Origin of the sequence: Pseudokineococcus marinus, assembly GCF_013004605.1 — a bacterium.
GTDB lineage: Bacteria > Actinomycetota > Actinomycetes > Actinomycetales > Quadrisphaeraceae > Pseudokineococcus > Pseudokineococcus marinus.
Genome location: NZ_JABEMA010000001.1, coordinates 1 through 46958 on the forward strand (window position 1 = coordinate 1; position 46958 = coordinate 46958).

General features: G+C 74.7%; 44 protein-coding genes. 12 read left to right on the plus strand and 32 right to left on the minus strand.

From position 1 onward, the window contains the following. Window positions 1–236: 236 nt before the first annotated feature. Entirely contained in the window at window positions 237–1058 is an 822-nt protein-coding gene (locus HLB09_RS00005) for an HAD family hydrolase (protein WP_171201361.1), read from the plus strand. Window positions 1059–1100: 42 nt separating this feature from the next. Here HLB09_RS00005 and HLB09_RS00010 read toward each other — a convergent pair whose 3' ends face one another. Then, on the minus strand, window positions 1101–1850 hold the full coding sequence (locus HLB09_RS00010; RefSeq protein WP_171201362.1) for a TetR/AcrR family transcriptional regulator C-terminal domain-containing protein: 750 nt from the start codon (window positions 1848–1850) through the stop codon (window positions 1101–1103). A gap of 341 nt (window positions 1851–2191) precedes the next feature. Here HLB09_RS00010 and HLB09_RS00015 point away from each other — a divergent pair, with 341 nt between their 5' ends. The 3 genes from HLB09_RS00015 (at window position 2192) to HLB09_RS00025 (ending at window position 7251) form a co-directional block, all read left to right on the plus strand. Further along, window positions 2192–2725, plus strand: a complete 534-nt coding sequence (locus HLB09_RS00015; protein ID WP_171201363.1) for a hypothetical protein — start codon at window positions 2192–2194, stop codon at window positions 2723–2725. Window positions 2726–2858: 133 nt separating this feature from the next. Then, window positions 2859–3953, plus strand: a complete 1095-nt coding sequence (locus HLB09_RS00020) for a fatty acid desaturase family protein (protein WP_171201364.1) — start codon at window positions 2859–2861, stop codon at window positions 3951–3953. Window positions 3954–4092: 139 nt separating this feature from the next. Continuing rightward, a complete protein-coding gene (locus HLB09_RS00025; protein WP_171201365.1) occupies window positions 4093–7251 on the plus strand; it encodes a fibronectin type III domain-containing protein in 3159 nt (1052 codons plus the stop codon). A 265-nt stretch (window positions 7252–7516) separates the two neighbouring features. On the opposite strand, the gene HLB09_RS00030 is transcribed toward HLB09_RS00025, so the two are convergent. Then, on the minus strand, window positions 7517–8416 hold the full coding sequence (locus HLB09_RS00030) for an SDR family oxidoreductase (RefSeq protein WP_171201366.1): 900 nt from the start codon (window positions 8414–8416) through the stop codon (window positions 7517–7519). Between the two features lie 84 nt (window positions 8417–8500). Between HLB09_RS00030 and HLB09_RS00035 the strand changes: the two genes are divergently transcribed. Together HLB09_RS00035 and HLB09_RS00040 are read left to right on the plus strand one after the other, a co-directional pair. Continuing rightward, a complete protein-coding gene (locus HLB09_RS00035) occupies window positions 8501–9331 on the plus strand; it encodes an HAD family hydrolase (protein ID WP_171201399.1) in 831 nt (276 codons plus the stop codon). Window positions 9332–9552: 221 nt separating this feature from the next. Further along, window positions 9553–9765 (plus strand): hypothetical protein, encoded by a 213-nt coding sequence (locus HLB09_RS00040; protein WP_171201367.1) that lies wholly within the window; start codon window positions 9553–9555, stop codon window positions 9763–9765. 146 nt (window positions 9766–9911) lie between these two features. Here the strand turns inward: HLB09_RS00040 and HLB09_RS00045 are convergent, their stop codons facing one another. The 8 genes from HLB09_RS00045 to HLB09_RS00080 all read right to left on the minus strand — a co-directional run bounded on the left by HLB09_RS00045 (window position 9912) and on the right by HLB09_RS00080 (window position 15953). After that, window positions 9912–10460: a hypothetical protein gene (locus tag HLB09_RS00045; protein WP_171201368.1), complete on the minus strand. Its 549-nt coding sequence runs from the start codon at window positions 10458–10460 to the stop codon at window positions 9912–9914. 42 nt (window positions 10461–10502) lie between these two features. Then, window positions 10503–11099, minus strand: a complete 597-nt coding sequence (locus HLB09_RS00050) for a bacterial proteasome activator family protein (protein WP_281359137.1) — start codon at window positions 11097–11099, stop codon at window positions 10503–10505. A gap of 13 nt (window positions 11100–11112) precedes the next feature. Continuing rightward, window positions 11113–12144 (minus strand): NAD(P)H-quinone oxidoreductase, encoded by a 1032-nt coding sequence (locus HLB09_RS00055; RefSeq protein WP_171201369.1) that lies wholly within the window; start codon window positions 12142–12144, stop codon window positions 11113–11115. A 54-nt stretch (window positions 12145–12198) separates the two neighbouring features. Next, a complete protein-coding gene (locus tag HLB09_RS00060; protein ID WP_171201370.1) occupies window positions 12199–12840 on the minus strand; it encodes a hypothetical protein in 642 nt (213 codons plus the stop codon). Between the two features lie 14 nt (window positions 12841–12854). Next, the gene (locus HLB09_RS19605; protein WP_171201371.1) at window positions 12855–13583 is read right to left on the minus strand and encodes an OmpA family protein; all 729 of its coding nucleotides are present in this window, start codon (window positions 13581–13583) and stop codon (window positions 12855–12857) included. Further along, the gene (locus HLB09_RS00070) at window positions 13580–14161 is read right to left on the minus strand and encodes a hypothetical protein (RefSeq protein WP_171201372.1); all 582 of its coding nucleotides are present in this window, start codon (window positions 14159–14161) and stop codon (window positions 13580–13582) included. The genes HLB09_RS19605 and HLB09_RS00070 overlap by 4 nt, the downstream gene beginning before the upstream one ends. A gap of 179 nt (window positions 14162–14340) precedes the next feature. After that, window positions 14341–14937, minus strand: a complete 597-nt coding sequence (gene mobA, locus HLB09_RS00075; RefSeq protein ID WP_171201373.1) for a molybdenum cofactor guanylyltransferase — start codon at window positions 14935–14937, stop codon at window positions 14341–14343. Window positions 14938–15107: 170 nt separating this feature from the next. Beyond that, window positions 15108–15953 carry an aldo/keto reductase gene (locus HLB09_RS00080; protein WP_322789959.1) on the minus strand — a complete coding sequence of 282 codons (846 nt, stop codon included), beginning with the start codon at window positions 15951–15953 and terminating at the stop codon, window positions 15108–15110. 341 nt (window positions 15954–16294) lie between these two features. Between HLB09_RS00080 and cysK the strand changes: the two genes are divergently transcribed. Together cysK and cysE are read left to right on the plus strand one after the other, a co-directional pair. Further along, window positions 16295–17224 carry a cysteine synthase A gene (gene cysK / locus HLB09_RS00085; protein WP_171201375.1) on the plus strand — a complete coding sequence of 310 codons (930 nt, stop codon included), beginning with the start codon at window positions 16295–16297 and terminating at the stop codon, window positions 17222–17224. 125 nt (window positions 17225–17349) lie between these two features. Beyond that, complete coding sequence (gene cysE, locus HLB09_RS00090; RefSeq protein WP_212755616.1) at window positions 17350–17901, plus strand: serine O-acetyltransferase; 552 nt, start codon at window positions 17350–17352, stop codon at window positions 17899–17901. 350 nt (window positions 17902–18251) lie between these two features. Here cysE and HLB09_RS00095 read toward each other — a convergent pair whose 3' ends face one another. From HLB09_RS00095 to HLB09_RS00135, 9 genes are all read right to left on the minus strand, one after another. Beyond that, window positions 18252–19070 (minus strand): hypothetical protein, encoded by an 819-nt coding sequence (locus tag HLB09_RS00095; protein WP_171201377.1) that lies wholly within the window; start codon window positions 19068–19070, stop codon window positions 18252–18254. After that, entirely contained in the window at window positions 19067–19483 is a 417-nt protein-coding gene (locus tag HLB09_RS00100) for a hypothetical protein (RefSeq protein WP_171201378.1), read from the minus strand. The genes HLB09_RS00095 and HLB09_RS00100 overlap by 4 nt, the downstream gene beginning before the upstream one ends. A gap of 219 nt (window positions 19484–19702) precedes the next feature. Continuing rightward, window positions 19703–20170: a hypothetical protein gene (locus HLB09_RS00105; RefSeq protein ID WP_171201379.1), complete on the minus strand. Its 468-nt coding sequence runs from the start codon at window positions 20168–20170 to the stop codon at window positions 19703–19705. After that, window positions 20167–20742 (minus strand): recombinase family protein, encoded by a 576-nt coding sequence (locus HLB09_RS19610; RefSeq protein WP_171201380.1) that lies wholly within the window; start codon window positions 20740–20742, stop codon window positions 20167–20169. Before HLB09_RS19610 ends, HLB09_RS00105 begins: the two co-directional genes overlap by 4 nt. A gap of 675 nt (window positions 20743–21417) precedes the next feature. Then, on the minus strand, window positions 21418–22497 hold the full coding sequence (locus tag HLB09_RS00115; protein WP_171201401.1) for a calcium:cation antiporter: 1080 nt from the start codon (window positions 22495–22497) through the stop codon (window positions 21418–21420). A gap of 135 nt (window positions 22498–22632) precedes the next feature. Continuing rightward, window positions 22633–24945 (minus strand): protein translocase subunit SecD, encoded by a 2313-nt coding sequence (gene secD / locus HLB09_RS00120; RefSeq protein ID WP_171201381.1) that lies wholly within the window; start codon window positions 24943–24945, stop codon window positions 22633–22635. 62 nt (window positions 24946–25007) lie between these two features. Continuing rightward, entirely contained in the window at window positions 25008–25427 is a 420-nt protein-coding gene (locus tag HLB09_RS00125) for a hypothetical protein (RefSeq protein ID WP_171201382.1), read from the minus strand. 305 nt (window positions 25428–25732) lie between these two features. Then, window positions 25733–26062: a hypothetical protein gene (locus tag HLB09_RS00130; protein ID WP_171201383.1), complete on the minus strand. Its 330-nt coding sequence runs from the start codon at window positions 26060–26062 to the stop codon at window positions 25733–25735. A gap of 106 nt (window positions 26063–26168) precedes the next feature. Further along, complete coding sequence (locus HLB09_RS00135) at window positions 26169–26942, minus strand: DUF4262 domain-containing protein (RefSeq protein ID WP_322789960.1); 774 nt, start codon at window positions 26940–26942, stop codon at window positions 26169–26171. A gap of 405 nt (window positions 26943–27347) precedes the next feature. Here HLB09_RS00135 and HLB09_RS00140 point away from each other — a divergent pair, with 405 nt between their 5' ends. Beyond that, the gene (locus HLB09_RS00140; RefSeq protein WP_171201385.1) at window positions 27348–27773 is read left to right on the plus strand and encodes a hypothetical protein; all 426 of its coding nucleotides are present in this window, start codon (window positions 27348–27350) and stop codon (window positions 27771–27773) included. Window positions 27774–28000: 227 nt separating this feature from the next. On the opposite strand, the gene HLB09_RS00145 is transcribed toward HLB09_RS00140, so the two are convergent. Both HLB09_RS00145 and HLB09_RS00150 read right to left on the minus strand, forming a co-directional pair. After that, window positions 28001–28531, minus strand: coding sequence for a hypothetical protein (locus HLB09_RS00145; protein ID WP_171201386.1), 531 nt, complete (start codon window positions 28529–28531; stop codon window positions 28001–28003). Between the two features lie 432 nt (window positions 28532–28963). Next, window positions 28964–29413, minus strand: coding sequence for a MarR family winged helix-turn-helix transcriptional regulator (locus HLB09_RS00150; RefSeq protein ID WP_212755608.1), 450 nt, complete (start codon window positions 29411–29413; stop codon window positions 28964–28966). Window positions 29414–29554: 141 nt separating this feature from the next. On the opposite strand from HLB09_RS00150, the gene HLB09_RS00155 reads away from it, so the two are divergent. Beyond that, window positions 29555–30391, plus strand: coding sequence for an alpha/beta fold hydrolase (locus HLB09_RS00155; RefSeq protein WP_171201387.1), 837 nt, complete (start codon window positions 29555–29557; stop codon window positions 30389–30391). Between the two features lie 89 nt (window positions 30392–30480). On the opposite strand, the gene HLB09_RS00160 is transcribed toward HLB09_RS00155, so the two are convergent. The 9 genes from HLB09_RS00160 to HLB09_RS00200 form a co-directional block, all read right to left on the minus strand. Next, window positions 30481–31638, minus strand: a complete 1158-nt coding sequence (locus HLB09_RS00160; RefSeq protein WP_322789961.1) for a Gfo/Idh/MocA family protein — start codon at window positions 31636–31638, stop codon at window positions 30481–30483. Next, on the minus strand, window positions 31635–32513 hold the full coding sequence (locus HLB09_RS00165; RefSeq protein WP_171201388.1) for a ThuA domain-containing protein: 879 nt from the start codon (window positions 32511–32513) through the stop codon (window positions 31635–31637). Before HLB09_RS00165 ends, HLB09_RS00160 begins: the two co-directional genes overlap by 4 nt. 40 nt (window positions 32514–32553) lie before the next feature. Beyond that, window positions 32554–33459, minus strand: a complete 906-nt coding sequence (locus HLB09_RS00170) for a carbohydrate ABC transporter permease (protein ID WP_171201389.1) — start codon at window positions 33457–33459, stop codon at window positions 32554–32556. 58 nt (window positions 33460–33517) lie between these two features. Next, the gene (locus HLB09_RS00175) at window positions 33518–34513 is read right to left on the minus strand and encodes a carbohydrate ABC transporter permease (RefSeq protein ID WP_322789962.1); all 996 of its coding nucleotides are present in this window, start codon (window positions 34511–34513) and stop codon (window positions 33518–33520) included. A gap of 8 nt (window positions 34514–34521) precedes the next feature. Continuing rightward, window positions 34522–35805, minus strand: a complete 1284-nt coding sequence (locus tag HLB09_RS00180; RefSeq protein ID WP_212755610.1) for a sugar ABC transporter substrate-binding protein — start codon at window positions 35803–35805, stop codon at window positions 34522–34524. Window positions 35806–36002: 197 nt separating this feature from the next. Further along, window positions 36003–38042 carry a beta-galactosidase gene (locus HLB09_RS00185; protein WP_171201391.1) on the minus strand — a complete coding sequence of 680 codons (2040 nt, stop codon included), beginning with the start codon at window positions 38040–38042 and terminating at the stop codon, window positions 36003–36005. A gap of 102 nt (window positions 38043–38144) precedes the next feature. After that, window positions 38145–39041: a carbohydrate ABC transporter permease gene (locus tag HLB09_RS00190; protein WP_171201392.1), complete on the minus strand. Its 897-nt coding sequence runs from the start codon at window positions 39039–39041 to the stop codon at window positions 38145–38147. After that, window positions 39038–40033 (minus strand): carbohydrate ABC transporter permease, encoded by a 996-nt coding sequence (locus HLB09_RS00195; RefSeq protein WP_171201393.1) that lies wholly within the window; start codon window positions 40031–40033, stop codon window positions 39038–39040. Before HLB09_RS00195 ends, HLB09_RS00190 begins: the two co-directional genes overlap by 4 nt. A gap of 122 nt (window positions 40034–40155) precedes the next feature. Beyond that, complete coding sequence (locus tag HLB09_RS00200; RefSeq protein WP_171201394.1) at window positions 40156–41454, minus strand: ABC transporter substrate-binding protein; 1299 nt, start codon at window positions 41452–41454, stop codon at window positions 40156–40158. A gap of 247 nt (window positions 41455–41701) precedes the next feature. Between HLB09_RS00200 and yicI the strand changes: the two genes are divergently transcribed. Further along, window positions 41702–43975 (plus strand): alpha-xylosidase, encoded by a 2274-nt coding sequence (gene yicI, locus HLB09_RS00205; protein WP_171201395.1) that lies wholly within the window; start codon window positions 41702–41704, stop codon window positions 43973–43975. Between the two features lie 7 nt (window positions 43976–43982). On the opposite strand, the gene HLB09_RS00210 is transcribed toward yicI, so the two are convergent. Beyond that, window positions 43983–45041, minus strand: coding sequence for a LacI family DNA-binding transcriptional regulator (locus HLB09_RS00210; protein WP_171201396.1), 1059 nt, complete (start codon window positions 45039–45041; stop codon window positions 43983–43985). Between the two features lie 224 nt (window positions 45042–45265). Then, the gene (gene xylA, locus HLB09_RS00215; protein WP_171201397.1) at window positions 45266–46465 is read right to left on the minus strand and encodes a xylose isomerase; all 1200 of its coding nucleotides are present in this window, start codon (window positions 46463–46465) and stop codon (window positions 45266–45268) included. A gap of 299 nt (window positions 46466–46764) precedes the next feature. On the opposite strand from xylA, the gene HLB09_RS00220 reads away from it, so the two are divergent. Beyond that, on the plus strand, window positions 46765–46958 hold a 194-nt coding region (locus HLB09_RS00220), incomplete at its 3' end, for a MarR family transcriptional regulator (protein WP_171201398.1).

The following is a 46958-nucleotide window of genomic DNA, read 5'->3' on the forward strand; positions in this document are numbered from 1 at the left end:
GCCGCCGGGACCCCGAGGAGGAGCGGGCCGGCGGCCGCGCCGCAGGCGAGGACGGCGAGGGTGCGGCGGCGGGAGGGGGAGCGGGTCGGCATGCGCGCGACCCCACCGCCCGCAGGTGGCCGACCGGCGACGGGCGCGTGGCGGCGGGGTGGCCCGGCGGCGACGGCTCGGCGGTGCGCGGCGCCCCACCCGGACGGCCCCCGCGGACGCGACGGGCGCCGACGTACTGTCGCAGCATGCGCTGGCTCGTGGCCCTGGACGTCGACGGCACCCTCATCGACCACGACGAGGTGCTGTCGCCGGCCGTCCGCGACGCCGTCCAGGACGTCGTCGCCGCGGGCCACCACGTCGTCGTGGCGACGGGGCGCTCGCTCGACAGCGCCTTCCCGGTGCTCGGCTGGCTCGGCCTGACCGGCTCCGGCGACGCCGCCGCGAAGCCCTACGTGTCGCCGATGGTGTGCAGCAACGGGGCCGTCACGGTGAAGGTGGACCCCGAGCTGCCGGGTGGCCACGAGCTCACCGACGTCGTGACCTTCGACCCCGCCCCCGTGCTGCGGCTGCTCGTCGAGGACCTGCCCGGAGCGGCCTTCGCCGTCGAGGACGTCGGCGTCGGCTTCAAGGTGGCCGGTCGCTTCCCGGAGCACGAGCTCACGGGCCGCATCACGCAGGTGCCCTTCGAGGAGCTGCTCCACGCGCCCGCCTCGCGCGTCGTCGTCCGCAGCCCCGAGCACACGCCCGAGGACTTCCTCGAGATCACCTCGCGCCTCGGCATGAAGGGCGTCAACTACTCCGTCGGCTGGACGGCGTGGCTGGACCTCGCGCCCGAGGGCGTGAGCAAGGCCAGCGCCCTGGAGGTCGTGCGCGAGCGGCTCGGCGTCGACCGCGCGCACACCCTCGCCATGGGCGACGGGCGCAACGACCTCGAGATGCTCCGCTGGGCCGCCCGCGGCGTCGCCATGGGCCAGGCGCCCGCCGAGGTGAGGGAGGCGGCCGACGAGGTCACCGGCTCGGTGCTCGAGGACGGCGCCGCCGCCGTGCTCGCGACGCTGCCGCGCTGACCCGCCCCGCGCCGCGGGCCGGCCGGCGTCGCCCGGCCGGTGTCAGCCGAGCAGGTGGGCGCGCAGCCCGGACAGCAGCACGTCCAGGCCCTGGTCCAGCTCCGCGGCACCGTCGTAGCGGGCCAGGGCGCCGGCCAGCGCGCGGGTGCGGGGGAACTGGCCGAGCGGGAGGCGGTGCAGGCCCAGGCGCAGGAAGTCCTCGGCCTCCTCGGGGTCGGCGACGAGCTCCTGCAGCTCGGTGAGGACGTGGCCGGCGACGAAGGACGTGAAGGCGCGGTAGACGTGCAGGGCGTCGGCCGGGGCGAAGCCGGCTCCCTCGAGCAGCGCCAGGGTGCGCTCCAGCGGCCGCAGGGTGCCCAGCGGGCGCAGCCCGATCGGCGTGGAGAGCGGTCGGGTGATGAGCAGCGGCGCGACGTGGCGGTGGGCCAGGGCGAGGGAGCGGAAGGCGTGCGCGGACGCCCGCAGCTCCACCTGCCAGTCCTCACCCCCCTCCTCCCCGAGCGGCGGCAGCTGCTCGACCACGAGCTCGGCGACGCCGTCGAGCAGCGCGTCCCGCGTGGGCGTGTACCGGTAGATCGTCATCGGGTCGCACCGCAGCTCGGCGCCCAGCCGTCGCATGGTCAGCGCGTCGAGCCCCTCGGCGTCGACCACGGCCAGGGCGGCGCGCAGGACCTGGTCGCGGTCGATGCGCCCCCGGCCTCGCGGTGCGGCGGCCCGCCGGCGCCCGGTGCCGGGCGTGCTCGCACCGTCCCTGCCGCTGTCGTCCGTCGAGCCCTCGTCGGCCGTGCGCACAGCGGCTCCTCGTCGTCGTCGTCGGGGACGGTCGCGAGGGCACCGCGAGCGCTCCCTGTTGCGCGCCGTCGGGCGCCGTCCTAGCGTCGTCGTAGCAGCCTACGATGTAGACGACGCCGTAGATGCGCTGCAGAGCCGCCCCGGGCCGTCGACCGTCGAGGTCGCCCCGAGCGTCCGCTCGATCTCCCACCACCTGCTGCGGGCCCCGGGCCCGCGCGCCGGTGGCGCGCGCCGCGCGCCCCCCACCCGCTCCGTCGTCGCGCGACCGGCTCCACGCCCCGCGACGCCGCAGCCCACCGGCGATGCGGTCACCGCCTCGCCCGACCGACAAGGACTTGCTCATGTCTGGCACCGCTCCCCGCCCCCGCGCCGCCTCCGGCACCGCGCCCCGCAGCGCCCACCCCGCGCCCAGCTCCCCCCGCAAGGCCTCGGCCGCCGGCCTGGGCGTCGCCGCCGTCGGCGTCGTCGTCCTCAACATCGCCCCCTTCATGAACTGGGTGGGGCTGGGCGCCGACGAGGAGCCCCGTCGCACGGGCTACGAGACCGACTCCCTCGTCCCCTTCATGGCCTACCTCGGCCTCGGGCTGCTCCTCGCGATGGTCTACGCCCGCGGGCGCTCCGACCACGGCCAGCACCGGGGTCTGACCCTCGTCTCCATGGCCGTCGCCCTCGCGGTGACCGTGCAGGCGATCGCCTTCTCCTTCAACCCCATGGGCGGCCTCGAGCGCGGTGACGACCTGTCCGCGCAGATCGGCGTCTACGTGGCCATCGTCGGGGCGGCGCTGTGGGCCCTCGGCTCCGGGCTGCTCGCCAAGGAGATCGAGGGCGACGACCACGACCAGACCGACTACGAGCACGGCGCCGACGTCCGCTGACGTCCCGGCCGGTGCCGACGTCCGCTGACGTCAGCACCGGCGCCGTCGAGCCCGGTGCGCCGGGCGTGACCGACCGGTGGCGCGGGACCTCCGCGCGCCGGGTGCTCCCCGGACCGAGAGCCGAGCTGCTGCCATGGACGACGTCGTGATCCCCACCGGTGCCGCGCTGACCCCGCCGCGGGCGCTGCGGCACCGCGACCGGCAGGTGAGCACCTACACCGAGCTGGCGCGCCGGGTCCGCGAGGCGGGGCTGATGTCCCGCCGCCGCGGGTACTACTGGCCCCGCATGGCCGCCGCCGCGCTCGCGCTCGGCGCCGTGGCCACCGGCGTGGTGCTGGTCGGCCACAGCTGGTGGGTCCTGCTCCTGGCCGCCGCCCTGGCCCTCGTCGTCACGCAGTGCGCCTTCCTGGGGCACGACGGGGCGCACCGCCAGATCTTCGCGTCCCCTCGCGCCAACGAGTGGGCGGGGCGGGTCTTCGCCAGCCTCGTCGCGGGGCTGAGCTACGGCTGGTGGACGGGCAAGCACACGCGTCACCACCAGGCCCCCAACCAGCTCGGCGTCGACGGCGACGTCGAGCCGGGGGCGCTGTCCTTCACCGTGGAGGCGGCGGAGTCCCGCCGCGGCGCCCTGAGGTGGCTCACGCGCCACCAGGGGTGGCTCTTCTTCCCCCTGCTGCTGCTCGAGGGGGTCAACCTGCACGTCGCCAGCGCCACGAGGCTCCTCCGCGGCCGGTCCGTCCGGGGGCGCTGGGTCGACGTCGCCATGATCGCCGGGCACTGGGGGGCCTACCTGTCCGTGCTGCTGCTCCTCCTCTCGCCGGGCAAGGCGGCGGCCTTCCTGGCGGTCCACCTCGCCGTCTTCGGCGTCAGCATGGGCGGCGCCTTCGCGCCCAACCACGTCGGGATGCCGGTCGTCGCGAGGGGCGCGAAGGTCGACTTCCTGCGGCGCCAGGTGCTCATGTCGCGGAACGTGCGCGGCGGGGCGCTCGTCCGCACCGTGATGGGCGGGCTCGAGCTCCAGGTCGAGCACCACCTCTTCCCGAGCATGCCGAGGCCGAACCTCCGCCGGGCCCAGCCCCTGGTGCGGGCCTACTGCGCCGAGCAGGGCGTCCTCTACACGGAGACGACGCTGTGGGGCGCCTACCGAGCGGTGGTGACCCACCTCGACCGCGTGGGTCTGGCCGCCCGCGGCGCCACCACCTGCCCGCTGGCCGCGCAGCTGCGCTGATCCGCGCACCGACCCGCTGCCGACGGACCCGCCGCCGACGGACCCGCCCCCGACGGATCGGGGCGCCGTCCGGGTGGTCGACGGCGGGCGCGGCCACGGCGGGGCTCGTGCCGGCGGGCGCGGTGCCCGATGCACCGGCGTGCCTCTCCACCGCGCCCTCACCAGCGTCAGCACCCCGGACGGCGCGGACGCGACCGCCCGGCGGCTCGCCGTCCGCTCCCTGCTGGCGGCGGTCGCCGTCGCGCTCGCCACCGCCGCGGCGGTGCTCGTGCCGGCGCTGGCCCCCTCGCTGGTCGGGGGCGAGCAGAGCCCGGGCGCGGCGCCGGTGGTCCGCCTCGACGACGCCGAGCCGGTCCTCGGAGAGGTCCTCTTCCCCCCGGGGATGCCGCGCGGGGTGGCGCTCACGCCGACCGACCGCGCCCTCGTCGTCCGGTGGGACGCCGTCACCACCGGCAGCGCCTTGCGGGAGTACCGCGTCTTCCTCGACGGGACCCTCGCCGCCACGGTGCCGGCGGGCACGACCACGACACGGCTCAGCGGCCTCGTCAACGGCCGGCAGTACTCGGTCGCCGTGAGCGCGCGCGGCACGAACGGCCTCGAGTCCATGCGCTCCGCGGCCGTGACGGGCGTGCCGGTCGACGACGCGCCGCCGCCGGTGCCGACCGGGCTCGTCGCCGTCCGCGGCGACGCCCAGGTGTCCCTGGCCTGGCACGCGGCGTCCGACACGGACCGGACGGCCGTGGAGGTGCTGCGCGACGGCGTCCGCGTCACCGTCCTGCCCGCCGCGGTGACCAGCTGGACCGACACCGGGCTCGTCAACGACCGGACCTACCGCTACTCCCTCGTCGCCGTCGACGCGGCCGGCAACCGCTCCGCGGCGTCGTCGCCCGTGGTCAGCGCGACCCCGACCGACCTCACCGCGCCGGCGGTGCCCACCGGGCTGCGCGGGGTCGCGGGCGACGAGAGCGCCGCCCTGACGTGGGACCCGGGGACCGACGTCGACCTCGCGGCCGTGCGCGTGCTGCAGGACGGCGTCGTCGTCGCGGTGCTGCCGGCCGGCACGACGTCGTGGACGGCGACGGGGCTCGAGGTCGGTCGCCCGTACCGCTACGCGCTCGTCGCGGTCGACGGGCACGGCAACGCCTCGGGCGCCTCCTCGCCCGAGGTCGAGGTCGTGCCGCTCGACCTCACCCCGCCCGGCGCCGTCGACGGCGTGGTCGCGCGTCCCGGCGACCGCTCCGCGCAGCTGTCGTGGGAGCCCGTGACCGACCGCGCGCTCGCCGGCTACGAGGTGCTCGACGCGGACGGCGTCGTCGTCGCCCGCGTCGACGCGCCCGCGACCGCGGTGCGGCTGACCGACCTCGCCAACGACGTCGAGGTGACCTACCGCGTGGTCGCGGTCGACCGCGCGGGCAACCGCTCGACGCCCAGCGCGCCCGTCGCCGTCACCCCGCACGACGACGTCCCGCCCGCGGCCGTCGAGGGCGTCGCCGTCATCGAGCTCGACCGGGCCCTCGAGGTCACCTGGTCGCCCGTGGGCGACGCGGTGGCCTACCGCGTCGTGCTCGACGGCGTCCTCGCCGCGGAGGTGCCCGCCGGGTCGCCGCTGCGCGCCCGCCTCGACGGTCTCCAGCCCGGCGTCGAGCGCTCGGTCGTCGTCCTGGCCGTCGACGCCGCCGGCAACGTCTCCGCCGCGCACGCCGCCGTCCGCGCGACGCCCAGGGACCTCCCGCCGTCCGCGCCGTCGGGGGTCGTGGCCGTCCCCGGCGACCGGCCCGGGGAGGTCGCCGTCTCGTGGGCCGCGCCCGTCGAGGACGACGTCGTGGAGCACCGGGTCCTCGTCGACGGCGAGCTCGTGGCCCTCGTGCCGGGGGCGACCGAGGTCCTCCTCACCGGGCTCGCGGAGGGCGCGGAGGTCGAGGTCGTGGTCGTGGCCGTCGACGGGGCGGGCAGCCCGTCGGCGGTGAGCGCCGTCGTGCGGGTCGGCGTGCCGTCGTCCGTGCCGCCGTACCTGCCCCTCGTCCCGCCGGCCGAGGGCTCGGGGACGGCCACGGGCGCCGGGCTGGCGGCCACGCGCGACGGTCGCTGGGTCGTCGTCAGCACCGCCGCGCGGCTCGAGGCGGGCGACACGAACGCCGCCCCCGAGCTGCACCTGCTCGACCGCGCCCGCGGCACGAGCCGGCGCGTGGCGCCGCTGCCGGCGTCGTGGGGCTCGTCCTCGACGGACAGCACCAACGCGAGCGCCGTCGTGCTCTCGGAGGACGGCCGCTACCTGGCCCTCTCGACGACCACGCGCCTCGTCCCGGAGGACCGCAACAACCTCCTCGACGCCTACCGCCTCGACCTGCGGACGGGCGAGTGGGCGCTCGTCAGCGCCCCGGCCGCCGGCGGCGCGTCGTCCTCGACGGCCGGCGTGCTGCTGCCGACCGGCTCCTCGGTCCACGCGAGGAGCCCGGGCCTGGCCATGACGGCGGACGGCTCGACGGTGCTCTTCCTGTCCGCCCGCCCCGACCTCGTCCCCGACGACCGCAACGGCGTCGCCGACGTCTTCGCCAAGGACCTGACGACGGGTGAGGTGCGGCGCGTGTCGACGTCGTCGACCGGCGGTGAGACGCCGCTGCGCGCCACGGGCCCGGCGCTCGAGGTGACCCCCGACGGCCGGTACGCCGTCTTCCCCGCGCAGGCCTCGGGGCGCCCGCTCGTCCTCGTGCGCAAGGACCTCGTGACGGGCGAGCTGCTCGTGGCGTCCACCGTGCCGCGGGCCGGGTCGACGCCCGTCGAGGTCTCGGTCTTCCGCGACACGGGCGACGTCGCCGTGAGCGACGACGGCCGCTACGTCGCCTTCAGCACGGCGGCCAAGCCGGCGGCGCCCACGACGTCGTGGTCGACCGGCCTCGCCTACCGCAAGGACCTCGTCACCGGTGGGCTCGCGCCGCTCGGCACCGGCCAGACGGCGGCCTGGGAGCACCAGCTCGGGCTCGACCCGACGGGGCGGTACGGCTTCGTCGCGACGGCGGCGCCCCTGCTGGCCGAGGACGGCAACCGCCGCACCGACCACTACCGGCGCGACCTCGCCACCGGCGAGCTGCGCCTCGTCACCTCTCGGGCGGACGGCTCGGTGGCGCCCTCGACGTCGGGCTCGGTCACGCCGGCCGAGTACGGCCGCGTGCTCGTCCTCGGCGCCGACCGGGTGCTCGTCGGCACGGTGCTGCCGCTCGTCGACGGCGACGCCAACGGCCTGCTCGACGTCTACGGCCGCGACCTCGCGCGGGGCGAGGCCGGCGCCGTCGTCGGGTGACCTGGCTCGTGGGAGGGCCCGTCGTCGTCACGACGCCGTGCGGAGGCCCCCCTCGGGGCACGTCGTCGTCAGAACGCCCTGTGAGGGGCGCTTCCCAGGGCACCTCGTCGACACATCGCCGCGAGAGAGCGCCCCTGAGGGGCACGTCGTCGACGACGTGCGGGAGAGGGGCGCCGGGGACGTCGATCTGTCGACGGAGTGCGGAGACGACGGCGCCGGTCGACCCGCGAGGGTCGACCGGCGCGCCGTGCTGCTGGCGGAGGGCTCAGGGCGTGGGCATGCCGCCCGTGCTCGAGTACGTCGAGCCCGTGGTGTAGCTCGACTCGGGGCACGCGAGGTGCACGTAGGCCGCGGCGAGCTCGGCCGGCTGGCCGGCGCGCGCGAGCGGCGTCTGCGCGCCGAACTCCGGCCGCGCCTCCGGCGGCTGGCCGCCCGAGACCTGCAGCGGGGTCCAGAACGGCCCCGGCGCCACGGCGTTGACCCGGATGCCCTTGGGCGCCAGCTGCCCCGCGAGCGCCTTCGTGTAGGCGTTGATCGCGGCCTTCGTCGGCGCGTAGTCGAGGAGATTCGGCGAGGGCTGGTAGGCCTGCACCGACGACGTCGTGATGATGCTGGAGCCCGGCTCCATGTGCGGCACAGCGGCCTTCGTCACCCAGAACAGCGCGTGCACGTTGGTGCGGAAGGTCTCGTCGAACTGCTCGGTCGTGAGGTCGGCGATGTCGTCGACCGCCGTCTGCTTGCCCGCGACGACGGTGAGGACGTCGATGCGGCCCAGCTCGGCGACGGCGCGCTCGACGAGCTCGGTGTTCGCCGCCTCCTGCGACAGGTCGCCCGGGACGGTCACGGCGCGCCGGCCGGCGGCCTCGACGAGGCGGACGACCTCCTGCGCGTCCTCCTCCTCCGACGGCAGGTAGGACAGCACGACGTCGGCGCCCTCGCGGGCGTAGGCGATGGCGGCGGCGCGGCCGATGCCCGAGTCGGCGCCGGTGACGACGGCGACGCGGTCGGTGAGGCGGCCGTAGCCGACGTAGGTGTCCTCGCCGTGGTCGGGCTTCGGGCCCATCTCGCGGGCGAGGCCCGGGGCCGCCTGGTCCTGCTGGGGCTGCTCGGGCTGTGGGTAGGCCGTGGTGGGGTCCCGGAAGGTGTTCTGGGTGGTCTGCGTCATCCCTCCAGCCTGGACGCCCGGTCGCCCTCCGGCGACCCGGGCGGCGGCGCACCCGCGGGCGCAGGGCAGGATGCGGCCGTGGCGATGGACGAGGGCTCAGGGCCGGTGGCCACCGGTCGGGTCCGTCTGGTCGCCAGCGACCTCGACGGGACCCTGCTGGGTCCGGGCGGCCTCGCGTCGCCGCGGACCCTGGCGATGATCTCGGCCTGCCGGGCGGCGGGCGTCCACGTCGTCTTCGTCACCGGGCGCCCCGTCGTGTGGCTGGACCCGGTGGCCGAGCAGACCGGGCACACGGGCACGGCCATCTGCGCCAACGGCGCCGTCGTCTACGACGCCGGTGGGCGCCGCGTCCTGTCCGCCACCGGGCTCGCCCCCGCGGACGCGCTCGAGGCGGTGGCCCGCCTCCGGCGCCGGCTCGACGGCCTCGCCGTGGCGCTCGAGACGCTCGCCGGCTTCCGGCGCGAGCCGGGCTACGTCGTGCGCTTCGACGGCGGCCGGGAGGTCGAGGTCGGCGACCTGCCCGCGCTGCTCGACCCCGACCCCGTCGTCCTCAAGGTCCTCGTCCGCCGGGAGGCCGGCACCTCGGAGGAGCTGCTCGCGGTGGCGCGGGAGGAGCTCGGCGGCCTCGCGCACCCGACGCACTCGAGCCCGGAGAGCCCGCTCATCGAGGTGAGCGCCGTCGGCGTCAGCAAGGCGGTCGCGCTCGCCGCCCACGCGGCGTCCCTCGGCGTCGCCCGCGAGGACGTCGTCGCGTTCGGCGACATGCCCAACGACGTCGAGATGCTCCGCTGGGCCGGCCGCGGCTACGCGATGGCGGGCGGTCACCCCGAGGCGGTGGCCGCGGCCGCCGCGACGGCGCCGCCGTGCGCGGAGGACGGCGTCGCCCGCGTGGTCGAGGAGCTCCTCGGGGTCTGACCGCGAGCGCGCCGCTCGACCCGGTGCGCCGCTCGACCCCGGCCCGGCGGGACCTGGCCCGGTGAGAGCCGGTCCGGGGGTGGGTGCCCCGGGCGACCGGTGGCAGCCCCCGGTGGGCGGTGCTCCACTGGGAGCCCGGCCCTGCTCCCGCCGGCCCGGCGTGCCGCACCGGCTCGACGCGCCGCGGCACGCACCCCGCCGGACGCGCGATGGAGGCCACCATGACCACGACGGGACCCGCGAGGCCCAGGCTTCGCGACCGGGCGCTCGGCGCCCTCACCTTCTTCTACGGGCCCGCGGACCACCGCGAGCTGCCCGACGACCCGCGCCGCACCACGGGGCGCGTCGGCGAGGACGTCGGCGACGGGCTGCGCCGTCGCGGCGAGCCCGGGCGCTACTACGCGCAGCGCGACGACGACGGCGCCGCCCGCTGACGCACCCGCGCCGCCCTCGGTCTCGGCTCGCCCTGAGGGCGACATGGCCACACGTCGCCCCGACAGGGGCGGCGTAGAGGGCGACATGGCCACACGTCGCCCCCAGGGGGGGCGATATCCCGGGGGCCGCCCAGTCCTGCCTCGGGTCAGGCCCCGCCGTCTCTCGACGGCGGGGTCTGGTCCGTGCCGAGGTGACGGCGCGCCGTCGCAGCCGCGCGGGCGGCGGCCCCCGCTCGCTCGAGGGCGACGTCGGGACGCGCGCCGCGCAGGCTGACCCGCGCCATCGTGGCGGCCTCCGCGGCGGTGGCGACGGCCGTGCCGACACGCGAGAGCCTCCGGTGCAGCTCGTCGGGGAGCCCGGCGGACGCGGGCACCGCCGGGACGTCGAGCCCCCCGCTCGGGGCGGCCCGCTGCGCCGCCAGCGCGAGGGAGCGGACCCCGTCGAGGACGGCGACGAGCTCCGCGCCCGTGCCCGCCAGCGCCTCGGCGACACGGGACCCTGGGTCGTCGGCGGCGTCGGCGGCCACGCCGTCGAGGACCTGGTGGTACCGGTCGACGGAGCGGTGCACGCGGTCGTGGGCCCGTCGCCACACGCCCTCGCCGAGCGCGGCCTCGAGGGCGCGCTCGTCCCGGCGCCGGAGCAGCCCGGGCGCGAGGCGCCCCCACCAGGGCGCCGTGCGCTCCCCGGCTGTCATGCGCGTCGCCCGCCGGCCGTCACGCGGGTCCGTCCGGCGTCGTCAGAGGTACTGGCCGGTGCCCGGCTGGCCGGGCTGGACGCCCGGCTGCCCCTGCGCCACCGGTGCCACGGGCCCGCCGGGACCGGCGCCCTGGCCGCCCTGCTGGCCGCCCGGCAGGGCGCGGCGCATCTGCTCGAGCTGCGCCCGCGCCGCCATCTGCTGGGCGAAGACGGCGGTCTGGATGCCGTGGAAGAGGCCTTCCAGCCAGCCGACGAGCTGGGCCTGGGCGATGCGGAGCTCGGCGTCGCTGGGCGCCTCGTCGGGGGAGAACGGCAGTGAGATCCGCCGCAGCTCCTCGACGAGGTCGGGGGCCAGCCCGTCCTCCAGCTCGGCGAGGGAGCGCTGGTGCACCTCCGCGAGGCGCGCGCGGCCCTTGTCGTCGAGCGGTGCGCTGCGCACCTCGTCGAGCAGCTGCTTGACCATGCTGCCGATGCGCATGACCTTGTCGGGCCGCTCGACCTGCTCGGCCGGGTTGGGCGCGTCGCCGCCGGCGACGCCCATGCCCTGCTGCGTCATGACGACGACGGGCTGCTGGTCCTGCGCCTGCTGGTCGGGGCCGGGGCGCTGCCCCTGGCCGTCCTGCGGTCCCTGGGTCATGCCCTGCCTCCGCTCATGAGGTGCTCCCGAGGTCGTGGTCGTCGAGGGCGCCGCCGGCGGCGCCCGGGCGGGCCAGCAGCAGCACCTTGCCGATGTGCGAGTACTCCTCGAGCACGGCGTGCGCGCGGGCGGCGTCCTCCAGCGGCATGCGCTGGTGGACGACGGGGCGCACCCGCCCCTCCTCGACGAGGGGCCACACGTGCTCGCGGACCGAGGCGACGATCGCGGCCTTCTCCTCGCGAGGCCGGGCCCGCAGCGACGTCGCCATCACGGCGGCGCGCTTGGCCAGCAGCGCCCCGAGGTCGAGCTCGGCGCGCCGGCCGCCCTGCATGCCGATGACGACGAGGCGCCCGTTCGGGGCGAGCACCGCGACGTTGCGCTCGAGGTACGTCGCGCCCACGACGTCGAGGACGACGTCGGCGCCGCGGCCGTCGGTGGCGGCACGGACCTCCTCGACGAAGTCCTGCTGCGTGTAGTCCACGAGCACCTCGGCGCCGAGCTCGCGGCACGCGTCGAGCTTGCGGGCGCTGCCCGCCGTCACGGCCACGCGCGCCCCCCAGGCCCGGGCCAGCTGGACGGCGAAGGTGCCGATGCCGCTGCCGCCGCCGTGCACGAGGAGCAGCTCGCCCTCGCGGAGGCCCGCGGAGATGAAGACGTTGGACCAGACGGTGCAGGCCACCTCCGGCAGCGCGGCCGCGTCGACGAGGGAGACGTCCCGCGGGACGGGCAGCAGCTGCCCGGCGGGGACGACGACGCGCTCGGCGTAGCCACCTCCCGCGAGCAGCGCGCACACCTCGTCGCCGACGGACCACCCCTCGACGCCCTCGCCGAGCTCGGCGACGGTGCCCGAGCACTCCAGGCCGAGGGTCTCGGGCTCGCCGGGCGGCGGCGGGTAGTGGCCCTGGCGCTGCATGACGTCGGCCCGGTTGACGCCGGCGGCGGCCACCTCGACGACGACCTCGCCGGGGCCGGGCGAGGGGTCGGGGACCTCGGTGACCTCGATGGCGTCGGGCCCACCGGGCTCGCGGACGACGGCTGCTCGCACGTCCGCCACCCTCGCACGGGGGCCGGACGGCCACACTTGCGGCGCGGCCCCCGCTCAGCCGACGGGGATGCCGGGGACGAGCATCGAGGGCGCGGTGTCGTAGTCGGCGCGGGAGGTGGTGTCGATGCTCTGGTCGGCCTCGAAGACGTTGGTCTTCAGGGTGAGCTCGGTGGCGCTCGGGTCGAGGACGCCGAGGAAGACCAACTCGCCGACGAGCTCGGCCCCGGGCTCGACCTCGAGGTCCCCGTTCTGCTCGGGCTCGCGGAAGTTGTAGCCGTTGCCCTGGTCGTCCACGAGGAACAGGCCCCGGCTGTTGAGGCGGATCGGGTCGGTGTGGCCGTTGACCACGGACACGCCGACGACCAGCCCGGTGCGCTCGACGGCCACGGACGTCACCTGCAGCAGGGTCCCGTTGGGGTGGCGGTCCTCCAGCGCGAGGCCGGAGAGGTCCTGGGCCCCCGCGTCGTCCGCCCCGGGCGAGTCCGACGACGACGCCGAGGGCGTCGCGGACGAGGACGGCGTCGCCGACGAGGACGGCGTGGACGAGGACGGCGTCGCGGCGGGGGTCGCGGCGGTCGTCGACGGCGCCGGAGCGGGGGCCTGGGCCTCCTGCTCGCCGCCGCCGGAGCAGGCGCCCAGCAGGAGCGCGGCCCCGACGGCGAGCGGGAGGGGGAGGGCGGGTCGTGGGCGTCGCACGGGCGTCTCCTGCGTCAGTCCTGGCCGGGGAGGTCGTCGACGAGGACCTCGACGCGGCGGTTGGCCGCGCGGCCCTCGGGGTCGTCGGCGCCGTCCGCCGTGGTCTCCTGCGCGACGGGCTGGGTCTGGCCGCGGCCCTCGGGCTGCAGGCGCGCGGGGTCGGCGCCGAGCTCGACGAGCGCGGCCACCACGGCCTGCGCCCGTCGCTCGGAGAGGTCCTGGTTGTACTCCGGCGTCCCGCGGCCGTCCGTGTGGCCGACGACGGCGACGTCGGGGTCGTCGCTGAGGGAGAGCAGCTCGACGACCTGCTGGAGCGTCGCCTCCGAGCCCGGGCGCAGCTCGGCGGCGTCGAAGTCGAAGAGGATCTGCTCGGCGAGGACGACGACCGTCTCCCCGCCCTGCGCCTCGCGGGTGTCCAGCGAGCCGAGGAGCTCGGCGACCCGCACCTCCACGGAGGTGTCGCCGACGCTGGCGCCGTCCACGAGCGTCGTCTCCGGCAGCTCGTCCACGACGGACACCTCGCTCCCCGGGTCGGCGGGCGCGGTCGTGACGGACGAGCGGGGGGTGGAGCCCTCCGGCTCGGACACCTCGACCTCGGAGCCGCCGGGCGCGGGGGCGCCCCCCGCCGGCTCCGGGTCGTCGCCGCCCAGCAGGCCGCAGCCGGAGAGGGACAGCACGAGGAGGGCGGGCAGGGCCGCTCCCACGACGGCGGCGCGCCGCCCTCCCCGTCCGGGACGCGTCACGGGAGGGGGAGGCCGTCGAGGACGAGCTCGGGGTAGCTGCCCTGGTTGTCCCTGTCCTCGAGGTCCACCGCCTGCTCGGGGTCGTTCACGTTGGCGAGCATCGTCAGCGAGGTGGCCGACGGGTCGAGGACGCCGAGGAAGACGAGCGTGCCGGAGAGCTCGGCCCCGGGCGCCACCCGGAGGTCCTCGTTCTGGGTCGGCGGGGAGAACTCGTAGGCGTTGCCGACGTCGTCGAGGAGGTGCAGGCGGTTGCTGTTCATCTGGATCTCGCGCGTGCTGCCGTTGACGAGCGCGATCTCCACGGCGATCGACCGGTCGCGCACCTGCACGGCGCTCGCGGTCAGCAGGTGGCCCTGCGGGTGGCGGTCCTGGACGTCGGCGGCCACCTCGCCGACGACGGACTCCCCGCCCGAGCTCGACACCTCGGACCCGCCCGAGCCCTGCTCCTGCGCCGCCGACGACGTCCCCCCGCCCTCGGCGTCCCGGGAGAGCAGGCCGCAGCCGGTGAGGCCGAGCACGGTGGGCGCCAGGACGGCGACCGCCGCGGCGCGGACGAGGACGGGCGCGGTTCGACGCACGGTGGAGCCCCCCAAGCGGTGTCACAGGCGGTGGTGCGAGCGGTCCTGCAGCGGTGTGGTGCCCGCAGCGGCGGACCGGCGGCGGCGGGCTGGAGCGTAGTGGCGGAGGGCGGTCGGCGGAGTCGGCCGTCACGGGTCGTCACCCGCCCGGGGACGAGGCTCCTCCAGCCGGTGGCTGGTCACGCGTCGCCGAGGAGGTGCTCCCGCGCGAGCTCGAGGGCGGAGGCGTCGTCGACGTCCAGGGCGGACGCCTCGCCCACCCGCACCTCCACCACGCGAAGGCCGTGGACCAGGGCCCGTGCGGGCGCCCCGAGGAGCGCCGGCGCGTCGAGGGCGGTCAGGTGCGTGGCGCGGACGGCGAGGAGGAGGTGCTGGCGGCGTCCGTCGGGGGTGACGGCCACCGCGGCGTCCGCCATCGGGTCGTCCAGGGCGGCGAGGAGGAGCGGCAGGGCCTCGCCCGCCCACGGGGCGTCCCCCGGGACGACGGCGACGACGTCCGGGGCCGCGGTGCGGGCCAGGTGGCGCGCGCCCGCGAGGACGCCCGCCGCCGGGCCGGACCCGGGCGGGTCCTCGAGGACGACGTCCGCCCCGCCCACCCCGTCGCGCCGGGACGGCGGGCCGACGACGACGACCGGCGCCCCCTCCAGCGCCGCGACGACGCCGTCGAGGCACCGGGCCAGCACCGGGCGTCCGCCGAGGTCGGCGGCGAGCTTGTCGGCGCCGAAGCGCCGCGACGCGCCTCCCGCGAGGACGACGACGCCCACCCCTGCCTGCACCCGCCCAGCCTGCCCGAGGGGGCGTGGACGCGGACGAGGGCGGGACCGCGCGTGCGGTCCCGCCCTCGTCGTCGTGCTGCCGGACCTGCTCGTCGCTCGTGACCGCGCACGGTCACGAGCGACGAACAGGTCGTCCCGGGCGGCGCGCCGCCCGGGACCTCACCCGGTCGTCAGCTCGGGATCATGTCGAACGTGTCGGGGTTCGGGCCCGTGCGGCCGTCCTCGCCCTTGTCGAGGGCGGTGATGCGGCGGACGTCCTCCTCCGTGAGGCCGACGTCGAAGATGTCGAAGTTGGCGCGCACGCGCTCGGGCGTCACCGACTTCGGGAAGATGATGTCGCCGCGGGCGATGTGCCACGCGAGCGTCACCTGCGCGGTGCTCTTGCCCACGCGCTCGGCGATCTCGCTGATGACCGGGTCCTTGAGGACCCCGCCCTGCGCGATCGGCGACCAGGCCTCGGTCGCGATGCCGTGCTCGCTGCCGTAGGCGCGCACCGCCTCGTTGGTGAAGTACGGGTGCACCTCGATCTGGTTGACCGCGGGCACGACGTCGCACTCGCGGGCGAGCCGCTCGAGGTGGTCGACCTGGAAGTTCGACACGCCGATGGAGCGGGCGCGGCCGTCGGCCTTGAACTTCTCCAGCGCCTTCCACGTCGACACGTAGTCGCCGTCGTACTGCGTCGGCAGCGGCCAGTGGATGAGGAAGAGGTCCACGTGGTCGGTGCCGAGGTCGGCGAGGGTCTGGTCCATCGCCCGCTCCGCGTCGTCCGGGCGGTGGAAGCCGTTGTTGAGCTTGCTCGTGATCCACACGTCCGAGCGGTCGAGGTCGGAGGACGCGACGGCCGCGCCGACCTCCTTCTCGTTGCCGTACATCTCCGCCGTGTCGATGTGGCGGTAGCCCGCCTCGAAGGCGGTGAGGACGGCCTGCTCGGTGTTCTCCGGCTCGATCTGGAAGACGCCGAAGCCCAGCTGGGGGATGGCGCGCCCGTCGTTCAGCGTGATGGTGGGGACAGCCACAGGGGTGCTCCTTCTCGCTCGTCGTGCTCGTCTCCCGCGCGCCGGCGCAGCGGCCGGGCGCAGGCTGCCGGTCGAGCCTGGCGCAGCCGGGGCGGTCCGGCCCGTCGAGGGCCAGCCGCGCCGTGACCGCGCCGTGACCGGCGCACCCCCGCCCCAACAGCCCCCGCCCAGCGGTGTTCCCGCGCCCCCCGACCGGGCGAGGGGTGTCCCAGCACGTGAGACGAGCGGCGTCCCGGGGACGTCGTCCGCGCCCTCGTGCGTTGGGATCCACCGAGCAGCACCGTCCCGGTCGGGAAGCATCGGGACGGCACCTGACCCCCACCTGCCCGAGGAGCGACCCGGTGCCCATCTACGACGACGTCACGAAGCTCGTGGGCGGCACGCCGCTCGTGCGCCTCAACCGCATCACCGACGGCGCCCGCGCGACCGTGGCGGCCAAGCTCGAGTTCTACAACCCCTCGAGCAGCGTCAAGGACCGCATCGGCATCGCGATGGTCGACGCCGCCGAGCGCTCGGGCGAGCTCAAGCCGGGCGGGCGGATCGTCGAGGCGACCAGCGGCAACACCGGCATCGCACTGGCCATGACGGGGGCGGCCCGCGGCTACCAGGTCGTGCTGGCCATGCCCGAGACCATGTCGAAGGAGCGCCGCGCCCTGCTGCGCGCCTACGGCGCCGAGCTCGTGCTGACGCCCGGCAGCGAGGGCATGCGCGGCGCCGTCGCCAAGGCCGAGGAGCTGGCGGCCGAGGACGGCTCGGTGCTCGCGCGCCAGTTCGAGAACGAGGCCAACCCCGAGATCCACCGGCAGACCACCGCCGAGGAGATCTGGAAGGACACCGACGGCGAGGTCGACGTCGTCGTCGCGGGCATCGGCACGGGCGGCACCATCACCGGCATCGGCCAGGTCCTCAAGGCGCGCAAGCCGGGCCTGCGGGTCGTCGGCGTGGAGCCGGCCGAGTCGCCGATCCTCAACGGCGGCCAGCCCGGGCCGCACAAGATCCAGGGCATCGGCGCCAACTTCGTGCCCGGCATCCTCGACACCGACGTCTACGACGAGGTCGTCGACGTCGACGCGGAGACCTCGGTGCGCTGGGCCCGCCGCGCCGCCGCGGAGGAGGGCGTCCTCGCCGGCATCTCCTCCGGCTCGGCGCTCTACGCCGCCGTCGAGGTGGCCAAGCGCCCCGAGATGGAGGGCAAGACCATCGTCGTGATCATCCCGTCCTTCGGCGAGCGCTACCTGTCCACCATCCTCTACTCCGACCTCATGGAGTGAGCCGCCCCGTGACGACGACCTCCGACCGCCGGGGCGCCCGCCGCGCCCCGGCGGTCGCCGGCGTCCAGGGCGCCCCCGCCCCGGCGCCGCACGTCCCGGACGACCGCCTCACCTGGCGCGAGCGGCTGCGCGAGGACCTCGCGACGGCCGCCCGGCGCGACCCGGCCGCCCGCGGCCGCGCCGAGCTGCTGCTGGCCTACCCCGGGCTCCACGCCGTCTGGGTGCACCGGCTCTCCCACCGCCTGTGGCAGCGGCCCGGCAGCCGGCTCGCGGCGCGCCTGCTCTCGCACGTGTCGCGCTCCGCGACGGGCGTGGAGATCCACCCCGGCGCGACGATCGGCCGGCGCTTCTTCATCGACCACGGGATGGGTGTGGTCATCGGGGAGACGGCGGTGATCGGCGACGACGTGATGATGTACAACGGCGTCAACCTCGGCGGGCGCAGCCTGGAGCGCGGCAAGCGCCACCCCACGCTGGAGGACGGCGTGACCGTCGGCGCCGGCGCCCGGGTGCTCGGCGCCATCACCGTCGGGGCCGGTGCGCAGGTCGGCGCCAACGCCGTCGTCGTGCGCGACGTCCCGGCCGGTGCCGTGGTCGTCGGCGTCCCCGGGCGTGTCGTCGAGCGGGCGCCCGCGGCCGCGGCCCACGACGACGTCGACCCGGCCATCTGGATCTGACAGGCCCACCGACTCGTCGCGTCGTCCGGCCGCCGTCGCGGGTCGGGCCGGGACGGCTCGTCCTGTCCGGCGTCGATCCCGCCGCCCGTCGCGTCAGCGACATCGCCCGCGAAGCGATCGCCGACCATCAACCTCGCCTGGAAATCGCGAGAGCCCGCCTCGGTGGTCCTGGAAATCGTCCGATCGCCATTCTTGTAGGGATCCTCGCACCGAGGTGTCGAGAGTCGTATTCGATGCTTTGAGCGACAGCCGTGGCCGCGGTCGGGCCGCTCGGCGTGTCGGCGTCCAGAACTCGTGTCCGACCGGGTGCTGTCGCAATAGCCCCGGCGGAGGGGTTGTGGACGCCGTCGTCAGGGAGAGGGGTTGACGTGGTCGCCGGCGAAGCTGAGGTCGCCGTCGGGTGGGACGGCGTGCGCCTCGAGCGCGGGGGAGGCGAGGAGGGCGTCGACGAGAGCGGCGGGACCGCCAACCACGGTGGAGTCGAGGTCGACCTCGGTGGCCAGGCACCAGGAGTGGTCGGAGGGCCACAGCAGGTTGGGGGACTGGCGCCACAGCCACGTGCCCTCGTCGCCGGTGACCAGGGCGGGAACGCGTCGACCGAGGTGGCCTGCCGAGGCCAGCGGTCCGGTGAAGAGCAGGTACTCCCGTCCGGGCAGGTGCAGGCGCGGGCCGTCGAGGACGTCGCGGGGGTAGGCCGGCGCGAGCTCGACGGTCCCGGCGGGGCCGTAGAGCGCGGCGCCGCGGCCGTCGACCCAGCCGTAGCCGTCCCACAGCGCCATGACGCACTCGGCGCCGGGGGCGGTCCAGCCGCTGAGGACGTCCAGGGTCGCGGCCAGGGCCGTCGGCTCGAGGGTGCCCGCTTCGGGCTCGCCGTCCTGCCAGTCGCGGGTCGTGGTCCGGCGGGTGTGGCGGGTGCCGCTGATCACCTGCCACTGCATCAGCGGGTGCGCCGTGCGGCCGGTGGCCGCGCAGACCTCCGCCCACGTCGTCGACGGCTGCCCGTGGGAGCTGGCCTCGACGGGGTGCAGGACCCGGGCGTAGGCCTCGTACTCGCCCGGCACGAGGGACGTGACCACCGTCGCGTCGGCCCCGATCCAGTCCGTCAGGCGTGAGGCGAGCCAGTCCCCGAGATCGGTGTGGGGGCTCCAGTTGGGACCGGGCGTCGTCATGTCTGCGTCCGGGGCCGGACCGGGCGGCGGTCCTGGCGGCGGGCCATCGCCCAGGACTGCCAGACGGCCACGACCACGGCGCCGCCGGCGAGCAGGGCCGCCAGCACGAGGAAGCCCGTGAGGTCGGTGAACAGGCGACCGTCGCTGATCAGGACCGTGACGGCGACCACGGCGACCATCGCGGTCGCGCCAGAAACGGCCGCCGCGGTGCGCCACGTCCGGCCGCTGTCCAGCAGACGCCCGGCGATGGTGCCGCAGATGGCGCCCAGGAGGCTGGCCAGGGCCACGAAGGGCAGTGTCACCGGCGCGAAGGTCGGGTCAGAGGTCAGGAGTATCGGCAGCGTCACCACGGCGAGGACCAAGGCGGCGGCCGCCACTGCCCCGCGGATGGCTCCCGGTCCAGCCATGCTCATCGCGGACTCCGATCGCTAGACCTGCGGCAGACGTCCCGCCTCAGGTCGTGGTCCTCTTCCCAGACGCACTCCACGCACGCCGCGACCGACGCGACGATCCCGGGATGCAACGCCCAGGGGTGCTGGCAGCGGTCGCAGCCACCGGTGACCGGCATGGGGCGATCTTGCTGGCTGGTGCCGGGGTCTGTCTCTGCAACCTGTGGGCCTCCAGCCGACGGCTCAGTCGGTCGCGGGAAACCGGGGCGCTGCGTCGTGGACGAAGTGCGCGCGTAGGCGCGGGCCGAGCTCGACGTCGTAGGGGAGGGCTCGCAGCGCCTGGGTGGTGGTGTGCACGCCGTGGTCGACGAGCAGCTGGGCGAGGTGACCGAACGGGTGGGCGTCATCTGGCTCGGCGTCATCGGCGAGGTCGTCCGGCATCATGGCGATGAAGATGCTGCGGCGGACGTCGTCCTCGGTGAGGTGGTCCCACGGGTTCCGTGACGTGGACCTGTCACCGAGGACCGACAGGGCGCGGCCCCAGCCCCGATCGGTGCGCAGGGTCAGACGGCGGTCGTCGTCGAGGACGGCGTACTCGTGGACGTCGAAGTCCATGGTGGCGATCAGGCGGCCCTCGGTGCGCTTGCGCCAGGTGAAGTCGTCGACGTCGCACCACGCACCGAGCCGCACGACTTGCGCGCCGGTGCTCATGCTCGAGCCCGCTCGAGGGCGCGGTAAACGGTGGAGCGGCCGACGCCGAACAGCTCGGCGAGGTCTGTGGCGGTTCTGGTGCCGCTGCGGTGGAGGTCGACGAGGTGTGCTTCCTGGCGCGGGTTGAGCTTGGGCTTGCGGCCGCGCAAGCGCCCGGCGGCGCGGGCGACGGCTAGGCCCTCGCGGGTGCGCATCTTGATGAGGTCGGCCTCGAATTCGGCGATCATCGCCAGGACGTTGAACAGCAGCCTGCCGACGGGGTCGGTGGGGTCGTGCTCGGAGGAGCCGAGGGCGAGCTTGACCTGACGAGTCGTGAGCTCGTCGGCGATGTCGCGGGCATCGGGCAGGGACCGGGCGAGGCGGTCGAGCTTGGTGACCACGAGAGTGTCACCGGCGCGGCAGGCGGCCAGGGCCTCGCGCAGGCCGGGGCGGGCGCGGCTGGTGCCGGTTAGGCCGTGGTCGACGTAAATCCGGTCGGGCTCGACGCCGAGGGCCTGCAGGGCGTTGCGCTGGGCGGTGAGGTCCTGGCCGGTGGTCGAGACCCGGGCGTAGCCGATCTTGAGTCCGGTCACGGCACGAGTGTGTCGTATGACGCCCCTGTGCGGGATTTCAATGCGGACGGGTCTATCGGGACGCCCGGTGTCGAGGCGGCGGCTCGACGGGCCGGCGGGGGAGTGGTGTGCCGGTAGACGGTCGACTGCTGGGACGGTCTCGGTCGTGTGAGCTGGCTACACGGTTCGGGCGGTCGGCCAACCGCTGAGGCGTCGGTGCATCCTCGCGGGTGTCCGCATGGGGTTGGCTTCTCATCGCTTGGGTGGGAGCGGCGTCGACTTGGTGCATGAACCACGATTGACTGCTTGACCTAAGGGCCAGACGCTTACCGCGCTGGGCGTCGCCCCCCGGCCCCAAGCTCATGGAGGACATATGTACGACGAAGGGCTTAGCGTTCCGCTGCCGGTCGCCATCATCGCAATCGCCGTGAGTCTTACCGTGGGCATCACCATGGCGATCCGATACCGACGTCGGGGACAGTAATCCCCTAGGGCTGTCCCACATCCAATCGACAGCGGGACGCTGTCCGGTTAGCGATCGACAGCGGGACGCTGACCGGGTGGCGATCCGATGTGGGATAGCCGAGGGAGAGGACGCGGGCGCCGGCGTCGGGGCCCGCAGCTGCTCCAGCAGGCGGTCGTCTGCTGGGGCGGCCACGTGGCATCGGCACGCGCCGTCCGAGGCAGCGGTCACGACTAAGGGGCGATGGCCCAGAAGAGGAAGGCTGCGAGGAGGACGAGGTGGACGCCTCCTTGGAGGCGGGTGGCCCGGCCGGGGACGACGGTCAGGACGCCGACGACGACGGTCAGGGCGAGCATGACGATCTGGGTAGACCCCAGACCTAGGACCAGGGGTCCTTGGAGCCAGATGGAGGCGACGGCGATGGTGGGGATCGTCAGGCCGATGCTGGCCATGGCTGATCCGAAGGCGAGGTTCAGGCTGATCTGGATGCGGTCTCGGCGGGCTGCCCGGAGGGCGGCCAGGGTCTCGGGCAGCAGGACCAGCAGGGCGATGACGATGCCGACGAAGGCGAGCGGCAGTCCCACGGCGTTGACGGCCGCCTCGATGGCCGGGGTCTCGATCTTGGCCAGGCCGACGACGGCGACCAGGGACACCAGCAGCAGGGCCAGGCTCTGGGCAGCGGCCCGCCCGGTGGGTGGGTCGGCGTGGGTCTCGGCGTCTTCGCGGGTGGTCGCGGCGGTGGTGACCGGGAGGAAGAAGTCGCGGTGGCGCACGGTCTGGGTGAAGACGAACATCGTGTACAGGGACAGGGAGGCCACCGCGGCGAAGGCCAGCTGAGCGGGGGAGAACTCCGGGCCGGATAGCGCGGAGGTGAAGTTGGGCAGCACCAGGGTCAAGGTCGCCAGTGCCGCGATCGTTGCCAGGGCGGCGCCGGCGCCTTCGGCGTTGAAGAGCGTGATGCCGTAGCGCCGGGCGCCCACGAGCAGGGACAGACCGACGATGCCGTTGGTGGTGATCATCACGGCGGCGAAGACGGTGTCGCGGGCCAGGGTCTGGGTCTCAGGCCCGCCGGAAATCATCAGGGTGATGATGAGTGCGACCTCGATGACGGTCACGGCCACGGCCAGGACCAGGGAGCCGAAGGGTTCGCCGACCCTGTGCGCGACGACCTCGGCGTGGTGGACGGCGGCCAGGACCGAGCTGGCCAGCACGGCTGCGACGAGCACGACCGGGACGGGCCCGAGTTCGCGGCCCCACGTCGCCGCGAGGACCACGACAGCCAGTACGGGCACCAGGACCGGCCACAACTGCACGACGTGCCGGTGCCGCGGCGGTGATGTCGGGTCGCCGTGGGCGGGTGAGGTGCTCACGTGGTCCTCCTGGGACGGGCTGCCCGGCTCGTGGGGTCGTTGGACCTCGTCGACGTGGGGATGCTGGCAGGGGGCATCTCAGACCACTGCTCCGCTCTGGAGGGGCCCTCGGGCCGTCGGGGCTCGTGCGGTGATGGTCGCGGCGGGTGGTGGCGTAGGCCACCGACGGTGGGCCAGGACGGTGACCGGGGCGGCGACGACGGCGGTGGAGACGGTCCCGGCGACCACGCCGAGGATGAGGGCGGTGGCGAAGTCGGACAGCGAGTCCCCGCCGAGGACCAGGAGGGCGATGAGCACGAAAAGGGTGCTGGCGCCGGTGTTGACCGTGCGGGGCAGAGTCGCCAGGACGGCAGACCCGCAGACCCGGGCGAAAGATTCCTCGCGGCGCCGGGCCCAGGTCTCGCGGACCCGGTCGAAGACGACGACGGAGTCGTTGACGGTGTACCCGATGACGGTCAGGACGGCGGCGAGGAAGACCCCGTCCAGGGTGCGCCCGGTCCAGGCGAAGAAGCCGACGACGACGGCCACGTTGCAGCCCAGGGCTGCGACGGCGCCGGCGCTGAAGACCCACCGGAAGCGGACGGCGAGGTAGGCCAGCTGGGCTGCCAGGGCCACCCCGAGGGCGATCAGGGCGTTGCGGCGCAGCTCCTCGCCCAAGGTCGGGCCGATCAGCTCGTCGCTGACGACCGTGGCCTGGCCGGCGACACCGGCGAGCCCGTCGCGGATCTGCTGCTGCTCGGTGTCGGTGATGGGCGCGAGGCGGACCCGGACGTCGCCGTCACCGGCCTCTTGCACCACGGCCTGGGGGAAGCCGGCGCCGGCGACGGCGTCACGGGCGGTCTCGACGGGTACCGCCGCCTGCAGGGCGTACTCGATGCTGCGCCCGCCGGTGAACTCCACGCCCAGCTCCAGGCCCCGCACGGCGACCCCGGCGAGCAGGGCCCCGGTCACGGCCAGGGCCGGGATCAGCCACAGGGCGGGGCGGCGCAGCCAGTCCTGGTCCCGGGAGCTGAGGTGGCTCCGAACCCGCCCGATGGAGGCGATACCGCTGACCCGGGGGCGGTGGGCGATGCTCGGGCGGGCCAGAGCGACCTCGGTCAGGACCCGGGTCATGACCAGGGCGGAGAACATCGAGACCACCACCCCGACGCCCAGGGTGACCCCGAAACCGCGGACCGGGCCCGAGGCGAGGAAGAACAGCAGCCCCGCCGACAGCAGCGTGGTGATGTTGGAGTCGGCGATCGCCGAGAACGCCTTGCGGAAGCCGTGCACGAGCGCGGCGCGCAGGGTACGGCGGCCGCTGCGGGCGCCGATCGTGTACTCCTCGCGGGCTCGTTCGTAGACCAGCACGTTGGCGTCGACGGCCATCCCCACGGCCAGGACGAATCCCGCGAGCCCGGGCAGGGTGATGGTGGCGCCCAGGGTGAGGAGCGCCGCGTAGGAGATTAGGGCGTAACAGGTCAGGGCGATGACGGCCAGCAGCCCCACCAGCCGGTAGACGACGGTGATGAACACCGCGGTCGCGGCCAGCCCGAGCGCGACCGCGGTCATGCTGGCCTCGATCGCGCTGGCCCCCAGGGTGGGCCCCACGGTGCGCTGCTCGATCACCTCGACCGGCACCGGCAGCGCGCCGCCCTCGACCAGGGCAGCCAGGTCCTGGGCCTCCTGCTGGGTGAAGGACCCCGTGATCTGGGTGCTGCCGCCCTGGATCCCCACCTCGCAGGCGACGTCGACGTTGACCTGCGGGGAGGAGATGACCTCCTCGTCCAGCACGATCGCGACCCGCCGGGCGGGATTTCCGAGCGGGGCGCACGCCGCCTGCCCGGTCAACGCCTCCCACGCCTGGGCTCCTTCACCGAAGTCGACGCCCACGAACCACCCGGAAGTGCCCTGCGGGTCGATTCCCGCCGAGGCGGCCTCAACGCCCTCCCCGGTCAGCGCCGCGGGCCCCAAGGCCACCGGTGCACCGCTCTCGTCGACGCTCGGGGCGCCTTCAGCCGGCGTCGGGGCGCCCTGCACAGTGTCCGGAGCAGCGGCTGGGTCGCTCAAGACCGGGTGAAAGCTGAGCTGGGCGGTGCGGCCGATCACCTCGACCGCTTCCTGCGGCTCCTGCAGACCCGGCAGCTCCACCACGATCCGCTGCTCACCGGAGCGGGCCAGGGTCGGCTCGGCGACACCCAGGGCGTCCACCCGCCGGCGCAGGACCTCCAGCACCCGGTCGGTAGCTTCCGCGTCCGCCTCCACGGTCGCTGTGTCGCGGGTCTGCAGGACGACCTGCGTCCCTCCGCGCAGGTCCAGACCCAAGGTCGGTGAGGTGGTCAGGACGATCGCGGTGGCCGCGACCAGCGCGGCCAGGGACATCAGGGCGCGCACGAGCGACGAACGGTTCAACAGAGACCCTCCGGCCGGGGTTGGGGAAACCTCCCCAGGGCCCACGGCACGCAGGAGAGAGATCAGCGGGAGGAGACCGGCGGAGCCCGGGTATCAGGACCAGACGCCGCGCCGACAGCGGCGACGCCCACGGTGGCCTGCGGCGGCCCACGCGGCCCGGTGGCAGCCGCCATCAGCAGGGCCGCCCTCATCGGCAGGTCCGCCCACAGCCCGACACCGGTGAAGGTGAGGGCGCCCACATGCGTCACGGGGGACAGGGCCACATGCCCGTCCTCGCAGAAGACCTGCGCCCCATCGCCGGACTGCGCCGGCGAGCCGTCCTGACCGACGACCACCGCGGGCGAAGCGGCAACGACCGGTACCCCAACTGCACTCTGAGCTGCGGCGGTGGACACCGACGTCCCCATCAACGCCACCAGCCCGCACACGACAGCCAGCAGCACCACCAGCAGCCGCAGCCGCAGCAGGTGCTGGACGGGCACGCTTCCTCCACACATCGTCACGGACGTCACCCAAGGCTAACGGCCCCTCCGGACGGCCCTGGCGCCTACGACGAGGTCCGAGTTCTCGGCCGTGCAGGGCAGCAGCCTGGCAGCCCACCCCGCGCTTCAGCGCCTGGCACTCCGGTACGAGTCGGCGACAGCCGACCCGCGGCGACCAGGCGACGTGACCGGATAGCGATCCCAAGTGGCGCAGCCGCAGGGCTGCGGCGGCAGGCTGCGCGCAGCCACGATCGGGTCAGCCGGCGGACTCCCGTTCGACCGACAACTGCCCGTAGCGTCGCTGCCTAATGCCGCACCGTCCTGACGTCTCCCAGCGCCGTCCAGATCCGCGCTTCGACCGCTACCGCCAGCGAGTCGGCCGACTGCTGCGCGGCGATGCGGAGGTCGGGCTCCTCCTGGTCGAGGTCGAACACTGGTACGAGCAAGTCGGTGGGTATCTGTGGTGGACTCGGCGGGGCCCTGTGTGCGAGGTCCTGTGGGAGCACGCCGTCGTCGATGGCGACTACTCGGATGCCCCGGTGCCCGAGGACGCTTCTGAGGATGTGCTCCGCTGCTACGACGAGGGGCACTACCACCACTACGGCGAAGACCTCGTCGTCGTCTGGACAGACCACGAGGAGTCAAGGCGCCTTCGGGCGTCGGCCTTCGGCAAGTAGCCGCCGATGGTTGCGGGGCGTGCCAGATGGCGATGGCTGATGGCGTGGCCGCGACCGCTGGCGCTTAGGCCGAGCCGAGTGGCCACCGCACCCACGGTGCGTGGCGGCTGTCGCGGGTGGCGCGGCTACCGGCAGGGATGTCGACGACCTCGGTGAGCGATGGGTCGGCCTCGATGAGGTGATCGATGTGCACGAGGTGGAGGTCGTCGGGTTCTTCGTACTGGGCGTCGGTCTCCAGCAGCAACCAGGCGCCGTCTGCTTCGCGCACGACCACGGTGACCGGCGCGCCGTCCAGCACGACCTGGCTCGTGATGACGAGCCCGGCGATCTCCGCGGCCTTCGGGGACGGGTCCACGTCGGGGCAGGGCAGGGCGAGCAGATGCACCGGCACCTGTCCGCGCAGGTCTTGGTCGACGGGTCGGTTCGCGTAGCCGTCGTGCCAGGGGAAGCGGCCGGTGGAGTCGGTGTAGATGACCTGCAGCGCGGGGCGGTGGCCGTAGATCTCCTCGACCACTTCGAGCTCGTCGTCGTCCTCGACGTCGATGATGGCGACGGGGTGGGGCTCACCCGGCTCGCCGGCGTCCAGGACGGTGCCGTGCCGCAGCACCGCTCCAGCATGCACCCGGTTGCCCAGTTGGTTGAGCAGCCAGCCGGCGGAGTCAGCCGGTAACCCAGTGCACATCAGCTCCGGATGGTCCCGCGCTGACAAGCCGACCGTGTAGGCGACGACCCGGTCCTCACCGAGCTCGTCGTCCATGACGCACTGGGCTGCGTGCCCGTAGCGGTCGATCCTCGACTGGACGCTGTCCTCGCGCCGCCGACGCCACCAGCGCCTCACCAGCGGACTGCCCGGTCGAAGCGGCGGTGCATCTGAGACGGTGGCATCGACGCATCATCGGCCGCGCACCTCCGGCAGTGAGCAGAACCCCACCTGGCCCGCTTGGCTACCGTCCCGATCAGCGATCGACAGCGGGACGCTGTCCGGCCGGCGATCGCCTACCGACGCAGGCTGGCGTCCACCACAAGGAGCGGGCCCCCGACGGCCGCCGGCACCAGAGTCAGCGGCAGCACGACGAAGCCCGGAAGAACGCCGTTCGACGCATCGCAGCACCACCTCTCCTCAGTCAGCACGGCGGCGCCGCCTCGGCCCTAAGCGTGGCCGAGGCGCCGATCAGCCGTGCCGCTGACGATCGTTGGGCGAGACCCTCGCCGGGACGTCGCCTGCTGGTGCAGTCTCGGCACAGTGAGGGTCTTCGACGGGTCGACACCCGGGGAGTGGGCGGAGCGGGTTCGCCGCGAGGTGGTGCGCCAACTCGACCCACAGACCCGTCCGGGCGGTGGCGGGCACTTCGACGCCAACGGTGCGTACCTGCTGAGCTCGTGGTCGAGCGTCGTCGACGACGTCCCTGTACTGCACCTGGTCTACCGACACCCGTGGTGGGGCTTCGCCACGGGACTGCGCCGAGAGCTCGACGGGGACGTCCTGGCGAACCACTCCGGCGACCCAGCGGTCAACCTCGCCGACGACATCGTCATCGGCGATGTCGGCGAGCCCCTCGGACGCAACGCCGACTTGATGGTCCCGGACGCCGACGGGGTGTGGTGGTGGGGCGATGACCCGCTACTGGGCGACCGGGCCCGCAGAGGGCCGGCGCCCAGCCCCGGCTGAGCACGCGCTCGAGCTGCCGCGCACGACCAGATCGACACCGGATCAGGAGCGACAGCGGGACGCCGACCGGGAGGCACTTTCCTTGCTGGAGGAGGGGCATGGCGCAGGCGGCGAGGCCCCGCCGTGGGGGCCGTGCGCCTGGCGGAGACGTGTGGAGGTGATGGCCCGACGCGTGCGCCGGGCCATCACCTCCACGCGTGAATGTCGTGTTGGGTGGATGCCTTCGGTCAGGCGACCAGCTTGAGGAGGTACTTGCCGACCTTGCCAGCGCCGAAGGGGATGAGGGCGCTGGCGATGTTGCAGTAGAAGCCGTTGGCGTTGCACCAGTCGATGAGGCGCTGCTCCTGCTGGCCCGAGAGGCCGGGGTCATTGGCCTTGAGCTGAAGCATGTTGACCTTGGAGACGCGCTGGCCGTCGAGGTACTCGTAGTACCAGCCGTAGCAGTTGCTGGGGGCGTTGTTCGTCCAGACCATCATCCCGCTGCTGCCCTCTTCGCAGTAGGAGTAGTAGTCGCCGGTCGCGGCGATCGCCGAGGGGCTGGCTGCGGCCGGCGCGGCCTGGGTGGTGCGCTGGTGCTGCTCGATCGCCGTGGTCATCTCGGCGTCGCTGGCCTCGGCGGGCGCGACCGCTGTGGTGGCGACCCCGCTCTGGCTGGTCACCGTCTCGTACTGCGGTGAGGCGGCCTGTGCGGTCATCGACGTGCCGACGGCCACGGTGGCGGCCAGGGACAGGGTGGTGGCGAGCTTCAGCGTGCGCATGAGGGCTCCTTGCTGTCGCTGTCCGGTGCCACGGGCACCGGCTGGCCCGAACACGCTCACACATCATCACGAACGTGTAAAGATCGGACAGGGCTTGATGATGAAACGACTGTCCGTCGGTGCCGGTGTCCGTCGGTGGACGTCGCCGAGTAGAGGTGGCGCGAGGTTGGTGTGGCGTTGGCCCTGGGTCGGTCACCTCGTCGTTGACCGCTCTCCATGTGCGACCGATATTCCTTGGTTTGACGTGGCGCCGAGCCGCTCGACACCGCCGGCGGCGCTGACGCCGTCCGACGTCGCGACAGGCGAGGACAGCTGCGCTCTCGGCGGGTGGTGAGCGCATCTCGGGGATGAACCCCGTCCCAGGCGATCAAGGGTGACGCGCGCGGTGGTGAGGCTTGCGGTCGTGGGCCGCCGGGTGGGCCCCGTCGTCGTTCAGCGGTCGGTGCCGGCCTGCAGGGCCCCGGCGAGCTCGTGGAGGCGACCCACGAGGTCGTCCTGCTCGCCCTCGGTGAGCCCCGAGGCGGCGGTGACCCGGGTCGGCACGTCGGCGAGCTCCTCCGCCAGTCCCCGCCCCGCCGCCGTCAGCGCGACGAGCACCGTGCGCTCGTCCTGCGCACCCCGGTCCCGCGTGAGCAGGCCCTGGGCCTCGAGCCGCTTGAGCAGCGGCGAGACGGTGTTCGACGACAGCCCCAGGCGCCGCGCCAGCGCCATCACCGGGGCCGGGCCGTCCTGCCGCAGCACCGACAGCACCGTGTACTGCGGGTAGGTGAGTCCCGAGCCCGCGAGGAGCGCCCGGTAGATGGCGTCCATGGCGTGGGCCGCCCGGTAGAGCGCGAGGCACAAGCGTCCGTCGACCGGGACCTCGCTCTCCGCTGCTGCCACCTGCGGAGGGTAGTGCGCCCAGGCCACGTCCGGAGGCACGTCCCGGCGCACATCGTGCGCGACACAGTCGCCCTCGTTAGCGTCGTGCGCGACACACCACCCGCTCCCGCAGCGGGCCCGTCGAGCGAGAGGACGCGCACCATGGCCGAGGTCACCGCCCACCACGGGCTCTTCAAGGACACGCACCTCCACGTCGACGACACCGGCGGTACCGGTCGCCCGGTCGTCCTCATCCACGGCTGGCCGCTGTCGGGCGAGTCCTGGTCCGAGCAAGTGCCGGCCCTCGAGGCCGCCGGCTACCGCGTCGTCACCTACGACCGCCGGGGCTTCGGGCGCAGCGACAAGACCCGCAGCGGCTACGACTACGACACGCTCTCCGACGACCTGCAGGCGCTGCTCACGGAGCTCGACCTCACCGACGTCACCCTCGTCGGGTTCTCCATGGGCGGCGGCGAGGTGGCGCGCTACGTCTCCCGCCACGGCCAGGACCGCCTGCGCAGCGTCGTCTTCGCGGCCGCCGTCCCGCCGTACATGGCGCAGACGGGCGACAACCCCGAGGGCCCGCTCGACGACGCCACGGCGCAGCAGTTCGAGGACGGCCTCAAGAGCGACCGCTCGGCCTTCTTCGACCAGTTCACGACCCAGTTCTTCTCCGTCGGCGACGACCTCAAGGTCACGGAGGAGCAGCGCCAGCAGGCGATCGCGCTGTGCGAGCAGTCCGACGAGAAGGCCACGCTCGAGTGCATGGAGGCCTTCGCCACCACCGACTTCCGCGGCGACCTGCCGTCGGTCACGGTGCCGACGCTCGTCCTCCACGGCGGCGGCGACGGCGTCGTGCCCTTCGAGGGGTCCGGGAAGCGCACCCACGAGGCCGTCGCCGGCAGCGAGGTGCACGTCGTCGACGACGCCCCGCACGGCTTCAACGTGAGCCACGCCCGTGAGTTCAACGAGCGGCTGCTGGACTTCCTCGCCCGCTGACGCAGGGCCCCGCACCACGACGACGCAGGGCCCGGTCCCGCCTCCTGGCGGGTCCGGGCCCTGGCGCGTCCGCTCGGGCGCGCGGCGGCTCAGGCGGGAGCCGGGGCCGCCAGCGCGGCGCGCACGCCCGGCCACGCGCGCAGGCGCTCGCGGACCCGCTCGTCGCGCTCGGCGGCCACGGCCTCGGCGCGGGCGCCCTCGAGGAGCTCGTCGAGGTCGACGACCTGTCCGCTGCCCGCCGAGGCGACGGCCGCCTCGACCACCGCGAGGCTCATGGCGTTCTCGTGCACCTCGCCGCTCGGCGACCCGCCGGTGCGCAGGGCCGCGCAGAAGACGGCGAGGGCGCCGGCGATGCCGTCGAAGGGCGAGCGCGGCCCGGCGAGCAGCGCGTCCACCCCGGCGCGGACCTCGGCGGGCGCGTCCTCGGCCACGGCGACGACGGGCTCGTCGTCGCCGTCCCAGCGCACCGAGCCGTGGGCGCAGCTGGCGGTCCACCGCCCGTTCCACGAGGTCTCCTCGCCCGGCGCGCACCAGGAGCCGGTGTAGGAGTAGCGCGCCCCGCCGCCCGTGATGACGACGGCCGCGGCGCTCGCGTCGCCGCGGTACCAGCTCCACGGCGGGTTGGACGTCGTGCACCACACCGCGGCGGGCTCGTCGCCGAGGACGTGCCGTGCGGTGTCGAAGGCGTGGATCGCCATGTCGACGAGGAGCGGGTGCTCCATCTCCTCGCGGAAGCCGCCGAAGCGGGGCGCGCGGAAGAACTCCGTCGTCAGGGTGCCCGCCCCGCCGAGCAGGGCGACGGCGTCGCGCAGCAGCGACACCTGCGGGTTCCACCGCCGCGACTGGCTCACCATGAAGAGCTCGCCGGTCACCTCGGCGGCCGCGACGAGCGAGAGCGCCTGCGCCAGCGTCGCCGCCGCCGGCTTCTCGCCCAGGACGGGCAGGCCGGCCGCCAGCGCCGCCGTCGTCACGGGGTGGTGGGCGGCCGGGACGGTGACGTCCACGACGGCCCGCGCACCGGTCGCGCGCGCCAGCTCGACGGCGTCGCGCCCCAGCGGCAGGTCGGGCCGGCCGAGGTCCGCAGCGGCGCGGCGGGCGGCGTCGAGGTCGAGGTCGACGAGGCCGACGAGCTCGGCGTCCGGGGAGGCCTCGAGCACCTCGAGCCAGGCCCGGCCCATGCCGCCCGCCCCGACGGACACGACCGGCAGCCGCTCGCCGGGGGCGAGGTCGAGCACGCGGTGGCTCACGCCCCGTCCTGCCCGGCCACGCGCGCCGCGGGGTCGACCGCGCCCGTGTAGCCGTGACCGCTCCAGAACCGCTCGGTCTCGTAGCGCAGCAGCACCGGCGCCGAGCGCTCGCGGCGGTCGCTGGCGGCCCACTCGACGCCGTTGGAGATGACCCGGCGGACGCCCTCGTGGAAGTACACGGGGTAGTCCTGGTCGCCGGGGGAGAAGTAGAAGACGCGCCCGTGGCCGCGCTTGAAGGTGCAGCCCGACCGCAAGACCTCCCCGCCCGAGAACGTCGAGAGGAAGACGAGCTCGTCGGGGGCGGGGATGTCGAAGTGCTCCCCGTACATCTCGTCCTCGTCGATGACCATCGGGTGCGGGACGCCGCGGGCGATGGGGTGGGTCGGGTCCACCGTCCAGACGAGCTCGCGGTCGTGCGCGCTGCGCCACCGCAGCGTGCACGAGGTCCCCATGAGGCGCGTGAAGATCTTCGACCAGTGGCCGGAGTGCAGGACGAGCAGCCCCATGCCCGCGAGCACGTGCCGGTGCACCCGCTCGACGACGGCGTCGTCCACCTCGTCGTGGGCCGCGTGGCCCCACCACGTGAGGACGTCGGTGCCGGCGAGCACCTCCTCGGCGAGGCCGTGCTCCGGGTCGTCGAGCGTCGCCGTCCGGACGACGGCGCGCTCACCGAGGTTGGCCTCGACGCCCGCGGCGATGGCGCCGTGCATGCCGTCGGGGTAGCGGGCGGCCACCTCGGGCTCGGTCTGCTCGTGGCGGTTCTCGCCCCAGACGAGGACGCGCAGCGGCTCCTCGCGGCGCGCGCGCAGGGGCAGCGGCGCGGGGTCGGGTCCGGCGGCGCCGTCCTCCGAGGTGCGGTACGTCGTCTCGCTCATGCGCTCCTCCTGCGGGTGGGGTGGTGCTCGCGGCTGCTCGTCACTTGACCGCGCCGCCCGTGACGCCCGCGGCGACGTACCGCTGGGCGAGGACGAGCAGCGCGATGGCGGGCAGCGAGGCCATGACGGCGGTCGCCATGACGGTGCTCCAGTCGCTCACGTAGGTCCCGATGTACTGGTAGAGGCCCAGCGTGATGGGTCGGACGTCGGCCGTCGTCGTCAGCGTCAGGGCGAAGAGGAAGTCGCCCCAGGCGAAGAGGAACGTGAAGAGCCCCGCGGTGATGAGCGCGTTGCGGCTGATGGGCAGCACGACGGACACGAAGGCCCTGATCGGTCCCGCGCCGTCGACCCGGGCGGCCTCGACGAGCGACGGCTCGAGGCTGCGCATGAAGGCGAGCAGGATGAGGATCGCGAAGGGGATCCCCGCCGTCGCGTCGGCCAGCACGAGGCCGCCGACGGTGTTGAGCAGGCCGAGGTCGTTGTAGGCGCTGTAGAGCGCGTTGGCCACGATGATGCCGGGGATCATCTGGCTGATGAGGACGCCGAAGAGCACCACCCCGGCGTAGCGGATGCGGAACTGCGCCAGCGCGTAGGCGGCCGGGGCCGCGATGACGAGGCTCAGGGCGACGGCGCCGAGCGAGACCACGAGGCTCGTCACGAGGTTGCCGCTCTGCTGCTCGAAGGCCGTGCGGTAGCCCTCGAAGCTCAGCTGGGAGGGGAACCACGACGTCCGCGACGCCGAGCCCGCCGGCTGCAGCGAGACGTTGACCATCCAGTACAGCGGGAAGAGCAGGACGGCGAGGAGCGCGACGCCGACCGCGGTCGAGCCCCAGCTCCGGCGGCGGCGACGGGCCGGCGCGGGGGCGCCGCCGTCCGGGGCGCTCCGCCGGGCGTCGCCGGCGGGGCGCGCGGCGTCGGGCACGGGGAGGGACGCGTTCAGCGACATGGGTTCTCCAGGGTGGGCGTCTCCGGCTCGCGCGGCGGGCGGGGCGCCGCGGGCGACCTCACTCGTCGACCGCGCGGCGGTTGGCGCGCAGGTACAGGACGGCGAAGAGCAGCGACACGACGATGAGGACGTTGCCGACCGCGGCCCCGAGGCCGAACTCGAACTGGGTGAAGGACAGGTTGTACGACTGCACGGCGAGGGTCTGCGTGGCCCCGGCCGGCCCGCCCTGCGTGAGGCCGAGGATGACGTCGAGGACCTTCAGCGTGTAGACGACGCCGAGCACCAGCACGACCGTGACCACCGGTCGCAGCAGGGGCCAGGTGATGTGCCGGAAGGCCCGCCAGCCCGTGGCGCCGTCGAGCGAGCCCGCCTCGTACAGCTCCTCGGGGACGTCCTGCAGCCCGGCGTAGAGGATCGTCGTGTTGAACGGGATGCCGATCCAGATGTTGACGACGATGACCGCGACGAGCGCCAGCGACGTGTCGGTGAGCCATCCCGGCGACCCGCTGACGATCCCCAGGGCGCCGAGCACCTGGTTGAGGACGCCGTTGTCGCGGTCGAGGATCCAGCCCCACACGGCGCTCGCGGCGATCAGCGGGATGAGCCACGGCAGCAGGAGCAGCGAGCGCAGCAGGTTCCCCAGGGGGAAGCGGCGGCGGAAGAAGACGGCGATGGCTAGCCCGAGGACGAACTGCCCCGCGATGGACCCGACGGTGAAGATCGCCGTGTTGAGGGCGGTCCGGCCGAAGGCGGGGTCGCCGAGGACGGTCGCGTAGTTGTCGAGGCCGACCCACGGCGCCTCACCCGTGACGAAGGTCCGCGTCGTGTAGTCCTGGAACCCCATGAGGAGGTTCTGGACGACCGGGTAGCCGAAGAAGGCCAGCAGGTACAGCACGGCCGGCGCCAGGAACGCCAGCTCGAGCAGGCGCACCCGGGCGCGCGGCCCGCGCCAGCGCGACCGGCGCGGCGCGGCGCCGTCCGCCGTCGGGCCGTCGCCCGAGCCGTCCTGCGGACGGGCGGCGGCGCCGTCCGTCCGCGTCGTCGTCGTGCTCACGGGGCGGCTCAGCGCCCCTGGGCCTGCTCGAGCGCCTGCTCCGGCGTCGCCCCGCCGGTGAGCGCCGTCTGGACGGCCTCGTAGATCGACGTCGCGGCGTCCGTCCACTCCGCGCCGAGCTCCCCGGTGCGCGAGCGCAGGTCGGGCACCTGGTCCACGAAGGCCTGGATGCGCGGGTCCTCGGCGACGACCTGCTCGCCCAGCTCGGGCTTGGAGGGGACCGTGCTGTTGGTGAGGGCGTCCTCGACGATGTTCTCGTCGGTGCCCATGCAGGCGATGACGTCGGCCGCGACCTGCTGGCGCGCCTCGTCGCCGGTGGCGGGCAGGGTCCACGTCGCACCGCCGAGGGGCGCGGAGACGGTGCCGCCGGCCTCGGGTGCCGGCAGGGTCGTCACCTCGTAGTCCACGTCCGGGTTCTGCGCGAGGACGGGGAACTGCCACGGGCCGTTGACCATCATCGCCGCGTTGCCCGCGATGAACTGGTCGTTGACGTCCTCCTGGCCCCACGTGACGACCGACGGCGACGCGGAGCCGCTCTCGACGAGGTCCACCCACAGCTGGAGGGCCTCGGCCGTCTCCGGCGTGGCGATGTCGGACTCGTCGCCGCCGTTGGACCACATGAAGGGCAGGAACTGCCACGTGCCCTCGTAGCTCGGCGGGGCCGAGAAGGCGATGCCGTAGCGGTCGCCCTCGGTGAGGGTCTCGGCGGCGGAGCGCAGCTCGTCCCAGGTCGTCGGCGGCTCGACGCCCGCCTCCTCCAGGGCGGCGGGGTCGTAGAAGAGCGCGAGGGTGTTCGTCGTGGGCTGCAGCCCGTAGAGCTCGCCCTCGTAGGTGTTGGCGTCGACGACGCCCTGGCTGTAGCCCTCGGCGGAGACGCCGTACTGGTCGAGCGGGGCGAGCGCCCCGGCGTCGGCCAGCTGCTGCACGTCGGGGTTGTCGATCGACAGGACGTCCGGGAGCGTCTGCGAGGACGCCTGCTGCAGGACGCGGGAGATGATGTCGCCGCCGGGGATCGACTGCCGCTCGATGTCCACGCCGACCTCCTCGCCGCACGCGTCGAGCTGCTCGCCGTAGAAGGTGGCGCCCGGGTCGGTGACGAAGGTGTCCTGGACGGTGATGCTCGTGACGTCGGCCGGGTCGCCCGACCCGGCGTCGTCCCCCCCGCCGCAGGCGGCGAGGCCCACGGCGCCGAGCAGGGCCGCGGCGGCCGCGGCGACGGTGCGCCTCGACCGCCCCGTGGCGGCGGGTCCGGAGGTGCTGCTGGCGGCGGTGGTGGCGGTCCTCGTGGGCACGTGCGCTCCTCGTCGAGCCGGGGTCCGCCGAGCCCGTGCGGCCGGGCGGGTGATGCGCATCGACGTCGGCCGCGGTGCACCGCCACGAGCGGGCGCCAAGAGCCGTCGATACGGATCGACGGCGCCGACGCTAGCAACCGGTCCGGCGCGGCGACAAGCGCCGGGGCGCGCCGGTCCACCGCGGACCGGGCCCGCGGTCAGGCGGCGGGGCCGGCCTCCTCGCGCAGGACGACGACGGCGCCCGCGGGGACGACGGCGGCGTCGTGGTGGCGGCCGGTCAGCAGGTCGGTGCCGCGGGCGCCCTCGACGCGGTGGTCGACGTCGCCGTGGTTGAGCAGGAAGAGCCAGCTGCCGCCGGCACCCCGCCGACGGACCGCCTCGACCTCGTCCGGCAGGTCGGGCAGGAGGGGGGCGACGCCGGCGGCCGCGAGGAAGGCGCCGAGGTGGGCCCGCTCGGTGGCGGCGTCGGGGCGCGTCGCCGCGTACCAGGCCGTCCCGCCCCCCGGCAGCGTGCGCCGGGTGAGGGCCGGCGCGCCCGCGAGGGCGCCCGTCGCCGTCGCCACGAGCACCTCGGCGTCCACCGCCCGGACGAGCTCGGTCCAGGCCGTGGCCGAGCCGCCGTCGCTGAGCCCGACGCGCTCGCCCGGCTGGAGCGGGTGGAGCTCCTCGGACCGGACGCCGAGGAGGTCGCGGAAGGCGCCGGGGTAGCCGCCGGCGCGCACGCGGGCGGTCTCGTCGACGATCCCCGACAGGTGCGTCACGAGGACGTGGCCGCCCCGGCGGGCCACGTCGGCGACCGCCTCCGCCGCCGCGTCGTCGACGAGGTGCAGCGCGGGCACGACCACGGCGCGGTAGTCCCGCAGGTCCGCCGCGGGCGGGACGACGTCGACGACGACCCCGAGGTCGGACAGCGCGCGGTGCAGGGCCAGGGGCCGCTCCTCGGGGTCGACCTGCGACGTCAGCGGGAAGCCCTCGAGCGCCCACGCCGAGGGGACGTCGACGAGGAGCGCCACCTGCGGGCGGTCGACGACCGACCCCTGGACCTCGGCCAGGGCCCGCAGGCACCGCCCGAGCTCGACGACCTCGCGGAAGCGGTCGGAGTCCGGGCCGGCGTGCGGCACCATCGCCGAGTGCCACTGCTCCGCCCCCGCGGTGGAGGCCCGCCACTGGAAGAAGAGCGCGCCGTCCGCGCCGCGGGCGACGTGCGCGAGGCTGTTGCGCAGCATCTCGCCGGGGGCCTTCGCGCGGTTGTGCGCCTGGTAGACCACGGTGCTCGTCGAGTGCTCCATGAGCAGCCACGGCCGCCCCTCGGCGAGGCCGCGCACGCGGTCGGCGCTGCAGGACAGCTCCTGCCACCCGCGCGGGTCGTCGGCGACGACGTAGTGGTCGTCCGCGACGACGTCGACGTGCGGCGCCCAGGTGGCGTAGTCGGCCACGGCGCCGCCCGCGTGGACCATGAGGTTCGTCGTGACGGGGACGCCCGGCGTCCGGCGCTCGAGCACCTCCCGCTCGGCGAGGTAGTGCTCGAGCAGCGCGTCGGAGGAGAAGCGGCGGAAGTCGAGGACCGCCGCGGGGTTGAGGTCGGCGCCCGCGGACCGCGGGGGCAGCACCTGGTCGAACGACGTGGCCGTGTGACCCCAGAAGGCGGTGCCCCAGGCCGCGTCGAGCGCCTCGGGGGTGCCGTGCCGCTCGGCGAGCCAGCGCTGGTAGGCGGCGGCCGAGACGTCGCACCAGCAGCGCGCGTTCCCGCCGCCGAGCTCGTTGGACACGTGCCACAGGGCGAGCGCGGGGTGCCCGGCGACGTGCTCGGCGAGGGCGTCGACGACGCGCAGGGCGTGCTCGCGGAAGACCGGGGAACTGGGGCACCACCCGAGCCGTCCGCCCTGGCTCCAGCGCCGCCCGTCGGCGTCGACGGGCAGCACCTCGGGGTGGGCGCGGTGCAGCCACAGCGGCGGGGCCGCGGTGGGCGTCGCCATGTCGACGCGGACGCCGGAGGCGTGCAGGAGGTCCATGACCTCGTCGAGCCAGGCGAAGTCGAAGCGCCCGGGCTCGGGCTCCAGCCGGCTCCAGGCGAAGACGCCGAGGGTGACGAGGTTGACCCCCGCCTCGCCCATGAGGCGCACGTCCTCCTGCCAGACCTCGCGCGGCCACTGCTCGGGCGAGTAGTCCCCGCCGTAGGACAGGCCCTCGGTGGGCCACGGCCGCGTCCGGCGGGTGGGCGTCGTCAGGTCGGGCACGGGGTCCTCCGGCGGGGCGGGCGGCGTCGGGCGGGCAGGCGGGCGGCGACGGTGCGGGCGGGCGTCGTCGGGTGGGCGGACGGGCGGCGGAGAGGGTGCGGCTCAGCCCTTGACGCCGCCGCTGAGCAGGTCCACGCGCCAGAAGCGCTGCAGCACGAGCATGAGCGCGACGAGGGGGACGACCGAGACGGCGGCGCCGGTGACGGCGAGGCTGTACAGCGCGCTCTCGCCCGAGCCGCGCGCGAGCAGGGTGTAGAGCCCGAGCGTGAGCGGGTAGCGGCCCTGGTCGGAGAGCATGATGAAGGGCAGGAGGAAGTTGTTCCAGATGCCGATGAACTGCAGCAGCAGCACGGTCACCAGCCCGGGCAGCATCATCGGCACCGAGATCGCCCAGAAGGTCCGCAGCTCGCCGGCGCCGTCCAGCCGCGCCGCCTCCAGCGTCTCGTCGGGCACCGAGGAGCTGGCGAAGACCCAGCACAGGTAGATGCCGAAGGGGTTGACCAGGAGCGGCAGGAGCACCGACCAGTACGTCCCGGCCAGACCCACCGCCGACAGGAGCAGGTACTGCGGCACGGCCAGGGTGATGCCGGGCATGAGGACGCCGCCGAAGAGGGCGACGAGCAGGACGCGGCGGCCGCGGAAGGCGAACTTGGCGAGGCCGTAGCCCGCCGCCGCCGACATGGCCGTCGAGAGCAGCGAGCCCGCCCCGGCGTACAGCGCGCTGTTGAGCGCCCAGCGGCCGAACTCCCCGCCGCCGTAGGAGAAGAGGCCGCGGAGGTTGTCGAGGAAGCCGGTGCCCGGGCGGAACGGCACCGTGGTGAAGAGCTCGCCGGGGGACTTGGTCGCCGCCGTCAGCACCCACAGCACGGGCACGAGGCAGTACGCCGCGCCGAGGAGGAGGACGACCGTGGGCAGCCAGCGGGTCGAGCGACGCCCGCGGCCGCGCGCCGGGGACGGTCCGGTGGTCGTCGCGCGGGGCGCGCTCTGCAGGGTCGTCATGAGGAGCTCCTCGTGCGCCGCTGGGCGGCCTTGAGGACGAGCAGCGAGAGCAGCAGGCTGCCGAGGGCGAGGACGACCGACGTCGCCGCGGCCCCGCCGATGTCGTCCGTGGTGAAGGCGTCGCGGTAGACCTTCATCAGCGGCACCCAGGTGCTGGAGATGCTGCTCGTCAGCGGTCGCAGCGTCTGGGGCTCGCCGTAGATCTGCAGCGCGCCGATGAGGGAGAACAGGCCCGTGAGCGCGAGCGCGGGCACGACGAGCGGGATCTTGATCCGCAGGGCGATCTGCCACTCGCCGCACCCGTCGATGCGCGCGGCCTCGTAGACCTCGCGGGGCACCGACTGCAGGGCGGTGAAGAGGACGATCATGTTGAAGCCGACCCCGCTCCACACGGCGATGTTGGCCACCGACCCGAAGAGCGCCGGCTCGTCGAGGAAGCCGATGCCGGTGAAGCCGAAGGGGCTCGTGCGCGGCAGGTAGAGGAAGCCCCACAGGAGGCTGGCGACCACGCCGGGGACGGCGTAGGGCAGGAAGATCGCCGTCCGGGAGAAGCGGACGGCGCGCACGCGCGGCACGTCGAGGAGCAGCGCGAAGAGCAGGGCCGCGCCGAGCGTCACCGGCACGGCGATGACGCCGATCGCGAGCATCCGCCCGAGGCTCGCGAGCAGCTGCGGGTCCGTGAGCGCGTCGCGGTAGTTGGCGAGGCCGACCCACGTCTCGCGCCGGATCCCGAGCGCCCCGCCACCGGTCAGCCGGGCGCCGCGCAGGCTGAGGTAGATCGCGTAGAGCACCGGCAGCACGAAGAAGGCGACGAAGAAGACGACCGCCGGCGCGACGAACCCGTAGCCCGCGAGGCTGCGCCCGCCCCCTCCGCGGCGGCCGTGCCCGCCGCTCGGGCGGCGGGACGACGGGGCGGTGCGGGCCCGCAGGGGGCCGCCGGTGCCGTGCTCGCCGAGGACGGCCGAGGGCGGCGAGGGAGCGGCGTCGCTCATGGGTCCTCCGGGTCGTGGGGCCCGCCGTCGCGGCCGGTCGGCCGAGCCGCGACGGCGGGAGCTGGGTGGTGCGGTGCTGGCGGTCGAGGTGCTGGGCGGCGCGGGGGTGCGCCCGCCGGGCGTCAGCGGGTGACCGTGTAGCCGGTCTCCTCCATGTCGGCGACGGTCGTCGCCTGCACCTGCTCGAGGGCCTCGCGGTAGGACCCGCCGCCCTGGACAGCCGCGCCGAGGGCGTCGGCGAAGGCGGCGTTCGTCACGTTGTAGTTGGGGCCCCAGGTGACGGGGATCGTGTCCGCCGCGACCTCGGCCGCCAGGTCGTAGAAGTCCTCCTGGCCCGCCACCAGGGCCGGGGGCTCGTTGCTCGTCGCCGCCTCCTGGCCGGCGGTGGCGGCGGGGTAGTTGTTGACCGTCGTCAGCAGGGCCGTCGCCCCCTCGTCCGAGCCGTTGAGCCACGCGAGGAACTGCGCCGCCTCCTCGGGGTGGTCCGACGACGTCGTGACGATGCTCGACGAGCCGCCCTGCAGGCCGACGGCGGAGTCGCCCTCGGTCCACTGCGGCAGCGGCGCCATGGCCCACTCGCCGGCGGTCTCGGGGGCGACGTCCTCGATGACGCCGGGCGACCAGACCGCCGAGGGCCAGGTGAGGATCTCGCCGTCGGCGACCTGGGCGTTCCACTCGGGCGTGAGGATGGGCGCCTGCAGCACCGCGTCCTCGTCCACGAGCCCCTGCCAGTAGTCGGCCACGGCGAGGGAGGCCTCGTCGTCGATGCCGACCGACCAGGCGTCGCCGTCGACGCTCCACCACTGCGCGCCGGCCTGCTGCGCCATCCCGGCGAAGAAGCCGGTCTGGTCGACGGAGAAGGTGCCGATGTACGACGTCGGGTCGGCGGCGCGCACCTGCGCGGCCGCCGCGGCGTACTCCTCCCACGTCGTGGGCACCTCGACGCCCAGCTCCTCGAAGCGGTCGGCGCGGTAGAGCATCATCATCGGCCCGACGTCCTGGGGGATGCCGTAGACGGCGTCGTTGAAGGTCGTGAGGGCCCACGTGCTGTCCGTGAAGGCGTCGCGCGTCGCGTCGTCGACGTGCTCGGTGATGTCGGCCGCGACCTCGCCGACGACGAGCGACGGGAGCGTCGGGTACTCGACCTGCGCCATGTCCGGCGCGTTGCCGGCCCGCGTCTGCGTGACGAGCTTCGTCGCCGTGTCGGTGTTGCCGCCGGCGTCCGTGACGGTCACCTGGATCTCGGGGTGCTCGGCGTTCCAGGTCTCGACGACCTGCTCCACGTTCGGCGCCCAGCTCCAGTAGGAGAGCTCGACGGGGTCGTCGGCGGAGGGGCCCGAGGAGCCGCAGGCGGTGAACCCCGCGCCGAGGACGAGGGCGGCGGTGGCGGCGACGGTGGCGCGGCGGGTGCGGGGGCGCATGGATCTCTCCTTCGAGGTCTGCGGCGCGGTCCGCGGGCGCCGCGCACCTCGGGTGCGGACGTCGACGGCCGTGTCGATGCGAATCGACGGCGGACGCTAGCGCGTCGCCGTCGTCGTCGACAAGGCCCCTGCCGGGTGCTCTCCGGTCGGGCGCGGGCGGTGTTGTCCTCGCCGTCCGCCGCCGTCTACGGTCCGCGGTGCATGCGCTGGTTGATGCGCATCGACGGCGATGGGGACGAGGCGCGGCGTGAAGTTCACCGACGGCTACTGGCAGGACCGACCGGGCGCGCACGTGCTCCGGGCCCGGCAGGTCCGCTCGATCACGGCGGGGGACGGGCGCATGACCGTCCTCGCGCCCACCGCCGTCGTCCGCGGTCGCGGCGACACCCTCAACCGGCCGGCCCTCACCGTGACGTACAGCTCTCCGGCACCTGGCGTCATCGGCGTCCGGGTCGAGCACCACGCCGGCCGCCGGTCGGTCGGCCCGTCCTTCGCCCTGGCGGCGAAGCCCGGCCACGTCCCCGACGTCGTCGTCGACGACGTGGCGGGCGTCCTCACCTCGGGCGACCTGTCGGTGCGCGTGCCCCTCGGCGACGCCTGGGAGGCCGAGTTCCGCTCCGGCGGGCGGCTCCTCACCGCGAGCCGCGCGAAGGCCGTGGGTGCGGTGACGACCGACGACGGCGGCGAGTTCGTCCACGAGCAGCTGTCGCTCGCCGTCGACGAGCACGTCTACGGCCTCGGGGAGCGCTTCACGCCCTTCGTGCGCAACGGGCAGGTGGTCGACGTCTGGAACGCCGACGGCGGCACCTCCAGCGAGCAGGCCTACAAGAACGTGCCGTTCTACCTGTCGGACCGGGGCTACGGCGTCTTCGTCGACCACCCCGAGCACGTCTCCTTCGAGATCGCCTCCGAGGTCGTCTCGCGGGCGCAGGTGTCCGTGCCCGGCCAGGTGCTCCAGTACTACGTCGTCGACGGCCCGACGCCGAAGGACGTGCTCGCCCGCTACACCGCCCTCACGGGCCGGGCGCCGCAGGTGCCCTCGTGGTCCTACGGCCTGTGGCTCTCGACGTCCTTCACGACGGACTACGACGAGGCGACCGTCACGGCGTCCGTCGACGGGATGCTCGAGCGCGGCGTCCCCCTGTCCGTCGTGCACTTCGACTGCTTCTGGATGCGCGAGTTCCGCTGGTGCGACTTCGAGTGGGACCCGGCGGTCTTCCCCGACCCGGCGGGGATGCTGGAGCGCCTGCACGAGAAGGGGCTGCGCACCTGCGTGTGGATCAACCCCTACATCGCCCAGGCGTCGCCGCTCTTCGCCGAGGCGGCCGAGGCAGGCCACCTCGTGCGGCGCCCCGACGGCGGGGTGTGGCAGTGGGACATGTGGCAGGCGGGCATGGGCGTCGTCGACGTCACGAGCCCGGCGGCGCGGGAGTGGTACCAGGGCCACCTGCGGCGCCTGCTGGCGATGGGCGTCGACTCCTTCAAGACCGACTTCGGCGAGCGCATCCCCACCGACGTCGTCTGGCACGACGGGTCCGACCCCCAGCGCATGCACAACTACTACGCGCAGGCCTACAACGAGATGGTCTTCGACGTCCTGCGCGAGCACCACGGCGAGGGCGGCGCCGTCGTCTTCGCCCGCGCGGCCACGGCCGGCGGCCAGCAGATGCCCGTGCACTGGGGCGGCGACTGCTTCTCGACCTTCGAGGCCATGGCCGAGACCCTGCGCGGCGGGCTGTCCCTCGGGCTGTCCGGCTTCGGCTACTGGAGCCACGACATCGGCGGCTTCGAGGGCACCCCCGACCCGGAGGTCTTCAAGCGCTGGGTGGCCTTCGGCCTGCTGTCCTCGCACAGCCGGCTCCACGGCTCGAGCTCGGTGCGCGTGCCGTGGGCCTTCGACGAGGAGGCCGTGGAGGTCACCCGCACCTTCGCGCGGCTCAAGATGGCGCTCATGCCCTACCTGGCGGGCGTCGCCCGCGAGGTCAGCGACGCCGGTCTGCCGATGGCGCGGGCGATGGTGCTCGAGCACCCCGAGGACCCGACGGCGGCCTTCCTCGACCGGCAGTACATGCTCGGCGGCGCGCTGCTCGTCGCCCCCGTCATGTCGGGCGACGGCGTCGTCTCCTGCTACGTGCCCGAGGGGGAGTGGACCTCCCTGCTCTCGGGCGAGGTCGTCACCGGGCCGCGGTGGGTGCGCGAGCAGCACGCCGCCACCTCGCTGCCGCTGCTCGTGCGCCCGGGCACGGTCCTGCCCGTCGGTGCGCGCGACGACCGGCCCGACTACGCGTGGGACGAGGGCGTCGTCCTGCGCCTCTACGCGCTGCCCGACGGGCACCGCTCGACCGTCGTCGTCCCCCGGGAGGACGGGCCGGGCACGACCTTCACGATCGCGCGGAACGGCGACGAGGTCGTAGTCGAGGCGGACTCCGGCCGCGGCGGGTGGGGCGTGCAGGTGGCGGGGGACGCGGCGACGCTCGTCCGCACGCCGGAGGGGGCCCGCGAGGTGCGCCTGCGGCTCTGACGCCGTCTCAGGCGCCGGCGGGCCCGGCGACGGTCGTGCGGCGGTGCGTCAGCCGCGGCGTGACGAGGTGCACGCCGCCGCCGGTGGGCGGGTCGTCGCCGAGGAGGCGGAAGAGCTCCTGCACGGCGCGGCGCGAGACGTCGCGGCTCTCCGTCGAGACGTTGCTCACGGGCGGCGACGTCGCGGCGGCCGTGGCGTCCGGGAGCATCGCGACGACCGAGACGTCGCGCCCCGGGACGACGCCCCGCTCGGCGAGTGCCGTGAGCGCGAGGGGGACGGCGCCCCCGCTGGCCACGACGAGGCCGAGCCCCGGGTCGTCCAGGCCGTCGTCGTCCGCGCCGTCGCCGTCCCGCGCCGTCTCCAGCGCCCGGCCCACGGCGGCCCGCACGGCGGCCGCGGTGTGCGCGACGGGCGACACGAGCGCGCACTCGACGCCCGCCGCCGACGCCGCGGCGAGGGCCGCGTCGCCGAAGCGGCGCACGTAGCCGATGTCGCGCTCGACGGCCTCCGGCGGGTAGCCCAGGACGGCGATGCGGCGGTGGCCCCGCTCGACGAGGCCCTCCACGGCCAGGCGCCCGGCGGCGGCGAAGTCGAGGTCGACGCACACGAGGCCGTCGGGCTCCTCCGGGACGCCGACGAGGAGCACGGGCACCCGCAGGCCCGAGGCGACGGGGATCCGCTCGTCCCGCGCCTCCACCTCCATGAGGACGATGGCGTCGCACAGGCGCCGGCCCTCGAGCCGGGTGAGCGCGCTCGTCCCCTCGTCGGCGGTGACGAGGAGGACGTCGTGGTCGTGCTCGCGCGCGCCGCTCGCGATGGTCTCGATGAAGGGCAGGAGGCCGCCCGGGTCGGCCGAGGCGCCGAAGGGGACGACGAGGCCGACGACGTGCGTGCGCCGCCCCGCGAGGGCCCGGGCGCCCGCGTTGGGGTGGTAGGTCAGCTCCTCGATGGCGGCCTGGACGCGCTGCCGCACCTCCTCGGAGATGGGCCGCTTGCCGCTCATCACGTAGGAGACGGTGCTCTGGGAGACGCCGGCGAGCCGGGCGACGTCCTTGCTCGTCGGCACGTCGCCACCTCTCTGCTCGGTCGAGCCCCCGCTCCCGGCGTCGACCTGCGGGTCGATCCGGATCGACGATCGACGCTAGGGCACGGCCTCGGGCGCGGACAACCACCGGTCCGCGCGCGGCGGCGCTCGAGGTCCGCACGCGTCGCGGGACGGCCGCGGGGCCGCCGCCCGGACGGGCGACGACCCCGCGGTCGTGGACGGTCGCTGCTGCGACCGGTGGTGCGTCAGCTCGCGGCGCCCATGAGGTGCTCGAGGGCGAGCTGGTCGAGGCGCACCTGGCCGCCGTGGCGGGCGCCCGAGGCGTCGGCGTCGAAGTCCTCGAAGGCGGTGCGGTCGGCCACGAGGTCGGCGAGGGTCTCGCCCTCGGCGAGGGTCGGCGTCGCCAGCTCGGTGACCTGCGCCTGCTGGAGGGCCTCCTGGACGCGCGGGTCGGCGCGGAAGGCGAGGGCGCGCTCCTTGAGCAGGAGGTAGGTCGCCATGTTGGCCTCGGCCGACGTCCAGACGCCCTCGGTGGACTCCGTGCGCAGCGGCTTGTAGTCGAAGTGGCGCGGGCCGTCGTACGCGGGGCCGCCGCCCGGGAAGCCGTTCTCGAGCAGGTCGACCGTGGTGAAGGCGTTGATGAGGTCGCCGTGGCCGAAGATGAGGTCCTGGTCGAACTTGGGCCCGTGCTGGCCGTTGAGGTCGATGTGGAAGAGCTTGCCCGCCGAGAGCGCCTGGGCGATGCCCTGCGTGAAGTTGAGGTTGGACATCTGCTCGTGCCCGACCTCGGGGTTCACGCCCACGAGGTGGGGGTGCTCGAGGGTGTGGGTGAAGGCGATGGCGTGCCCGACCGTCGGCAGGAGGATGTCGCCGCGGGGCTCGTTGGGCTTCGGCTCGATGGCGATCCGGATGTCCCAGCCCTGCTCGACGATGTGCGTCGTCAGGAGGTCGACGGCCTCCTTGTAGCGGGAGAGCGCGCCGTGGACGTCCTTGGCGACGTCGACCTCGCTGCCCTCGCGCCCGCCCCACATGACGAAGGTCTTGGCGCCCAGCTCGATGCCGAGCTCCATCTGCAGCAGCGCCTTGCGCAGGGCGTAGCGCCGCACGCCGCGGTCGTTCGCGGTGAAGGCGCCCTCCTTGAACATCGGGTGGCTGAAGAGGTTCGTCGTCACCATCGGCACCTGCATGCCGGTGTCCTGGAGGGCCTTGCGCAGCCGGTCGAGGATGCGCGTGCGCTCGGCGGCGTCGCGCTGCGTCGTCTCGAAGGGGACGACGTCGTCGTCGTGGAACGTGATGCCGTAGGCGCCCATGTCCGACAGGCGGTGCACGGCCTCGACGGTGTCGAGCACCGGGCGGGTGGCCGCGCCGAAGGGGTCGTTGGCGGTCCAGCCCACGGTCCAGAGGCCGAAGGAGAACTTGTCGTCACGGGTGGGCGTGGGTGCCACGGGGGGCTCCTCGTCGTCGAGTCGGGCTTTCGTCCAGTCAGTGAACATAAGCGGTCGGCGGGGCGCCGTCAACGGGGGGTGCCGCCCGTCCTCCTCCCGGAGGAGGCGTCACCTCCGCGGTGGGAGGGGCTCGGCGTGAAGGGGGCGTCACCTTCACGGTGGGAGGGGCTGGGGGCGTGAAGGGGGCGTCGCCTTCGCCGTGGGAGGCGCTCGGGGCGTGGAGGGGGCGTCGCCTTCGCGAGGACGCGGGTCGTCGTTCCGGGAGCGGTGGGCGCCGGGGGCTGTGGCACGGTGCGCGCGTGGACGTCACGCGGCAGGAGGACCTGCGCGAGCGCAACAGCGCCGCGCTCCTGTCCCGCGTCGTCGCCGCCGCCGAGCCGCCGTCGCGCGCGTCCCTGGCCGCGGCCACGGGGCTGACGCGCACGACCGTCTCCGCGCTCGTCGACCAGATGCTGCTGGCCGGGCTGCTCGAGGAGGTCGACCCGCCCGGGCC

Coding starts and splice junctions, on each gene's coding strand:
- HLB09_RS00005 (WP_171201361.1), top strand. CDS start 237: ATGCGCTGGCTCGTGGCCCTGGACGTCGACGGCACCCTCATCGACCAC.
- HLB09_RS00015 (WP_171201363.1), top strand. CDS start 2,192: ATGTCTGGCACCGCTCCCCGCCCCCGCGCCGCCTCCGGCACCGCGCCC.
- HLB09_RS00020 (WP_171201364.1), top strand. CDS start 2,859: ATGGACGACGTCGTGATCCCCACCGGTGCCGCGCTGACCCCGCCGCGG.
- HLB09_RS00030 (WP_171201366.1), bottom strand. CDS start 8,416: ATGACGCAGACCACCCAGAACACCTTCCGGGACCCCACCACGGCCTAC.
- HLB09_RS00035 (WP_171201399.1), top strand. CDS start 8,501: ATGGACGAGGGCTCAGGGCCGGTGGCCACCGGTCGGGTCCGTCTGGTC.
- HLB09_RS00040 (WP_171201367.1), top strand. CDS start 9,553: ATGACCACGACGGGACCCGCGAGGCCCAGGCTTCGCGACCGGGCGCTC.
- HLB09_RS00045 (WP_171201368.1), bottom strand. CDS start 10,460: ATGACAGCCGGGGAGCGCACGGCGCCCTGGTGGGGGCGCCTCGCGCCC.
- HLB09_RS00050 (WP_281359137.1), bottom strand. CDS start 11,099: ATGACCCAGGGACCGCAGGACGGCCAGGGGCAGCGCCCCGGCCCCGAC.
- HLB09_RS00095 (WP_171201377.1), bottom strand. CDS start 19,070: ATGACGACGCCCGGTCCCAACTGGAGCCCCCACACCGATCTCGGGGAC.
- HLB09_RS00100 (WP_171201378.1), bottom strand. CDS start 19,483: ATGAGCATGGCTGGACCGGGAGCCATCCGCGGGGCAGTGGCGGCCGCC.
- HLB09_RS00105 (WP_171201379.1), bottom strand. CDS start 20,170: ATGAGCACCGGCGCGCAAGTCGTGCGGCTCGGTGCGTGGTGCGACGTC.
- HLB09_RS00145 (WP_171201386.1), bottom strand. CDS start 28,531: ATGCGCACGCTGAAGCTCGCCACCACCCTGTCCCTGGCCGCCACCGTG.
- HLB09_RS00155 (WP_171201387.1), top strand. CDS start 29,555: ATGGCCGAGGTCACCGCCCACCACGGGCTCTTCAAGGACACGCACCTC.
- HLB09_RS00165 (WP_171201388.1), bottom strand. CDS start 32,513: ATGAGCGAGACGACGTACCGCACCTCGGAGGACGGCGCCGCCGGACCC.
- HLB09_RS00170 (WP_171201389.1), bottom strand. CDS start 33,459: ATGTCGCTGAACGCGTCCCTCCCCGTGCCCGACGCCGCGCGCCCCGCC.
- HLB09_RS00190 (WP_171201392.1), bottom strand. CDS start 39,041: ATGACGACCCTGCAGAGCGCGCCCCGCGCGACGACCACCGGACCGTCC.
- HLB09_RS00195 (WP_171201393.1), bottom strand. CDS start 40,033: ATGAGCGACGCCGCTCCCTCGCCGCCCTCGGCCGTCCTCGGCGAGCAC.
- HLB09_RS00200 (WP_171201394.1), bottom strand. CDS start 41,454: ATGCGCCCCCGCACCCGCCGCGCCACCGTCGCCGCCACCGCCGCCCTC.